The 57671-nt window shown below is 59.6% G+C and carries 47 protein-coding genes and 3 tRNA genes (2 of these 50 cut by a window edge); 22 read left to right on the top strand and 28 right to left on the bottom strand.

Going from position 1 to position 57671, the window contains the following annotated elements:
* The 9 genes in view from H9642_RS08350 to H9642_RS08310 are tightly spaced (at most 46 nt apart) and all read left to right on the top strand, a layout consistent with a single transcriptional unit that may run on beyond the window.
* Positions 1–957, top strand: partial view of an outer membrane beta-barrel protein gene (locus H9642_RS08350; RefSeq protein WP_251835969.1) — the 3' portion only. Its footprint begins 198 nt before the window's first position; the window shows 957 of its 1155 coding nt (coding positions 199–1155); the start codon falls outside the window, past its left edge; it ends in the stop codon at positions 955–957.
* 27 nt (positions 958–984) lie between these two features.
* Positions 985–1518 (top strand): polysaccharide biosynthesis/export family protein, encoded by a 534-nt coding sequence (locus H9642_RS08345; protein WP_251836159.1) that lies wholly within the window; start codon positions 985–987, stop codon positions 1516–1518.
* Positions 1518–3743: a GumC family protein gene (locus H9642_RS08340; protein WP_251835968.1), complete on the top strand. Its 2226-nt coding sequence runs from the start codon at positions 1518–1520 to the stop codon at positions 3741–3743. Before H9642_RS08345 ends, H9642_RS08340 begins: the two co-directional genes overlap by 1 nt.
* 6 nt (positions 3744–3749) lie before the next feature.
* On the top strand, positions 3750–5135 hold the full coding sequence (locus tag H9642_RS08335) for an undecaprenyl-phosphate glucose phosphotransferase (protein WP_251835967.1): 1386 nt from the start codon (positions 3750–3752) through the stop codon (positions 5133–5135).
* Between the two features lie 6 nt (positions 5136–5141).
* Complete coding sequence (locus H9642_RS08330) at positions 5142–6950, top strand: WecB/TagA/CpsF family glycosyltransferase (protein WP_251835966.1); 1809 nt, start codon at positions 5142–5144, stop codon at positions 6948–6950.
* The gene (locus H9642_RS08325) at positions 6947–8074 is read left to right on the top strand and encodes a glycosyltransferase (protein WP_251835965.1); all 1128 of its coding nucleotides are present in this window, start codon (positions 6947–6949) and stop codon (positions 8072–8074) included. Before H9642_RS08330 ends, H9642_RS08325 begins: the two co-directional genes overlap by 4 nt.
* The gene (locus tag H9642_RS08320; protein ID WP_251835964.1) at positions 8061–9350 is read left to right on the top strand and encodes an O-antigen ligase family protein; all 1290 of its coding nucleotides are present in this window, start codon (positions 8061–8063) and stop codon (positions 9348–9350) included. The genes H9642_RS08325 and H9642_RS08320 overlap by 14 nt, the downstream gene beginning before the upstream one ends.
* 8 nt (positions 9351–9358) lie before the next feature.
* On the top strand, positions 9359–10297 hold the full coding sequence (locus tag H9642_RS08315; protein ID WP_286010276.1) for a glycosyltransferase family 2 protein: 939 nt from the start codon (positions 9359–9361) through the stop codon (positions 10295–10297).
* Between the two features lie 46 nt (positions 10298–10343).
* Positions 10344–11384, top strand: a complete 1041-nt coding sequence (locus H9642_RS08310) for an acyltransferase family protein (RefSeq protein WP_251835962.1) — start codon at positions 10344–10346, stop codon at positions 11382–11384.
* Between the two features lie 98 nt (positions 11385–11482).
* Here the strand turns inward: H9642_RS08310 and gorA are convergent, their stop codons facing one another.
* Positions 11483–12838 carry a glutathione-disulfide reductase gene (gorA, locus tag H9642_RS08305; RefSeq protein WP_251836158.1) on the bottom strand — a complete coding sequence of 452 codons (1356 nt, stop codon included), beginning with the start codon at positions 12836–12838 and terminating at the stop codon, positions 11483–11485.
* An 80-nt stretch (positions 12839–12918) separates the two neighbouring features.
* Here gorA and H9642_RS08300 point away from each other — a divergent pair, with 80 nt between their 5' ends.
* Positions 12919–13341, top strand: a complete 423-nt coding sequence (locus tag H9642_RS08300) for a VOC family protein (RefSeq protein WP_251835961.1) — start codon at positions 12919–12921, stop codon at positions 13339–13341.
* A gap of 97 nt (positions 13342–13438) precedes the next feature.
* On the opposite strand, the gene galU is transcribed toward H9642_RS08300, so the two are convergent.
* The 3 genes from galU to H9642_RS08285 form a co-directional block, all read right to left on the bottom strand.
* Positions 13439–14278 (bottom strand): UTP--glucose-1-phosphate uridylyltransferase GalU, encoded by an 840-nt coding sequence (gene galU / locus H9642_RS08295; protein WP_251835960.1) that lies wholly within the window; start codon positions 14276–14278, stop codon positions 13439–13441.
* Positions 14279–14450: 172 nt separating this feature from the next.
* Positions 14451–15389, bottom strand: coding sequence for a DNA replication terminus site-binding protein (locus H9642_RS08290; RefSeq protein WP_251835959.1), 939 nt, complete (start codon positions 15387–15389; stop codon positions 14451–14453).
* Positions 15390–15618: 229 nt separating this feature from the next.
* Positions 15619–17919, bottom strand: a complete 2301-nt coding sequence (locus tag H9642_RS08285; protein WP_251835958.1) for a multiheme c-type cytochrome — start codon at positions 17917–17919, stop codon at positions 15619–15621.
* 455 nt (positions 17920–18374) lie between these two features.
* Between H9642_RS08285 and H9642_RS08280 the strand changes: the two genes are divergently transcribed.
* A complete protein-coding gene (locus H9642_RS08280) occupies positions 18375–20045 on the top strand; it encodes an arylsulfatase (protein ID WP_251835957.1) in 1671 nt (556 codons plus the stop codon).
* Positions 20046–20149: 104 nt separating this feature from the next.
* Here H9642_RS08280 and H9642_RS08275 read toward each other — a convergent pair whose 3' ends face one another.
* The 3 genes from H9642_RS08275 to H9642_RS08265 all read right to left on the bottom strand — a co-directional run bounded on the left by H9642_RS08275 (position 20150) and on the right by H9642_RS08265 (position 23314).
* Positions 20150–21157: a helix-turn-helix transcriptional regulator gene (locus H9642_RS08275; protein WP_251835956.1), complete on the bottom strand. Its 1008-nt coding sequence runs from the start codon at positions 21155–21157 to the stop codon at positions 20150–20152.
* Positions 21158–21601: 444 nt separating this feature from the next.
* A complete protein-coding gene (locus H9642_RS08270) occupies positions 21602–21841 on the bottom strand; it encodes a hypothetical protein (RefSeq protein ID WP_433962686.1) in 240 nt (79 codons plus the stop codon).
* A gap of 531 nt (positions 21842–22372) precedes the next feature.
* Positions 22373–23314, bottom strand: coding sequence for a hypothetical protein (locus tag H9642_RS08265; RefSeq protein ID WP_251835955.1), 942 nt, complete (start codon positions 23312–23314; stop codon positions 22373–22375).
* A 219-nt stretch (positions 23315–23533) separates the two neighbouring features.
* On the opposite strand from H9642_RS08265, the gene H9642_RS08260 reads away from it, so the two are divergent.
* The 4 genes from H9642_RS08260 to H9642_RS08245 all read left to right on the top strand — a co-directional run bounded on the left by H9642_RS08260 (position 23534) and on the right by H9642_RS08245 (position 29194).
* Positions 23534–24211, top strand: a complete 678-nt coding sequence (locus H9642_RS08260; protein WP_251835954.1) for a VIT1/CCC1 transporter family protein — start codon at positions 23534–23536, stop codon at positions 24209–24211.
* A gap of 358 nt (positions 24212–24569) precedes the next feature.
* A complete protein-coding gene (locus H9642_RS08255; protein ID WP_251835953.1) occupies positions 24570–26753 on the top strand; it encodes an ornithine decarboxylase in 2184 nt (727 codons plus the stop codon).
* Positions 26754–26943: 190 nt separating this feature from the next.
* Complete coding sequence (locus H9642_RS08250; RefSeq protein WP_251835952.1) at positions 26944–28287, top strand: DUF3300 domain-containing protein; 1344 nt, start codon at positions 26944–26946, stop codon at positions 28285–28287.
* 10 nt (positions 28288–28297) lie between these two features.
* Positions 28298–29194: a DUF2950 domain-containing protein gene (locus H9642_RS08245; protein ID WP_251835951.1), complete on the top strand. Its 897-nt coding sequence runs from the start codon at positions 28298–28300 to the stop codon at positions 29192–29194.
* A gap of 18 nt (positions 29195–29212) precedes the next feature.
* Here H9642_RS08245 and H9642_RS08240 read toward each other — a convergent pair whose 3' ends face one another.
* Positions 29213–30232, bottom strand: a complete 1020-nt coding sequence (locus tag H9642_RS08240) for a hypothetical protein (RefSeq protein ID WP_251835950.1) — start codon at positions 30230–30232, stop codon at positions 29213–29215.
* A 252-nt stretch (positions 30233–30484) separates the two neighbouring features.
* Here H9642_RS08240 and H9642_RS08235 point away from each other — a divergent pair, with 252 nt between their 5' ends.
* Entirely contained in the window at positions 30485–31162 is a 678-nt protein-coding gene (locus tag H9642_RS08235) for a VIT1/CCC1 transporter family protein (RefSeq protein ID WP_251835949.1), read from the top strand.
* 99 nt (positions 31163–31261) lie between these two features.
* Here H9642_RS08235 and H9642_RS08230 read toward each other — a convergent pair whose 3' ends face one another.
* The 5 genes from H9642_RS08230 to H9642_RS08210 all read right to left on the bottom strand — a co-directional run bounded on the left by H9642_RS08230 (position 31262) and on the right by H9642_RS08210 (position 39033).
* Positions 31262–31930: a DUF3313 domain-containing protein gene (locus H9642_RS08230; protein ID WP_251835948.1), complete on the bottom strand. Its 669-nt coding sequence runs from the start codon at positions 31928–31930 to the stop codon at positions 31262–31264.
* Positions 31931–32005: 75 nt separating this feature from the next.
* On the bottom strand, positions 32006–32911 hold the full coding sequence (locus tag H9642_RS08225; protein WP_251835947.1) for an amino acid ABC transporter substrate-binding protein: 906 nt from the start codon (positions 32909–32911) through the stop codon (positions 32006–32008).
* 46 nt (positions 32912–32957) lie between these two features.
* Positions 32958–34292, bottom strand: a complete 1335-nt coding sequence (gene potE / locus H9642_RS08220; protein ID WP_251835946.1) for a putrescine-ornithine antiporter — start codon at positions 34290–34292, stop codon at positions 32958–32960.
* A 79-nt stretch (positions 34293–34371) separates the two neighbouring features.
* Positions 34372–36663 (bottom strand): Orn/Lys/Arg family decarboxylase, encoded by a 2292-nt coding sequence (locus tag H9642_RS08215; protein WP_251835945.1) that lies wholly within the window; start codon positions 36661–36663, stop codon positions 34372–34374.
* Between the two features lie 69 nt (positions 36664–36732).
* The gene (locus H9642_RS08210) at positions 36733–39033 is read right to left on the bottom strand and encodes an Orn/Lys/Arg family decarboxylase (protein WP_251835944.1); all 2301 of its coding nucleotides are present in this window, start codon (positions 39031–39033) and stop codon (positions 36733–36735) included.
* Between the two features lie 324 nt (positions 39034–39357).
* Between H9642_RS08210 and H9642_RS08205 the strand changes: the two genes are divergently transcribed.
* From H9642_RS08205 to H9642_RS08190, 4 genes are read left to right on the top strand one after another with little or no spacing between them, the layout of a single operon-like run.
* Positions 39358–40461 (top strand): AI-2E family transporter, encoded by a 1104-nt coding sequence (locus tag H9642_RS08205; RefSeq protein WP_251835943.1) that lies wholly within the window; start codon positions 39358–39360, stop codon positions 40459–40461.
* A 16-nt stretch (positions 40462–40477) separates the two neighbouring features.
* On the top strand, positions 40478–42001 hold the full coding sequence (locus H9642_RS08200) for an efflux transporter outer membrane subunit (RefSeq protein ID WP_251835942.1): 1524 nt from the start codon (positions 40478–40480) through the stop codon (positions 41999–42001).
* Entirely contained in the window at positions 41998–43125 is a 1128-nt protein-coding gene (locus H9642_RS08195) for an HlyD family secretion protein (protein WP_251835941.1), read from the top strand. The genes H9642_RS08200 and H9642_RS08195 overlap by 4 nt, the downstream gene beginning before the upstream one ends.
* Positions 43126–43133: 8 nt before the next feature.
* Positions 43134–44168 carry a DUF2955 domain-containing protein gene (locus tag H9642_RS08190; RefSeq protein WP_251835940.1) on the top strand — a complete coding sequence of 345 codons (1035 nt, stop codon included), beginning with the start codon at positions 43134–43136 and terminating at the stop codon, positions 44166–44168.
* A gap of 9 nt (positions 44169–44177) precedes the next feature.
* Here H9642_RS08190 and H9642_RS08185 read toward each other — a convergent pair whose 3' ends face one another.
* The 5 genes from H9642_RS08185 to H9642_RS08165 all read right to left on the bottom strand — a co-directional run bounded on the left by H9642_RS08185 (position 44178) and on the right by H9642_RS08165 (position 48534).
* Positions 44178–44765 carry a PqiC family protein gene (locus H9642_RS08185; protein ID WP_251836156.1) on the bottom strand — a complete coding sequence of 196 codons (588 nt, stop codon included), beginning with the start codon at positions 44763–44765 and terminating at the stop codon, positions 44178–44180.
* A gap of 25 nt (positions 44766–44790) precedes the next feature.
* On the bottom strand, positions 44791–46416 hold the full coding sequence (locus H9642_RS08180; protein WP_251835939.1) for a PqiB family protein: 1626 nt from the start codon (positions 46414–46416) through the stop codon (positions 44791–44793).
* Entirely contained in the window at positions 46416–47042 is a 627-nt protein-coding gene (locus tag H9642_RS08175; RefSeq protein WP_251835938.1) for a paraquat-inducible protein A, read from the bottom strand. Before H9642_RS08175 ends, H9642_RS08180 begins: the two co-directional genes overlap by 1 nt.
* A complete protein-coding gene (locus H9642_RS08170) occupies positions 47039–47635 on the bottom strand; it encodes a paraquat-inducible protein A (RefSeq protein ID WP_251835937.1) in 597 nt (198 codons plus the stop codon). The genes H9642_RS08175 and H9642_RS08170 overlap by 4 nt, the downstream gene beginning before the upstream one ends.
* Before the next feature lie 680 nt (positions 47636–48315).
* The gene (locus H9642_RS08165) at positions 48316–48534 is read right to left on the bottom strand and encodes a hypothetical protein (protein ID WP_251835936.1); all 219 of its coding nucleotides are present in this window, start codon (positions 48532–48534) and stop codon (positions 48316–48318) included.
* Between the two features lie 755 nt (positions 48535–49289).
* Here H9642_RS08165 and H9642_RS08160 point away from each other — a divergent pair.
* Complete coding sequence (locus H9642_RS08160) at positions 49290–49658, top strand: AcaB family transcriptional regulator (protein ID WP_286010274.1); 369 nt, start codon at positions 49290–49292, stop codon at positions 49656–49658.
* 13 nt (positions 49659–49671) lie between these two features.
* Here the strand turns inward: H9642_RS08160 and H9642_RS08155 are convergent, their stop codons facing one another.
* The 5 genes from H9642_RS08155 to H9642_RS08135 form a co-directional block, all read right to left on the bottom strand.
* A complete protein-coding gene (locus H9642_RS08155) occupies positions 49672–49974 on the bottom strand; it encodes a hypothetical protein (RefSeq protein WP_251835934.1) in 303 nt (100 codons plus the stop codon).
* Positions 49971–50705, bottom strand: a complete 735-nt coding sequence (locus H9642_RS08150) for an AzlC family ABC transporter permease (RefSeq protein ID WP_251835933.1) — start codon at positions 50703–50705, stop codon at positions 49971–49973. Before H9642_RS08150 ends, H9642_RS08155 begins: the two co-directional genes overlap by 4 nt.
* Complete coding sequence (locus H9642_RS08145) at positions 50705–51442, bottom strand: 2OG-Fe dioxygenase family protein (RefSeq protein ID WP_251835932.1); 738 nt, start codon at positions 51440–51442, stop codon at positions 50705–50707. Before H9642_RS08145 ends, H9642_RS08150 begins: the two co-directional genes overlap by 1 nt.
* A gap of 16 nt (positions 51443–51458) precedes the next feature.
* Complete coding sequence (locus tag H9642_RS08140; protein WP_251835931.1) at positions 51459–52955, bottom strand: radical SAM/SPASM domain-containing protein; 1497 nt, start codon at positions 52953–52955, stop codon at positions 51459–51461.
* A 445-nt stretch (positions 52956–53400) separates the two neighbouring features.
* The gene (locus H9642_RS08135) at positions 53401–54198 is read right to left on the bottom strand and encodes an AraC family transcriptional regulator (protein WP_251835930.1); all 798 of its coding nucleotides are present in this window, start codon (positions 54196–54198) and stop codon (positions 53401–53403) included.
* A gap of 354 nt (positions 54199–54552) precedes the next feature.
* Between H9642_RS08135 and H9642_RS08130 the strand changes: the two genes are divergently transcribed.
* Complete coding sequence (locus H9642_RS08130) at positions 54553–54873, top strand: NAD-binding protein (RefSeq protein ID WP_251835929.1); 321 nt, start codon at positions 54553–54555, stop codon at positions 54871–54873.
* Between the two features lie 574 nt (positions 54874–55447).
* On the opposite strand, the gene H9642_RS08125 is transcribed toward H9642_RS08130, so the two are convergent.
* The 5 genes from H9642_RS08125 to uvrC all read right to left on the bottom strand — a co-directional run.
* Positions 55448–55534, bottom strand: a tRNA-Leu gene (locus H9642_RS08125).
* Between the two features lie 111 nt (positions 55535–55645).
* Positions 55646–55719: transfer RNA gene (locus H9642_RS08120), tRNA-Cys, on the bottom strand.
* Between the two features lie 40 nt (positions 55720–55759).
* Positions 55760–55835 (bottom strand) — tRNA-Gly (locus tag H9642_RS08115).
* Between the two features lie 61 nt (positions 55836–55896).
* Positions 55897–56457 carry a CDP-diacylglycerol--glycerol-3-phosphate 3-phosphatidyltransferase gene (pgsA, locus tag H9642_RS08110; RefSeq protein WP_251836155.1) on the bottom strand — a complete coding sequence of 187 codons (561 nt, stop codon included), beginning with the start codon at positions 56455–56457 and terminating at the stop codon, positions 55897–55899.
* Between the two features lie 34 nt (positions 56458–56491).
* Positions 56492–57671: the 3' portion of an excinuclease ABC subunit UvrC gene (gene uvrC, locus H9642_RS08105; RefSeq protein WP_251835928.1), read on the bottom strand. It continues 650 nt past the right edge of the window; 1180 of the gene's 1830 nt are visible here — the last part of the coding sequence; its start codon lies off the right edge, out of view; its stop codon occupies positions 56492–56494.

Genomic DNA, 57671 nt, shown 5'->3' with positions numbered 1-57671 from the left:
TTTCAGTTGATCGCCGAAGATCGCAACAGCGCTCATCGCCTGATTTACGCCGGTGTTCGCAACAGTTACGAGGATGCCGATGAGGCCAGTCATACCAATCACCTGGCCCGGCTCGACAGCATCATGGAATTCACCGATCGCCACCGTCTGGACCTGGAAGCGACCTACCGCAAGGCTGAAGAAACCACCTCCACAGCGGCACGAACCGAGAACGACAAATTTCACAGTCGCTCGCTGCACGGCCTCTATGCCTTTGGCGCACAAAGCGCACGCAATCGCTTGAAGTTTGGCGCGAGCTACTCAGAGTTGCGCTACGACAATCGCGGCCTGCTCAACGCCGACAAGGAACGGGACACCACGGGTCTGAGCACCGCCTGGTTTCACCGCCTTGGTGGCAATACCCGCACACAGGTTGAGGTCCGCCACACCGATTACGACTACAAGCTCGCCAACAATCCGCGCAACAGCACCAACACCGCCATCCTGGTTGGCGCCACGTGGGAGGCTACGGCCAAAACCACCGGCAAGGTGCTTGTCGGTTATGAGCAGAAGGAATTCGACGACGATCGACGGGACGAGCTGAAAAGCCCGATGTGGGAAGTGGGTATCGATTGGGAGCCGCGCAGTTATTCAACCTTCAGCTTGAAAGCCCGGCGGGCCTTCGACGAAGGCGACGACGGCTCCGATGCCATCCAGGCCAGCAGCGCCTCTCTCGCCTGGCGACACCAATGGATTGAGCGCGTGACCACCAATCTCTCGCTGGGCTTGGCCGAGTATGTATACGAAGGCCAGGACCGCAACGACGATCTGCTCAGCGCCGGCCTGGAACTGATTTACAGCCCGCGACGCTGGCTCGATGTATCGCTGGGATACCGCTATCGCGATAACGATTCCACCGTTCCGGACGAACGCTACCAGCGCAACATCTACAGAATCAGCGTTGCTGGCAGCCTTTGAGCCCCTCTTGCGGAGCCTCTCATGCTCATGATCAGCCGAATTCTACTCACTCTCCTGATGGCCCTGGTGCCGGTACACACGGGCCTTGCGGATGGCGACGCGCAATATCGGCTGGCTTCGGGTGACGTGGTACGCATCAGCGTTTACGGCGAGGCGGACCTGAGCTTCGACCAGGTCCGCCTCAACGATGCGGGCACCTTTTCGTATCCCTTTATCGGTCAGGTCAAGGCGCGTGGGCTAACTCCCAACCAGATCGAGCAGCTGATCACCGACAAGCTCAAGGAGGGCTATCTGGTCGAACCCAGGGTAACGGTCAGCGTGATCACCTACCGGGAGTTCTACATCAGTGGCGAGGTACAAAAACCCGGCGGTTATCCCTACCAGCCGGGCCTGACGCTTGATCGCGCGATCGCGCTAGCCGGCGGCCTGACGGAACGGGCTTCGCTCAAGCGCGTGACCATCGTACGTGGCCAGGGCGAAACCCGAATCGCCGAGAAAGCCACCATCGACACCGCCATCCTTCCCGGCGACACCATCACCATCGCGCAGGGCTTCTTTTGATGAACAGTGTTCAAGGTTTCAGCGAGGACCATCGTGGCCTGGCACGCATTGCCAATGAAGACGATGACGTCATCGATGTGATGAAGATCTGGAATGTGCTGTGGCAGGCGAAGCTGTATATCGCGGCCCTGGTCGTCATCGTCTGCCTGGTGACGGCCGCAGTGCTCGTCAACCTCACGCCCCTCTACAAGGCCACCGCCACGCTGCTGATCGAAAAAAAGACGCCCCAGGTCCTGACGTTTCAGCAGCTTTATGATCCTTCCGCCAGTACCAGCGAGTACCTGCAGACTCAACTGGCGCTGTTGAAGTCCAGGGCCTTGGCCGAACGTGTCGTCAAGGGCTTGAACCTGACCACCCACCCACTGTTCGATCCAAGGCAGCAGCCCGCCCCGCTCGTCGATGTACGGGGCTGGTGGCGCAACCTGCGCGCCGACATCGATGAGCCTGTTGTGGCACCGGACGAAGCCGCCATTGCAAAAAGCGTTACGCACCGTGTGATGCAGAGCATGAGCGTGCAAGTGCTGGACAAGAGCCAGTTGCTGGCCGTGCATATCGAAATCCCCGACCCTGTTCTGGCCGCCGAGATGGCCAATGCGTTTGCCGAAGGATTTATCGCCAGCCAGTTGGATGCCTACATGAGCCAATCATTGTCTTCGGCTGACTGGATGAATTCCCGCCTTACCGAGTTGCGCGACACGCTGCGCAGCGCCGAAAGCCGCTTGCAGGCTTACCGGGAAAGCGAAGGCCTGGTGGACGTGGACGGTGTGGCCACGATTAGTGCGGATGTGCTGTCCATGACCGGCAACCGCATGATCGACGCACGCCGGCAGCGCGCCGAAGCGGAGAGCCAGTATCGCCAGGTGCAGGCCATGAGCGCCGGCGGACTGCAGCGCCTGGCCAGCGTGCCGGCGGTGTTGGGCCATCCCCTGATTCAGCAGTTCAAGGCCGAAGAAGCCAAGGCCCGCGCCAAGGTGGAGGAGCTGTCGCGCCGCTACGGCGACAAGCACCCGAACATGATCTCCGCCCGCACGGAGCTGGCTGCGGCGACTGCCAGCCTGCATGCCCAGGTGCAGCAAGTCGTGGCCGGCATCGAACGCAACTATCAATTGGCCCAGGCCAACGAGGACTCACTGTCGCAGTCGTTTACCGACAACAAGGAGCAGATCCAGGAAATTTCCCGCAAGGAATTCCGCTTGCGCGAGCTGCAACGCGAGGTCGACAGCAACCGCGTGCTCTACGAGACCTTCATGACGCGCCTGAAGGAAACCGCCGCCACTTCGGACATCAATGCCGCCAATGCGCGCGTGGTTGACCGGGCCCTTCCTCCCGGCATTCCGAGCAAGCCGAACAAACCCCTGATTCTGCTGATCGCGGCCGTGGCCGCTACAGCAACCGGCATCGTCCTGACCTTCGTGCGCGAGGGCCTCAACAACACGTTCCGCAGAACCGAGGAAATCGAGACCAAGCTCAACATTCCGGTGCTCAGCATCATACCCCTGGTGCCGAAAAAGACCCGCCACCAGCTTTCTCACATGTTCGAACGTAACGAGGACAGACGCTTTTGCGAGGCCATCCGCAACATGCGCACCGGGCTGGTGCTGGCTGATCCCGATACTCCGCGGCAGATCATCCTGGTCACCTCGTCCGTGCCGAACGAAGGCAAGAGCACCGTGGCCAACAACCTCGCCTTTGCCGTCGCGCATATCGAACGTGTCCTGCTGATCGAGGCCGACCTGCGCAGCCCGACCCTGGCGCGCAACTTTGATTTCCCGGTTGGCGCCCCAGGCCTGGCGGATCTGATCGCCGGCACCGCCAGGTTCGAGAATTGCATTCGTACCATTGGCAAAGTCAGCATGCTGCCTGCCGGGACGATTCCGACCAATCCCCAGGAACTGCTCTCCTCGCCGCGACTGGTGAAAATCCTGCGCACCCTGCAAAACCGCTATCAGCGGATCATCATCGACTCTCCGCCGACCCAGGTGGTCAGCGACTCGATGCTGCTGGCCACCCTGTCCAGTGCTGTGCTCTACGTCATTCGAGCCGAGAGCACGCCCGTCTCGCTGGTTATGAAAGGCGTTACGCAGTTACAGGACAAGGCGCCCATCGTGGGTGCCGTACTGAATCAGATCGACCTGAACAAGGCGCGCAAGTACGGCTACTACTACGAAAACTATGGCTATTTGGCTGCAGCGGAAAAAATCACTCATCAACCCTCGCGGATTTGATATTCGATGGCTCCGCAACACCGCAATCTGATCGCCAAGCGCCGCGGGCTGACCTTCTGGACTCAGTGGGTTGCGGGCATGCTGCTGGTGTGCTTGTTGCTGACTCTGGTGGTACAGGCGCGTTACGGCACGCTCCTCAGTCAGTACCGCGTGCTGGGCATTCTTACCCTGCTCGGCTCGGTGCATGTCTATGCGTTGCTGCAGGTTTATCACAAACGACACCGGCTTCTTTCCGGATTGCTGCGTCTGCTGGCGGGTTGGTTCTTGTTGATTGGGAGCCTGCTGGCAATCGCAGGTGTAACCCACACCTTGCATCACTATTCGCTCGATCTGGTGTTCAGCTGGGCCGTCCTGGGCTTCGTTGCCCAGGTGCTGAGCTACGTGCCGCTCCATCTGATGAATCGCCTGCATGCCCGCAAGCTGCGTAACGAAAGGCGCTCGGTAATCGTTGGGACCGGTCCTCTGGCGCAAGAACTGGCGAGGACCTTGAGCAAGCCGCACCGGGTGCCGCTGGTGGGCATGATTGCCACGGAAAAGGCCCAAGACGGTGTTGGCCTGCCAATTCTCGGCGAGCTGTCCGATCTGAGGGACATTCTGCAGCAACAGCACATTCGTCGTGTTTACATCGCCCTGCCACTGAATGAAATGCCGCGCATCGAGAGCATTTACATCGACCTGTTGGATTTGCATGTCGATGTGGTCTGGATACCTGATTTTGGCAGCATGCTGCTGCTCAATCATTCGATCGCAGAAATCGGCCCCATTCCGGCTATCTACCTCAACGAAACGCCCCTCAGCTCACATCCGGGCGCCCAGCTAGGCAAAGAGATTTTGGAGCGTAGCCTGGCGGCGCTCGCCATTCTGCTCCTGAGTCCCCTGCTGCTGGCTGCCGCCCTTGCAGTCAAGCTGTCCTCCCCCGGCCCGGTGTTGTTCAAGCAAAAACGCCACGGCTGGAATGGCGAAGTCATCAACATCTGGAAGTTCCGCACCATGCGAGAACATCAGGACGATCAGGTCAAACAGGCGACCCGAGGCGATCAGCGTGTAACTGCCGTAGGCCGTTTCATGCGGCGCACTTCGCTCGATGAACTGCCGCAGCTGTTCAACGTGGTGGCCGGCGAAATGGCCTTGGTGGGGCCGCGTCCCCATGCGGTGCCTCACAACCTGTATTACATCGGCAAGATCCGCGCCTACATGGCTCGCCATCGAATCAAGCCGGGTATTACCGGCCTGGCGCAAATCACCGGCCATCGCGGTGAGACCGAAACCGTGGAAAAAATGCAGCAGCGCGTCAATCAGGACCTCCTCTACATAAACCAATGGTCGTTCTGGCTGGATTTCAAGATTCTTCTCAAAACGCCCTTCACGCTGCTTTCCAAGGATATTTACTAAGCGCAGATGTTTACACTCGACATTCTCGACAGCTATTCGGATTGCCAGCTGGACGGTGCCAGCTCGTTCTCTTTTCTGAATTTTGCATCCATCGGTGTCTTGTTCAACGCTACGCAGGAGGATTCCATGGCCTTCTTCTGCGACGGAATGCTGTTGTCATATTTTCTGTCGAAAGTAACGGGCCAGAAAATCGTCAGGGTCAGCTTCGACTTTACCTCCATAGCCCAACAGGTGTTTCAGCGCGCCGAATCACAGCAAAAGAAGGTTTATCTCGTTGGTGCTCGCCCTGCAGAGTTGGATCGCTTTATCGACAAGCTCAAAAAGCGTTTTCCCGCCTTGCTAATTGCCGGATACCATCATGGGTATTTTGAAGAGCAGCAGGCCAAGAGAGTTTGCGCAGAAATTCGTGATGCTGGGAGCGACATTCTTATTGTTGGCCTGGGTGCGGGGCATCAAGAGCGCTTCATTCGCCAAGCACGTGCAAACGGTTTCACTGGCGTGGCTTTTTCATGCGGTGGATTCATTCGTCAGGAAGCCATGACCCCTGGTTATTTTTATCCGACCTGGGTGGATCGCTTCAACCTTCGGGCCTTCTATCGCATGTACAGGGAGCCCCACACTATCAAGCGTTACCTGCTCGATTACCCCAGGAACTTCATGCATTTGCTGGCCATGCTCGCCAGACGAAAAGTAGCCATCAACATTGTGCAATCAACTCCGGCCGCGGCCAGGATGCGCATCCTCTTCGTATTCAAGGATTTCAAACCCGACGGTGGAGTCGAGCGGGTTCAGCGGCAGTTGGCCAACCAGTTCTGCCTCGATGGCCAGCAGGTCACTTTTTTCATCATGAATGGCGACCGGGCGGATACCGCTCCGACAGACACCATCAGGCAAATCGGCGAGCCCTGTAGTTGGGGAGTGTTCTCGGTTCTCAATTCCGCACGCAGTCTACGCAGGATCATCCGGCAACAGCAGGTCACCCATGTCATCGCCGCAAAGGAGTTGGCTAATCTCTGCACCCGGCTCGCCACCCTTGGCTGCAACTGCCGAGTCATTTATACCCGTCATGCGGCACTCGACAGCGCCGAACAGACGCTCAACCCGGCCTTGCTCGCTATTCTGTATTCCTTCTATCTGCTGGGGCACGGTCAGGTGGTCACCGTTTCCAATGGCCTCAAAGCAGGGCTCACACGGAGGGTGCCGTGGGGAAAAACGCGCATCAAACACTGCCCCAATGCAGTCGTCACTGAGCAGTTGTCGGCCAAGGCCGCCTGCCCCCTACCCGCCCACCTGCCTTCAAACTACCTACTGGCGGTGGGCAGGCTTACCGAAGAAAAAGGCTTCGATCTTTTGCTGACCGCCTATGCCAAGGCGCTGAGCCAACGCCCACTGCCAGACCTGGTACTGGTGGGTGCGGGGCCTGAGCATGGCGCTCTGCACAAGCAAGCCGATCAGTTGGGTATTGCTGGTCGCGTGCATTTCACCGGATTTCTGAGCAACCCCTATCCCTTGATCAAACAGGCCCGGTTTTTTGTACTGAGTTCCAGGCATGAGGGATTACCGACCGCTCTAATCGAAGCCCTGGCGTTGGGTACACCGGTGCTTGCTGCCGATTGCGATACCGGCCCGCGTGAGCTTCTCGACAATGGCCGCTTGGGCATCCTGGTAAAAGCCAATGATGTCGAGGCCTTGGCGGAGGGGATTATTCAGGCCCTGAACCACAGCGACGGGCTCCGTGCTGCCCACCTTGAGGTCATACAGCAATACACAAGCCAGCAGGCGGCGCAGGCGTATTATCACGTGTGGAATCAATGAGAAAAAAACTGCTGATTATCTTGCAGGACTTGCGAGGTGGCGGCGCCGAGAAAATGATGGTGCGCCTGGCTGGCGCGCTTGCCGAGTTCGGGCATGACGTCACCCTTCTGACCTTGACTGCTGAAGGCGTCAATGCCGCTCACCTTTCACCGAACGTAAAGCGGGTTCATCTAGGCAGCTTACGTACTGCCAGTGCTTTGCCCGATCTGGCACGCTATTTACGAGCCCACCGGTTTGATGCACAACTGGCGGCTCTAACCCATGTCAACGTCGTCGCCATCCTGGCCGCGCTTTTCTCCGGGACCCTAGCCCGTCAGCATGTCAGCGAGCGTAATGCCTTTTCCCATGACAAATACGTCAATCCATCATTCAGTGTGCGCCTGTCTTATTGGCTGGCGCCGTTGTTATACCGGCTGACGCCCAACCCGGTCATTTGCGTATCCCGGGGCGTGGCTCAGGACCTGGTGCGCACCACAGTCGCCCGTGAGCGGGATGTCACGACGGCGGACAATCCAGTGCTGGACGATGATTTTCGCCAAACGCCGCCGCTATCGCCCGCGCACCCCTGGCTGGAGCATAAAGCCTGCCCGGTCATCGTTGCGGTAGGTCGGCTCGTTGAGCAAAAGGGCTTCGATACGCTGATCACTGCCCTCGCCCGGCTCTCCGACCGCACGGTACGCCTGATCATCTTTGGCGAAGGTCCCTTGCGACAACAGCTGATTAACTATGCTAAGGCCGTCAGCGTTGCCGATCGACTCGATCTGGCGGGTTATAGCCCTGCCCCCCTGGCTGAAGTCAACGCTGCCGATTGCTTTGTCCTGTCTTCACGTTTCGAGGGCAGCCCCAATGTTCTGGTGGAAGCCATGTCCACGGGCGTTCCGGTGGTCTCGACACGCTGCCCCTACGGGCCTGAAGAAGTGCTGGTAAGCAGCCAGCTGGGAATTCTGGTGCCCGTCGACGATCCAGCTGCAATGGCCAGGGCAATTGATCAAGCTCTGAACCACCGTTGTGAACAAGCACGGCGAGCACGCATTGAAGCAGCAGCCCGCTTTACGTGCTCCAACGCGGCGAAAACCTATTTATCTGCCTTGTTCCGTAAAGAACCACGCGATGAAAACTCTTGAGATCAGACGTTCGACCTTGCGCGATGCGTTCGCGCTATTCGGACTGATTTTCTATATGAATGTCATTTATTTTTTCATGGCATTGAGCAGCAGCAGCCGATTGCGTGGCATGCAGAATGACAGCGAAGGAAATTTTGTAAACCAGGTGTGCGGACTGATTACATTTGCGGTTCCCTTATATTTCTTTATTAAATATAAAATTTATTTAAGGAAAAGTTTCTACCACCAAAATCTGGTGTTCATTTTTTTTCTGTCTACCGTGCTGCTCTCCGTCTTCTGGTCACATGAGCCTTCAATCAGTCTCAAGCGATTCATTGCCATGCTGAGCACGGTTTTTTTTGCTGGATTCATTGTTTATCACTACAGGGTTCAGCAGATAGCTTTTACCGTAGGTTGCATGATCGGGCTTTTTTCCTTGATGGGCTTGGCGCTGGCGCTGGTTTTTCCCGAACATACCTTTGCGCAGGAAGGCGCCCGCCAAGGCGCCTTCAAGGGAATCTTTCCTGAGAAAAACGCAGGAGCCCGGATCAACGCAATAGCCATTCTGCTGCTTCTGCCTTATGTCTATCGTCAGAACCGGCTGGCTCTGGTCTGCGCTTTCTTTTCTTTGGTAGCTGTTATCTTGGCAAAGTCAGCCACCGGACTGGTCTTGATTTTCGCGGGAGCCGCCAGTTACTGGTACTTTCTTACCTTGGTGAAATTACGCGTCAATAAATCGCGCTCGGTCTTTTTAATTTCGACGCTGATTTATATTTTGATTTTTCTTATTATATATGCGAATTATGAGCTTTTCCTTTCTACCTTGGGGCGAGACAGTACGCTCACAGACCGTACGCGCATTTGGGAGTTGCTGGCTCCGTCGATAGATGCGGAATATATCAAAGGCTATGGATTCGGTGCGTTCTGGTTCACACCCAGCGCCGACTACTTTCTCCAGCGCTGGGGCTACATCGGCAACGCACATAGCGGCTATAAAGAGACATTGCTCAACGGTGGAATCATTCAGCTGGTTGCTCTGATAGCTCTTTTTTTCCACGCTTTGCTAAAACAATACAAGATCATCAACTCCAGCTTCGCCACCCAATACCATGTAGGGGCTTTGGTGATTATCGCACTGATGATCATCTCGAACTACGTCGCGTATGTAATCCCCAACTACCGCTCTACTGAATTCCTCATTTTTTGCATACTGATCATTTCGTTTCGAAACCCGTCTTCCGTCAGGAATGCGTACCTTGATACCCAGAGCGTCCGGCTTTCTTCACCTCTGAGATAGGCCTTTTTATGAAGGGAGATCAATTCGAGCCTACAGTTTGCGTAATCATTCCCATGTTCAACGCAGCCGCCACGATTGGCAAAGCCTTGGAGTCACTGGCGCAGCAGACACGCCTGCCTGATCGCGTCATAGTGGTGGATGATGGCTCTACAGATAACAGCGCACAGACGGTCGAACGCCTTACATTCCCTTATGAATTGCTGTTGATACGGCAAAAAAACAAGGGCCCTTCGGCCGCAAGGAATGCCGGCCTATTCAGCGCCCATGAGACGCTGCTGGCTTTTCTGGATGCTGATGACTATTGGTTTCCGGAAAAACTGGAAAAACAGGTGAGCCTCTTCCAGGCACTCTCAAAAACCAATCACAACGTGGGGATGGTGGACTGTTTTGGATTGAGTCTGTTTGACGATGGCAGGAAATTACTGTTTGGCCACATCAAGAAGGGCAAGCATTTCTTTAGCTTCGTGAATAGCAACGTCATGAACGGAACATCGTCAGTATTGGTACTTCGACACGCTGTTGTAGAGTGTGGTGGTTTTGACCCCCATATACGCTTCGCTGAAGACAGGTGGCTGTGGACGCAAATTGCTGAACACTATGAAATCCACACCGTAGCGGAGATTCTCTACCACCGCCTCGTTGGCAAAAACAACATTACTGCCCATCCTGAAAAGTCCTACGAGCACAAAACCCGTTTTATTGAGCTCTATCTTCGGCGCTACGGGAGCCTATTATCGGGTCAGCAAAGGCTTCAGTTCATACTTTCTAATCATGCAGAGTTTCTCGATGCTTTTTCACGAGCTGGCGCTCACCACAACGTCACAAAAGTTTATAAGGAAATGCTCAAGCATTCCTGGAAAACTCTTTTCTTTCTAAAAGGTAAGAGCACACTTCGTTACATTCATTCAAGGACGATACTTCTAATGAGCCCATATTCGAGTGGATAGCGTGTAAGGTCTTGAATACGGGCTGCTGATTTTTGAAGGCCGCCTTATGAATAAGTCAACTTACAAAGACACAAGGATTGAGTCTTTACGAGGTCTCGCGCTGATATTGATGGTCGCCGGCCATGTCATTGGCAGTTCTGCCTATTCGGGGATGAGAGTACCCGATGATTCACTATTACGTTACCTTTATGACTCTTTCGTTTATATACGAATGCCACTCTTTACAGCTATCTCTGGCTACGTTTATGCCTTGCGGCCCGTGACCACCTACGGCTCTGTCCAACGCTTCTTGAAAGGTAAGACCTACCGCATTGCGATTCCGATGATTGTTGTCTCTTCACTGTTCTTCTTGGCGCAATCATTGATTCCAGGCACCAATGAAAAGCCTGACCATGAAAACTTCTTCGGCATATTTTTTTACGGGTACGCCCATTTCTGGTTTCTTCAGGCCATTCTGCTGATTTTTCTGGGTGTGATAGTGCTTGAGAAAGCTCGTATAACAAAAGGTTTTGCAGGCGCTTTACTGGCGCTATTCGCCTCGCTGCTTATTCCCGAGATATTTGAACAACCAATAAAACTTTTTAGCTTTTATAGAGCACTTGACTTGCTTCCTTTTTTTCTTCTCGGCCTCATAGCGAGCAGATTTCCTGAAAAGCTGGCCGGCATAATTCCACGTTTGATTTCAACATTTGCCCTGGCATTGATCACACTCCATCAGGCTTATCTATTTGGCCTGCATAACCTGCCCAATCATTGGATTGATCCACTGGGGTTGGCATTAGGTCTTTGCGCCATCCACACCTTGATTCATTACAGATTCAACTGCATCCCTTTGATATTTTTGGGGAAATACTCCTTTGAGGTGTATCTGTTCCATGTGTTTGGAACAGCTGGCGCAAGAATTTTGCTGAACAGGCTTGAAATATACTCAACCGTAACGGTGTTTACGGTCAGCCTGGCAGCGGGTTTGCTGATGCCGATTGCGCTGAAGCTTCTGGCGCAACAACATGCCCTGTCTGATCTGCTGCTGTTTGGTAATAAACACGCAGTGACGGTGCCGCTTAAAAAAGCTGTATCAAGCTCTTAAGGTCTGTACGAAACGTCGGCAAAGATAGGCACTCTCCGAGCAGTGTCTTGAACAGCAGCTCCTCTGCGAGGAGCTGCTTTCTTGCCTTTTAGGCGTGCTTAGTTCCGTGTGGCGGTACGCATGGTGACAAACTCTTCAGCTGCCGTAGGGTGGATCCCCATGGTTTCATCGAACGTCTGCTTGGTGGCACCGGCCTTCAGCGCCACTGCGAGGCCCTGAATGATCTCACCCGCTTCGGGGCCGATCATATGGCAGCCCAGAACGCGGTCAGTGTCGGCATCAACGATGATTTTCATCAGGGTGCGCTCCTGATCGTCGGTCAGACTCAGTTTCATAGGGCGGAAGCGGCTTTCATAGACCTTCACGCGGAAGGTTTTGCGCGCCTCTTCTTCGCTGAGTCCTACTGTGCCGATGTTCGGCAGGCTGAAGACTGCAGTCGGAATCAAATCATAATCGACGGGACGGTACTCCTTCGGCTTGAACAGACGCCGCGCGACCGCCATGCCTTCGGCCAATGCAACGGGGGTCAACTGCACCCTGCCGGTCACGTCACCAATGGCCAGGATCGACGGCTCACTGGTCTGATACAGCTCATCCACCTGAATAAAGCCTTTATCGTTCAGTGTGACTGAGGTGTTTTCCAAGCCCAAGCTATCCAGCATCGGGCGCCGACCCGTGGCATAAAACACGCAATCCGCCTCGAGCACCCGGCCGTCCGCCAAGGTAGCTGAAAGCGTGCCATCCGCTTGCTTATCAATGCGCACGATGTCGCTGTTAAATTGCAAATCCACACCGTTCCTAAGCATTTCATCACGTAAATGCTCACGCATGCTGTTGTCAAAGCCGCGCAGAAACAGTTCACGACGGTAGAGCAGTGAGGTTTTCGCGCCGAGGCCGTGGAAGATGGACGCAAACTCGACCGCGATATAGCCACCGCCGACTACCAGCACGCGCTCGGGAAGCTTGTCGAGGAAAAACGCCTCGTTTGAGCTGATGGCATGTTCATGACCGGGAAATTCCGGAACGTGAGGCCAGCCACCCGTGGCGATCAGGATGTGCTCGGCACTATGCCGTTGTCCGTTGACCTCGACGTGATGGCCATCGATAAGTCGCGCGTGGCCTTCAAGGAGTTGCACACCGCTGTTCACCAACAGATTGCGGTAAATGCCGTTGAGGCGCTGAATTTCCCGATCCTTGTTGGCGATCAACGTGCTCCAGTCAAAACGACTGTCATCAATGCTCCAGCCAAAGCCCTGGGCCTGGCGGAATTCCTGGCCGAAATGGGCGCCATAGACGAGAAGCTTTTTCGGTACGCAACCGACGTTGACGCAGGTGCCGCCCAGGTAGCGGCTTTCCGCAACCGCAACGCGAGCGCCGTAGGCAGCCGCGAACCGAGCGGCGCGTACACCACCGGATCCTGCACCAATGACGAAAAGGTCGAAATCAAAGGCCATAATCTTGTCTCCATAAACAGGCCAACAGCATACCCCAGGAATCCCTGGCAACGCCTGAAAGCTGCCGTGGAGAGCGCATCATGTATCCGACCCTCACGCACCTTGCCCTGCATGTTCCAGACCTTGACGCCTGCCTCGAGTTTTACCGAAATTTCTGTGGGATGGAGGTTGTCCATGAGCGTGCCGGCAAAGGCTCACGCATTGTCTGGATCGCCGAGCCCGGCAAGGCTGAGAGCTTCATCTTCGTCATCATGCCAGGCGGCAACGAACGTCAGTTGGCGGCCGATGATTACAGCCATTTCGGTTTTGCCTGCGCGAGCCGCGATGAAGTGGATGCGATCGCCGAACGTGCCCGAGCGGCGGGTTGCCTCATTTGGGCGCCGCGAGACGAACCCTACCCAGTAGGTTATTACTGTGGTGTGCGTGACCCAGCGGGCAACTATGTAGAGTTCAGTTATGGCCAGCCACTGGGGCCAGGAGCAGTGCATTTGCCGTCGCCTTGAAGTGCGCCATGTCCGTCATGCAAAAATCCCCGGGAGAAGGCATTTTCTACCGGGGATTTTTTCTGGGGTGTTTAACGGTAGTACTGAACACTGCCGATCAGAACGAGCTACCCGTCTTGTAGATGTGTTCAAAACAGAAGTTTGTCGCCTCGATGTAGCCTTCAGCGCTACCGCAATCGAAACGCTTGCCCTTGAATTTATAGGCCAGTACGCAGCCTTCTTTCGCCTGCTTCATCAGTGCGTCTGTAATCTGGATTTCTCCGCTTTTTCCGGGTTCGGTCTGTTCGATCAGGTCAAAAATGTCGGGGGTCAAGATGTAGCGCCCAATGATCGCCAGATTTGAAGGGGCATCTTCCGGCTGAGGTTTTTCGACCATTGAATGAACCCGCAAGATGTCGTCGCGTATGGTCTCCCCGGCAATGATTCCGTATTTGGAGGTTTCCTCGGGTGGTACCTCCTCGATGGCTACAATCGAGCAGCGGAACTGGTTGTACAGCTTCATCATTTGGGTCAGTACGCCATCACCTTCCAGGTTGAAGCACAGGTCGTCGGCCAACACCACGGCGAAAGGCTCATCTCCGATCAGCGAGCGACCACTCAGGATGGCATGGCCCAGGCCTTTCATTTCGATTTGGCGCGTATAGGAAAAGGTGCAGTTATCGATGAGCCGGCGAATCCCCACCAGGTACTTTTCCTTGTCGGTATTCCGAATTTGGTGCTCCAGCTCGTAACTGATATCGAAATGATCCTCGAGCGCTCGCTTGCCACGACCCGTGACCATGGCGATCTGCGACAGACCAGCTTCAAGAGCCTCTTCGACACCGTATTGAATTAGCGGTTTGTTGACCACTGGCAGCATTTCCTTCGGCATGGCCTTGGTTGCAGGAAGGAAGCGGGTACCGTAACCGGCAGCGGGAAACATGCATTTTTTGATCATGGTCTTCCTAGGATTCAGGCATCGGCAGCGCCGAAGTATAGGTGGCGCTGAGGTTCTTACCATACGATGCTTATGCCCACCGTTTCTCGGCGCCGTTTGTCGATGAATAACCCCACAGCGACGAGCGTGCACGCCTAGAGCGAAAGGGCTTGAGCAGACTAGGTGAAGCAAATCAAGTCTTGTAAGTCGAGCTCACGTTTTCGATGACCTGGGCTGCAGTACCCTTTGTGGGTTTCACCTTCGTTGGCAGATAGAGATTCATGCGCGGAACGACACTAATCCGTGACTTGCGGTCCGGGCGCTCCGCCTGGCGATCGTTCCTGTCAAAATCTGCTAGTTCGCGGAGTTTGAACCCGTCGCCCTGCCGAACAAAAATCGGCAAGCTGGCATGAACCATGGCGTCATAGCGAGTCTTCTCCGAGAACCAGAGCATGACCCGCGGATGTGGGGCCAACTTCTTGTAGCGATGCAGCACGTCATCGTCATCCATATTCACGATTGCGCGTAGCTCCATGCCTGCAGGTGTCTGGGCCACGGATAAGTTTTCCGCCGCAGCCTGCGCCTGCGCACGTGTAAGCAACAGCTCTCGCACTGTGCCTACACGTACCTTTTCCGCTCCAGCCGTGTGGCCTGCCCACGTGAAAACCATCATCCGGGGAGCTGCATCGAAGACCTGGATATGCCTTGAGATCTGCATCATGGAAAAGGCCGGCCCGAGTGCCGATCGCAAGATACGCGGGCGCGCTGATTTGACCAGGTTCAATTCGAGACGGGTCCGCTCCACCGTTGCGATCAGGTCGTCCTTCAATTGATTGATCTGGATAACCTGCTCGAGCACGCTGCGGCCCACAACAAAATAGCCAGGCAGGCGCATGACCGTGCCCGGCGCCTGACCGGACTCCCGCTCAAACTCCCCGTACGCCTGACGCGCAGCGCTGATCGCTTCCCGCTTGCTCAAACGCTGCACGGCAATAACGTCTGGAGTTTTCTGTGTCTTCAGCAGAGGCAATCGCCACGCGACGCCCTCTTCAACCAAGGCTGGCCAGGTTTGATCAAAAGCCTCCAGCGCCTCCTTGAGCCGTGCATGGGCCGCACATATTTCACTGACCATCAGCTTCCTCCAAAACGCCCCCTTCCCTGTTCAACAGCGGGTCGCACAGGGGTTACAAACTAGGTCAAGAGTCAATGAAGGGGTGGTATTAATAGACAGGGAATATAGCACTTAAGCCTGTGGTTGGAAGGATTTAAGTGCTGATGCGCCAGACCAAGGATATTTCGGCGGCGCCTATGACCAGCCGTTTAGCGCGAAGCATCGCTGGAATACAGGACCCTCCTTGGGCTCAACGCGGCGCCATACGTGCTCTAACCTGCCAAACCAGCTGTCGGGCACGCGGTGCGTCAGGCGTCACCCGCATCAGTCGCTCGGCATAGGTCAGTGCCTCCTCCGTCTTGCCTTGCTCCAAGTGATAGGCAGCTGCCAACCAGAGAAGATCTGCCTCGTTTGGATTGGCTACCAACGCTCTTTCGACCACGACCAGCGCCTGGTGTGGCGACTGCGCTTGGAGGGCCAGCGCCAGAGCCAGCGCAAAACGGGGGTCGCCCGGTGCCAACCTTTGGGCTTGCCGAAAGTGCTCAAGCGCCTGGGTTTTGTGCTGCTGGCGTACCAGGCTCAGGCCGAGTGAATAATGCAGCAACGCCGATTGCGGACGCAGCGCCAACCCCTCGCGCAGCACCTGCGCAGCGTGCGTTTCACGACCGGCGCTGCGGTGCAACTCGGCGAGTTCCAAATAGGCTGCCTGATATAACGGGTCAAGGCGCAGCGCGGCTTGCAGATGTTCCAGCGCACCCGCGTCGTCACTCTGCCGGCGGCGCAGTTGCGCCAACTCGCTACGGGCGTCGGCTCGATCGGTGTTCAACTGCAATTGAGCCTCGTACTCAGCCAGCGCATTGGCAAAGGCCGGTTGCTGCGCCTCAGGCACTGGCGCATCAATCAGTAAACGCGCCACTTCGCTACGCACACTGCGTACGGGATCAGTCAATAAAGGCGCCAGCCACTTACCCCGCTGCCCTGCCGGCACTTGGGCGAAGGCGCCTAGAGCTGCACGACGTACCTGCGCGTCGGGGTCACTTAGGGCAGCGTACAGCGCTCGCCATTGCTCGGGTGCTTGCGGTCTTTGCAACCGTGCAGCGCTGCTTGCACGCACCAGCGCGGGCTGCGCCGGATCGTTAAGCAGCGCAATCAAACCCGCCGCCGAGCCAGGGACACTGGCTTCGGCGTCAGCCCAGATTTTGGCAAATTGCTGGAAGCCTTTGGCTGGCTGCGAATAATGTTTGCCGATGGCCTTGAGCGCCCATTCAGCCGATTTGTCCTGATGGCAAGCATTGCAGGCGTTGGGCGTACCCTGAGCGATGCTGAGATCCGGTCTGGGAATCCGAAAGCTGTGATCGCGCCGGGGGTCGATGACCATATAGGTGGTTTGCGGCATATGGCAGCTTACACACTGCGCCCCAGCAGAGCCGGCCGGGTGGAAATGGTGACGGGGGCTGTCGAAGTGTTGGGGTGAATGGCATTGGCTGCACAGTGCGTTGCCTTGAATACGCAACGCCTGGCTATGGGGGTCATGACAGTTGCTGCACGTCACACCTGCCGCATGCATCTTGCTCTGCTCAAAGGAGCCCGAGATGAAGACCTCTTCACGCTGCTGTCCATCCACGTGATACAGCCCCGGCTCCAGCAGCACCGGAGTGTAGTGATCCAACAGCGGCTTGCCGGCATGATAACCCTCGGCAATCTGGCTGCGTCGAGCGTGGCATTGGGCGCACACCTGCTGCTCTTTGCTAGCCTGCGCGGGGCTATCGCGATGTGCTGTTAACTCTTCAATGGACCGGCGCCAACTAACGCCTCGACGCTCATCCAGGATCAGTGTCAGGCCTTTGCGGGCGCCACCACCATCGCCTTTAGCCCAGGCCAAATGGTTCGACGCCGGCCCATGGCAGGCCTCACAGCCCACGTTGATCTCAGCCCAGCGAGTAGCAAACGTATCGGTCTTTGGATCGTAGCCTTTGCGCAGGCCGGTGGAGTGGCAGTCGGCACACATGTGGTTCCAGTTCTGCGAAGGCCGGGTCCAGTGAAGCTCATCCCGATGGCTCACCGCATCATCGGGGTACAAGTGGAACCAGCGCTGCCCGCCTTCGTTGGCCGGGCGGCTATCCCAAGCAATCGACAAGGCCTGCAAACGACCGTCGGGAAATTCCACCAAGTACTGCTGCAGTGGATCAACGCCGAAGGTGTAACGGATCTCGAACTCGTCTAGCGCACCGTCAGCCCCATCGGTTTGCACAAAAAAACGGCTATCACGCCGGAAAAAGCGCGACTCGACATCTGCATAGCTAAATCGCGCATCGTTGAAGTCCCCTAGCACGGTGTCGCTTGTAGCGTGCTGCATGGCATGCGCGTGCTGGGAGTTCTGCCAGGCTGCGAATTGTTGCTCATGGCAACCGGCGCAAGCCTGACTTCCAGCAAAGCCCGACACTGGATCGGCCAGTGCCGGTTGCCAGCAACTGACTGCCACTGCCAACAGCGCCAGCACTAGGCGGACCCTGAATCGACCATTAACAAACAACAAAGGCGCGTTGAACATGGGACTTTTCCCGGCGGGCGAACATTGGCATACGGAACACTATGCTGCCGTTGACCCAGGCGCGCGAATAGCAGTTGTCGGCAATAGCTGCGCGCACATGCCAGTACCTGCGCAGAGGCGATAACACTCAATGGTGCAGCTTGGAATACTTCAGTCGAACAACAAGCAGCCTGGGAGATACCCCCCCTATTCGTAACGTCGCGATGGCCACCGTGGCCGGCAGCACGGCGCAACCGTGCCGATTACCAAGATCCTTGCGACAGAGCGTTGAACTGGATCTGCGAATTTTTATATCGCCAACAATTCCAAGGTGAAGCACCGCCCACGTCCGGAGAGGCAGCTGTACCCCTGGCCCGGGCAATTTGCGGCACGCCCCGGAAATAGCTCAGAGGGCAACTGCTCTCCAGACGTTGAACCGACCCTGTGGGGCCGTCAAAAAAAAGAGAAAACACAACATGAATCTGAAACATTTAAGTCTTGCGCTCTGCCTGACGGGTTTGTGCAACCTGAGTCTTCAGGCGGCAGAAAAGCCCAACATTCTCATCATCATTGCCGACGACCTGGGTTACAGCGATCTGGGCAGCTTCGGCGGCGAAATCGACACGCCGAACCTGGATGCCTTGGCCAGCGAAGGCGTGCGCCTGACCAACTTCCAGGCGGCGCCAACCTGTTCGCCAACCCGCGCCATGTTGCTCAGCGGCACCGACAATCACTTGGCCGGGCTGGGTAACATGGGCGAACTTCTGCAGGATTACCAGAAGGGCCAGCCAGGCTACGAAGGGTACTTGAATGATCGCGTCGCCAGCCTCGCCGAGGTCATGCAAGACGCTGGTTACAACACTTACACCGTGGGCAAGTGGCACCTGGGCCGCACCGAAGAGACCAGCCCCAAGGCGCGCGGCTTCGACCGTTCGTTCATCCTGGTGCAGGGCGGTGCCAGTCACTTCGATGATCAATTCGCGATCATCGCCGCCGACCCCAAGGCCATCTACCGTGAAGACGGCAAGCAGGTGGAGGCCCCCGAGAACTTCTTCTCCACCGAGTTCTATACCGATCGCATCATCCAGAACATCGAGGCGGACAAGGCCAACGGCAAGCCGTTCATGGCCGTACTGTCCTACACAGCGCCGCACTGGCCTCTGCATGCTCCGGATGAGTGGATCGACAAGTACAAGGGCCGCTACGCCGAGGGTTACGAAGCTATCCGCCAAGAGCGACTCGAGCGCATGCAGTCCATGGGCATGGTCGCCGCTGGCGTAACCCCCAACACGCCGCTGGCAAGCGCCCTGCCGACCTGGGAGCAGTTGAGCGACGAACAACGACAGCGTGAAGCACGCAGCATGGAAATCTATGCCGCCATGGTCGACAACATGGACCATCACATTGGTCGCGTCATGGATTATCTGCGTGACACAGGCGAGCTGGATAACACCTTCATTCTGTTTGTTTCCGACAACGGTGCCGACGGCAACAGCCCAATCGACCTGCCTGGCAACCGTGAGTGGCTGTCTACCGGCTTCGACAACAGCCTGGAAAACATGGGCCGTAAAGGCTCCTTCATTGGCTATGGCGCTCAGTGGGCGCAGGTCAGCGCTACGCCGCTACCTTTGTTCAAAGGATTTCCGAGCGCAGGCGGCATCAACGTACCCGCCATTGTTAGCCACCCCAGCCTGAGCAAGCAGGCCGGTAAAGTGGACGATAACTTCTACCACGTGATGGATGTCATGCCGACCCTGTTGGAACTGGCGGGCGTTAAGCACCCGGGCAGCACATTCCGCAATCGTGACGTCCACCCCATGCAAGGCATTTCAATGCTGCCTGGTCTGCACGGCAAAGCCATGCCCGAGCGCGTGGTAGGCTGGGAGCTGTTCGGTCGCCGCGCCCTGCGCAAGGGCGACTGGAAAATGATCTGGATGGGCCCCCCGTACGGCACCGCACAATGGCAGCTGTACAACCTGGCGGTAGATCCGGTCGAGGCCAACGATCTGGCTAAACAGGAGCCCGCCAAACTGGCCGAGATGGTTGAAGAGTGGGATGCCTACGTCAAACGCAACAACGTGCTGCTGGGCGATATGAACTTCAAGTACGGTTTCGAAACCTGTCTGTACGAGTACTGCTTCAAGTAACACCTCGGGCATTGGCTACAGCAGCCCACGCCGGCCAATATTGAAGCCCCCTTTTACACCCCTCGAGAGCAATCTCCAGGGGTGTTTTTCATTGCCCAAGCAGCTCAGTGCTGCCGCGCCAGAGTCTTCGACGGCGGTTCACCAAATGCCTGCTTGTAGGCCGTGGTGAAATGGCTCGGCTGAGCGAATCCCCAACGGTGAGCCAATTCGGACAACTGCACTTCACCCGGCTGATGGCGCAGCAGTAAATCGCGGATGACTTTCAATTTGCAGTTCTTGATATAGCGCTGCGGGCTGGTCCCCAAACTAACGCGGAACGCCTGCTCCAGACTACGTCGACTGGTGCCGCTGACTGACACCAAGAGGCTGATGCATAAGGGCTTCTCAAGGTGCGCATGGATGTAATCCACCACCCGTTTAACCGTGCCGGGTAACACGCTGCGCGGGGGTAAATTGCGGAGCGAAGGAATGAGATGCAGCAGGTTCTCACAAAATAAATGCTGTATGTGTTGTTGGCCGGCAGGGGTCGCCAGCAAGCCGACGGGGCTGGCAACTTCGCTATCGACCAATCGCAGCAAATTACCGAGACTGACCAGCGCCGGGTTATCGCGAGTAATCACCTGCGCCTGAGTGGAGGGGTTAGACATTTCTATCTGGTGATGGCGCATGACGTGCTCGGCCAGGCTCACAGTTTCCAGCGTCAGCACTACCGCCTGCGTGCCTTTATGCCACACCGCATCAACTTCGTACCCCGGGGTAAATAGCATCATATCGCCAGCCTCGGCGGTATGGCCCTCAAGTAGGCTGGTTACGCTTCCGCGCAGAGGCAAAATGGCATGCCAGTTAGCCAACGCCAAGGAACTGACTCTAACCTTTTGGCCAAAGTCTGCTCCGAACAGCTTCAGCTGTGGCATCGCCTGCAGGGTGAAATGAATGTCCGCTTCGCCTTCTGCACACGGCTGCAAGTTGCGCTCTTCAATCTGGCTGCATAGCAAGGCCGCGGCTTCATCCAAGTTACGCGACGACAGCCACGGTTTTTTGAAAAACGGTAATCGCCCCAAGTCGGGTTGCCTGGAAGGCTCGCTATGGAAAGTCGTACGGGTATTTTGCACGCTGGCTCCCATATAACGTGTTGTTTTTATTCCAGTCTGGCATTTCAGCCACCGTAAGGCGGAAACTCTGGCGAGTTTTGCCGGGGCTGTCCAGATCCTGCCGTCTTAATCCGGGATGCCATGGAAGGCGCAGCATGGTCGAAAGCAACACGCGCTCCGCGTACGACCTAAATTCAATTGAGCGCACCGTGAAACCTAGGGGAAAGCGTACCGCCGCAGGCACCCGAGCTGTGCACCGGGACCACCCTATCGCTCGAGTCCTGCTCGCCGGCCTAACTCAGTCGTAGGCCATCAGATATCAGCTAGGCGTAACTATTCTGCCGCCATGAGCCGTTACGGCAGTGCGCGCGCAGGCCTGCTATTGGACGGGGTGACAGCGAGGTAAACGGCACGACCATACTTGCAGCAAGCCTTACCTCGTCAGCACCGGCAAGTGCGGCAAGATCAGACCACCTTGCTTTCATATTCGAGCACATCGTCACGTATCTCACGCAACTCATCAGCGTCCTGATGGAGACGGTGAATGACATTAAGCAGTTGTTGCCTCAGCAAATCATTCATTTCAAGCTGCTCCGCCGCGCGCATCACCACGACTGCAGCTGCCTCGTTGTTTTCGGCTGCGGTATCGAGGGTCTTCCGAATATTTCTTGCTGAACGAACCATAAAAAGCACCTCGATGAACATCGTTTTCGGATGATACGACCTCAACATTTCCTTTTAATTTCAACCGCTTCGCTTCGGATGAGCGGTACTGTTTGACTGAGAAAAACGCTATGAAACCGGCATCTTCGCCCGCCTCGGTCGCTCACGGCCCATTTAGCCGGGAATACCGTCTGTATTGCGGGTGATGCGTGGAAGCATTGCAGGCGCAGCAGGCCTTCCCCAGCGCCGACGAAGCCGTTGCAGCATTTATCGCTGCCCTCGGAACTCAACAAGGGCGATGACTGGAACAGCTTATACCGCTGGAAGGCATTGAGCGCGAGGATGTCGAGGCATTCCTAACCCTGTACGGGGAACACCATTAAATCAGCCCGGTGGCGCACTGGGTGCGTTCTCAACTAAGGCGCTGACGGTGATCCTGGTGCTGCGAAGCTCGATACCTACCTACTTGGGGATCGATGGAACGTGCCGCGACTAGCTGACAAGGGGGCCGCGCCTGCGCCGAGTACGCTGGCCGCCGGCGATTCGAGCTGCAAAAGCAACTGCCGCTCGAGGCTATCGTCCAGGTAATGAACCCGCGGCCATCACCCCGTGATCGCGGCTGCTTATCCACTCGCGCCATTCTTGGTCGAAGGCGGTGTTGAGACTTTTCCGCAGCTGGGCCTCCCGTTCCGGTCGCTCGTGTTCACGCAGCAGTTCGGTCACACCTATCACACCCAGGGACAACACCGTGCCGGCGGCCTGGCCGATCATGGCCGATACCGCACCGGCAACGCTGCTGGTTGCCAACTCGGCGGTCAATTGGCGGCTGGTCTGCCGTGCCACGGACGTGATGCCAGCATCCTCGGACCAGAGAACGACCATGGCGGGCGCCTCGCGGATACGGATACCCAGCGCGCGATAAGCGGGCAGCCGATCGAGACGCTCGGTGCGGATCAGTTGCTGGAGTGAAGCGTCCTGATTGGCAGGAGGCGCCAGAGTGATCGCCGGAATACCCGCCAGCCTGCGCTCGAACTGCTCCGGCGGGACACCGTGGCGCAGCGGAATCTTGGCCAGCAGTTCGCCCAGCAGCCAGACATAAAAGCGCGTCGTGCGCTCCCTGATCCGCACTGGGTCGGTCTGTCTAGCCACCGGCACCAACACGCGCTTGCGGTATTGCTGCTGCAGATAGAGCGCCAGCCTGTCGACGACCTCCTCCTTATCCTCGTCGGCGCCCATCTGGTACCAGGACACCTTGATGCTCATCCATTTGCGGGTCCGGTAGCGCGAAAACCAGGGGATGAAGTCCGACTCGGTGCGCTGTCGAACCAAATCAAGCCACTCCTGCAGGGCATCGCGTGCGAAATGGCTGGCCTGCTCGGTAGCGTTTTGCGACGCGGCAATGATTTCGCGGTCGACCTGCCTCCAGGTACTCGGGGAAACGGTCACGGGCGGGGGCCGGGACGCACAGCCGGCCAGCATGACGATCCAGACTACGAGCAGGAAGCACCTCTTCATATCGCTGGTCCTGACACTGAAGCAAGCGCGGGACGCTCTACGTCTCACATTCAAAGTTTAGGTGCAGGAATAGCAGCGCCGGCTCCTTCGAGCGGACTGGCGGTGTGCCGCCCGTTCAGTCAGTCGCTTCCATGAAGGCCTATCGCAACAGCCGCTGGCAGCCTGACGTTTACTTCGCATACTGAGTGGCATGTCACTCAGTTCTGTCTGGCGAATCCCATGGCGATCAACGAGACAGTCGACAAGCCCGCAAGAAAACGCGTGCTCGATCCGGTATCCCGGATGTCCGAAATCCTGTTCGGCTTGCTGATGGTGTTGACCTTCACCGGCACCTTCAGCGTCGCTAACGCGGGGGAAAGCTCGGTACGCGAACTGCTGATTGCCAGCCTCGGCTGCAACCTGGCCTGGGGCATGGTGGATGGCTGCATGCTTCTGCTAAACCGCCTCGCTGAGCGTGGCCATGCCTGGCGTCTGTTTCAGCATCTGAAGAAAATTCCGCTGGGCTCTGCACAGGCCTTCGAGCTGCTGGCTGATGCCATGCCGGCCCTGGTCACTAAGGTTATGCATGCCAACGACGTGCAGACACTGCACCAGCGTGTGCTGGAGCAACGTATCGCGCGAACCAGCCTTAAACTCGGTCCGATCGACCTGCTGGCGGCCCTTGCGGTGTTTCTATTGGTTGCGCTTTCCACCCTGCCCGTAGTGCTGCCGTTTGTGCTGTTCGACGAGCCGTTGCTTGCTTTGCGCGTCTCCAATGCGATTGCGCTGATCATGCTGTTTCTCATCGGGCTGGGTTACGGTCGCTTTGCCGGCGCCCGCAGCCCGGCGATCACCGCACTGATATTCACCCTGCTGGGTGTGGCACTGGTCTTGGCAACCATTGCCCTGGGCGGCTGACAACCCCACCGGCTGAGTCGTATTCAACGTCTGCGCAGCCGGCTGCGACTGGCCTTGGCGATCAATACGACCCGCGCGAAACGGGAATGGACCTGGTTGATCTTTGTTTGCTACTCCGGCTGCAACTCAGCCCTGCCTTGCAACTGCTCCGCCACACGCTGATGAGCGAGCATCGACGTACTTTTTCCGCCACAGCCGGGAGCGTCAGACCGTCAGTCGCTTCTTAGTCCGATCCAGGCACGCCGAGGTGGGCTGATGATCTATACCACTTGAACCTGGGACATTAACGGGTCACGCGCATGGTCCAACCTGGAATAGCTGCGCCCCCTCACGCCACGCCTGTGGAGGGTAGATGCTTATGAACAGCCTGAATGTTGCGGCCAATGACGGTGTTCGCCATTGCTTCACCACCACGCGAACGGTCGTTTCCCTCGACGAGACCGATTACACCAACGTCGCCGTGGCAGTATTTTCTATCGACGACATCACGGCTGGCGCCTTGGACGTCGTACAACGCACCGGTTTCAATATCCCGGTTTTCCTGGTCGCCACACCGGACGGGAACCGCGCGATGGAGGCCTATGAGCACTTGCGTGACATGCTGCTGCAGGTCACCGGCGTGTTCGATCCCGCCCGCAACAACGCCGACTACTACGGTCACCAGCTGGAAGCCGCAGCCAAGGGCTACGAGGAAACCCTGCTCCCGCCTTTCTTCGGCAACCTCAAGCGCTACACCGAAACCGCCAATGCCACCTTCGCCTGCCCCGGTCACCAAGGCGGGGAATTCTTCCGCAAGCATCCGGCTGGCCGTCAGTTCTTCGATTTTTTCGGTGAGACGCTATTTCGCACCGACATCTGCAATGCCGACGTCAAACTGGGTGACCTGCTGATTCATGAAGGGCCTGCGCTGGCCGCTCAGCAACATGCCGCCAAGGTGTTCAACGCCGACAAAACCTACTTCGTGCTCAACGGCACCTCGGCCTCCAACAAGGTAGTCACCAACGCCCTGCTCACACCCGGCGACCTGGTGTTATTTGACCGCAACAATCACAAGTCCATTCACCAGGGAGCGCTGCTGCAGGCCGGCGCCACACCGGTCTACCTGGAAACCGCGCGCAACCCCTACGGGTTCATCGGCGGAATCGACGCCCATTGCTTCGAAGAGGACTACCTGCGCCAGTTGATCGCCGAAGTCGCGCCAGACAAGGCCCAGCTGCCGCGTCCCTTCCGTCTTGCGGTCATCCAGCTCGGCACTTACGACGGCACCATCTACAACGCCCGGCAGGTGGTCGATCGTATCGGGCGGCTGTGCGATTACATCCTGTTCGACTCGGCCTGGGTCGGCTACGAGCAATTCATTCCGATCATGAAAGACTGTTCGCCCATGCTGCTGGAGCTGAATGAAAACGACCCGGGCATCTTTGTCACCCAGTCGGTGCACAAACAGCAGGCCGGCTTCTCCCAGGCCTCGCAGATTCACAAGAAGGATCGTCACATCAAAGGCCAGCCCCGCTATTGCAACCATGCACGGGTGAACAACGCCTTCATGGCCCAGGCGTCCACCAGCCCGTTCTATCCGTTGTTCGCGTCACTGGACATAAACGCTGCGATCCATAGCGGGCGCAGCGGGTTAAAACTGTGGGACGACTGCCTGAAGTTCGGCATCAATGCCCGCAAATTGATCCTGGAAACCTGCACGCTGATCCGGCCCTTCGTGCCTCCGCAGATCGAGGGGCGCAACTGGCAGGACTATCCCACCGACGAAATCGCCAGCGACATCCGCTTCTTCAGATTCCATCCTAAGGACCGCTGGCACGCCTTCCCCGGTTACGCCGAGAACCAGTACTTCATCGACCCGTGCAAGCTGTTGTTCACCACGCCGGGAATCGACCCGGTCGATGGCACCTACAGCGATTTTGGTATCCATGCGGGCATTCTCGCCAATTTTCTGCGGCAGAACGGCATCGTTCCGGAGAAGTCCGACCTCAACTCGATCCTGTTCCTGCTCACTCCGGCAGAGGACTGGGCCAAGATGAGCCACCTGGCGGCCCAGCTCACCCGCTTCGAGCGTTTTATCGATGACGACGCGCCGATGAGTCGCGTTCTGCCGGCGATTTACGAGGTCCATCAGGCTCGCTACCGCGATTACAGCATTCGTCAGCTGTGCCAGGAAATGCACGACCTCTACCGTGGTCTCACCGTCAATCAGCTGCAGCGAGACATGTTTCGCAAGGCACACCTGCCCAAGATGGCGATGCTGCCGCAGGCTGCGCAGATCGAATACGTGCGCGGCAATGCCGAACTGATTCCGCTGACCGAAGCGGACGGTCGTATCGCTGCAGAGGGCGCCCTACCCTACCCACCCGGTCTTCTCTGCGTCGTACCGGGCGAAGTCTGGGGCGGTCCCGTACTGGATTACTTCCTGTCCCTTGAAGAAGGCATCAACCGGCTACCGGGCTTCACTCCCGAACTGCAAGGGGTCTATCTGCGTCATGACAACGGGCGTACCCGGGCCTACGGCTATGTACTGAAAAACCGCTAATCCACCGTGAAAGGCCCTCCACAGTGGCGATGCTTTTTACTTAGCGCACTGTTCCGATAGCGTGGAACGCCTGAGTAAGCATTTGAAGCATGGGCCGCGGCGATCCAAGCCTTATCCCATAGAAGGACGCCGGGCTGAGCTTGGCGAAGCGCGACAGCCGCTTCGCGTTCTTCCGCCAGGAGAAGCATTCATGCATATCCATCCAAGCGTTCAAATGTGGCTGCTCCTGCTAGCGCTGTCTGGCGCCGCCCTCTCGCCGATCCGGGCGGCAGAGGTGAGCAGTTCCCAAGCTTCAGAACAGGTCTTCAGCGCCCAGGAACTCGACCAGATGCTGGCCCCACTGGCCCTGTACCCCGATGCGCTGCTGGCTCAGGTATTAATGGCTGCCACCTACCCCGGCGATGTGGCCGACGCGGCTTCCTGGTCCATGGAACACCCGGATGCCAGCGGCGATGACGCGGTGCACCAGGTCTCCGAGCAGCCATGGGACCCCAGCGTGCAATCGCTGGTGGCCTTCCCTGCAGTGCTGGCCACCCTGGGCCAGGACCCGTCCTGGGTACAGAAGGTCGGCGACGCCTTCCTCGCCCAGCCCGACGCGGTAATGGACTCGGTGCAGCGCCTGCGACGCCAGGCCCAGGAGGCGGGCAATTTGAAGTCCGACGACAAGCAGAAGGTCATCCAGCAGCCGACCCAGGAAGTGACCCAATCGGGTGGCAGCAGCGAGCAGACCATCATCATCGAATCGGCCGACCCGCAGGTGGTCTATGTGCCCACCTACAACCCCAATGTGGTTTATGGAACCTGGGCCTATCCGTCCTACCCGCCGGTCTATTACCCACCGCCCGCGGGCTCTTACTTCGGCAGCGCACTGGTCACCGGCCTGGGCTTTGCCGCTGGGGTGGCGGTCATCGACTCGCTGTGGGGCGACTGCGACTGGGGCCGTGGCGACGTCGATATCGACGTTAACCGCTACAACAACATCAACACGAACCGTCAGCTCAACGTGAATGAGAACAACTGGAAGCACAACGCGGTCAACCGCGACGGTGTGCCCTACCGCGACCGCGCCAGCCGCGAACAGTATGGCCAGCGCCTGGCCAACAGCGAGCAGCGTGAGGCCCTGAGAGGCCGCGACACGGCCCGTACCGCCGACCGCGAGAGTGCCCGAAAGAGCTTGGAACAGCGCGGTTTCGAGAGCCCGGCCACCAGCAATCGCCAGGCCCGCGAGCGGGCGCAGACCGCGAACCGCGAAATGCGCGATCCAGCCCAGGCACGGCAACCCTCCCGAGACCAGGCCCGCAGCACGCCTCAGGCCCGCCAACAGGCGCGCCAGCAGCATTCAGCCTCCCGGAACACACCCGACAACGCCTTTGCCGGCGCCCGCTCGCCCAACAGGGAAAGGGCCTCCCAGCAACGCGGACAGGCCAGTCGCGCCGCCGCCAGTCGCCCGCAAGCCGCTCGTACCAGCGGGCGGGCGGTGAGCCGCCCGGCCATGGCCTCGTCTCGTGGGGGCGCCCGTGGAGGGCGCCGATAAGGAGCCCGCCATGCATGCAGCTCTGCGAACCACACTACTCGCCTTGCTGGCGCTGCTGCCCGTCCACGCATGGCCGGCGCAGCAGGCCTTTCCCAGTCCCGACGAAGCCGTTGCGGCTTTTATCGCCGCCCTCGGCACCCGGCAGGCCGACGCTACGCGCTTGGCGGCCCTGTTGGGCGATGACTGGAGCAGCTATATACCGCTGGAAGGCATTGAGCGTGAGGATGTCGAGGCATTTCTCGCCCTGTACCGGGAACGACATGAGATCCGCACAGAGTCTCGCGACCGCTCACACCTGGTCGTGGGCACCGTCGCGTGGGAGCTGCCGTTGCCGCTGGTACGAGGCGAGGACGGCTGGTTCTTCGACACCAAAGCCGGCGGCGAGACCATTCGCATACGTCGTATTGGCCGCAACGAGCTGGCCACCCTGCAAGCCGTGCGGGCCTACCACGACGCACAGATGGACTATGCGGAAGTGGATCGAGACGGCGATGGAGCCTTGGAGTACGCGCAGAAATTCGCCAGCAGCGAGGGCCGCCACGATGGGTTGTATTGGGCCGAGCAGCCCGGCGAAGAGGAGAGCCCGCTGGGCCCGCTGTTCGGCGATGAGCTGCCGGATGGCGATTGGCATGGCTACCATTACCGCATCCTCACCGCCCAAGGGCCGTCGGCGCCGGGCGGCCCCTACGACTACCTGCTCGGCGACAACATGAGTCGGGGCTTTGCCCTGATCGCCTGGCCGTCTGCCTACGGCAACAGCGGCGTGATGAGCTTCATGATCAGCCACGACGGCGGGGTGTTCGAGAAAGACCTGGGACCGGACGGCGGCAAGCAGGCCCTGGCCATGACCCGTTTCGACCCGGACAGCAGCTGGAAGGAAGTCGCTGAAGCGGAAGATCCGCTTTGATTATCCTGGGGTGCGTTCTCAATCAGACCCTAGGCGCGACTGTGCCGAGTACGCCGGCCGCGCCGGCGATCCGACCCGCGAAAGCAACTGTCGCTCGAGGCTGTCGTCCAGGTAATGCACGCCGGCCATCACCCCGTGGTCGCGACTGCGCATCCACTCGCGCCACTCCTGGTTGAACGCGGCATTGAGGCTTTTACGCAGCTGGGCTTCCCGTTCCGGTCGGTCGTGCTCACGCAGCAGTTCAGTCACGCCCATCACGCCCAGGGACAGCACCGCTCCCGCAGGGCCGAGCATGGCTCCCACCGCGCCGGCAACACTGCCAGTGGCCAGCTCGTTCGTCAGTTGGCGGCTGGTCTGCCGGGCCACGGACGTGATGCCGGCATCCTCGGACCAGAGAACGGCCGTGGCAGGCGCCTCGCGGACACGGGTACTCAGGGCACGATAGGCGGGGAGCCGGTCGAGACGTTCGCTGCGGATTAATTGCTGCAGCGAAGCGTCCTGATTAGCTGGAGGCGCCAGGGTGATCGCCGGAATACCCGCAAGCCTGCGTTCGAACTGCTCGGGCGGGACACCATGGCGCAGCTGAATCTTCGCCATCAGCTCGCCAAGCAACCAAATGTAGAAGCGCGTCGTGCGCTCTCTGATCCGCACCGGATCGGTCTGCCTGGCCACCGGCACCAACACGCGCTTGCGGTATTGCTGCTGCAGATAGAGCGCCAGCCTGTCGACGACCTGCTCCTTATCCTCGTCGGCGCTCATCTGGTACCAGGACACCTTGATGCTCAGCCATTTGCGGGCCCGGTAGCTCGAAAACCAGGGAATGAAGTCCGTCTCGGTGCGCTGACGAACCAGATCAAGCCACTCCTGCAGGGCATCGCGTGCAAAGTGGCTGGCTTGTTCGGTCGCATTGTGCGAGGCGGCGATGATCTCCAGGTCGATTTGCCGCCAGGTGGTCTCGGGAATGGTCACGGGCGGGGGCCGGGACGCACAGCCGGCCAGCATAACGATCCAGACGACGAGCAGGATACATCTCTTCATATCGCTGACCCTGACACCGAAGCAAGTGGGGCGCTCGGCCTACGCCGCAAACGTTCGCCCACTTCGAAAGTTTAGGTGCTGGAGCCGCCACAACCGGCTCCGTCGGCCGGGCTAGCGGTGCGCCGTACCTGTGACAGCTCCGCCTGTTACAGGCCGCGTCGGAATTCAGGACTTCATTGCAGTCGCAGCTGGCAGCCTGACGTTTACTTCGCATACTGAGTTGCAGGTCACCCAGTGCCGACTAGCGAACCTATGGCGATCAACGAGACTGACACCAAGCCTGCAACGCAACGTGTGCTCGATCCGGTATCCAGGTTGTCGGAAATCCTGTTTGGCTTGCTGATGGTGCTGACCTTTACCGGCACCTTCAGCGTCGCCAACGCCGGGGAAAGCTCGGTACGCGAACTGCTGATCGCCAGTCTGGGCTGCAACCTGGCCTGGGGCATGGTGGACGCTTGCATGCTGGTGCTTAATCGTCTCGCCGAACGTAGCCATACCTTGCGCCTGATGCAGCAGTTGCAGACACTACCGCTTGGCTCTCCCCAGGCCTTTGCATTGTTGGCTGATGCCATGCCGATTCTGGTTGCCGAGGTGATGCATGTCGAGGACGTGCAAACACTGCACCAGCGCGTGCTGGAGGTGCGCATCACGCAGACCAGGCCGAGCCTGGGCCTTCACGACTTCTTGCAAGCCTTCGCGGTATTCCTGGCCGTGGTCTTTGCCACCCTTCCCGTGATAGTGCCCTTTGTGCTGTTCGACGAGCCCCTGCACGCGCTACGCGCCTCCAATGCGGTCGCCCTGCTCATGCTGTTTATCATTGGCCTGGGTTACGGTCGCTTTGCCAGCGCCCTCCACCCCGTTATCACCGCACTGATCTTTACCCTGTTGGGCGTGGCCCTGGTCTTCGCAACCATCGCCCTGGGTGGCTGACAAACCACTGGCTGAGTCGCCACGGATGGCTATTCGAGTTGGCTTGCCCGGCGCGGTATTAACCACGCCAGGTGGGTCCGTCGCCGCTGCCCTGCCGCCCTACTCGAAGCGATCAATATCGCGCACGATGCCGTCGATCACGCCCTTGAGCGTGGCCATGGTGACCTGTTCCTCGCGATTTTCCAGCTCCTCGCCGAAACCCTTGCGCACGATTTGCATCACCGGCTTGCCGGTACTCGCATCGAGCAGCTCGGCCTCGATGAACAATTCCGTTGTACGGTCGCGAGCGCCGGTGGCCGTCGTCGTGGCGGCGACCACAAACGCGATCGGGATCACCTCGTAGGGCTTGAGCCCTTCGGCCTCGGCGTCCACGCCAGTGATGGCCGCACGCAGGATCAGGGTGTTCGGACGGGGCTGCGCTCCCGGCTCAAGCAACTGGAAGCGCCGGCTCATGGCCGTTTTGATTTGCTGACGGGCATACGTCTCCAGCTCGGTCAGAGTCGAACTGCTGATCTGCTCGGTCGGACTCGGTTCGGGATAGAAGTCGATCGAGCGCACCTGCATGTACCGGTAGTTGTCCAGCTTGACCCCCGGCTCCATCCAGCGCATCACCGGCTGGCCAGTCGGGGACGTGGCCGGTTGCAGCTGCGAGTAATCCGATAGGAAGCCGGAATACTGTTCCGGCTGAGTGATGTCCTTCGAGGCACAACCTCCGAGCACCAGCGCGGAAAACAACAGCCCGGTGATGGCGATGTGGGAACGCTTCATGGTGTTGCTCCTGTCTTGATGGATTGATCAGTGGCGCCAGGCGAATGAGTCACTGAGGATGGGTCTGTGTCCCATCTAGGGCAGTGCATAGATAGGAAACAGCAGCTGCGCACCCTCACGAAGCTCACCCAGGTGCTTGCGGTGCAACTGTTCTATTTCGCCCGAGCGGTACAGCTCGCTGATCACGGTATCCACCAGCAGCCGGAAGTCCTCATCGCCGCGCTCCAGGGCCATGGCCACCGGAGCGTAAGCGAAGAGGGTGTCGAGCACCCTCATCTGCTCGGCGAACGCGTCCTTCTGCAGCCCGTTCTGCAGCAGCATGCGCTCGGCGAAGAACGCATCGGCCTTGCGCTCGGCGACCAGCCGCATGCCCTGCTCGTGACTGTCGACCGTGACCAGGGTGGCGATCACGCCGAGCTTGCGCATCCGGTCGCGAATCATGTCTTCGGTGATGCCCCCTTCGACTGTGGCATAGGTGTGGTTGGCCAGCCCCTGGTTGATGGTGGCGCGCCAGGTCGGGCCGGTGTGCACCGCTTCGCCACTGAGCACCCTGACCAGCGTTGGGGCGGCGTCCTTGCGCACCACAACGGAAAGGCCGGCGGTGTACACCGGCCGCGAGTAGCTCACCGACGCGCGGCGCTCCAGGGTTTCCGGCGTCGGGGTGCAGAAGATGTCGATCTCGCCGGACTGGATGGCGCCGACGGCCTGATCGGGGCTGACGGCCTGATAGCGCACCTGCATATCGCTCAAGCCCAGTCCTTCCTTGACCCTCTCGGCGATCTTCAGGCACAGGTCGATGGCATAGCCGCCGACCTTGCCGCCTTCCTCGCTGCTGAACGGCGCGAGGTCGGGAAGATAGCCCAGGGTAAAGGTGTTGCTCATGCGCACGCGCTCGAGCGTATTGGCGCCGGCCAGCATCGGCAGCAGGGCGAACAGGCCGGCGAACAGCAGACTGACGGTGTTGTGTGGCTTCATGTTCATCTCCAGTCCCTACATTCAGATGTCGTGGCAATCGGTAAGACCATGCCTAGCTCCCGGCGACGGCGACGACAGGCCGCTCAGTGACAAATTTCTTGGCCATGAAACCGTAGAGCAGGTAACCGACCGCCAGCACGATGGTGGCGCCGAACACGGCATCCTTGCCGGAGGCATAGATCGCGTAGAACGAGTAGGCCATCGCAATCAACAGAACCACTACGTTGCGGCTGTACACCGACCCGCTCACATCGGCCTTGTGCATCATCACCAGCAAGCTGGTGAGCGCGGTCACATAGGGGATGAGGTTGGTCACCGCCGCCAGGCTGACCAACTTGCCGAACTGCTCGCTGGCGTTGGGCGAGATGGTCGACAGCGCCAGCAGGGTCTGCAAGACGCCACAGACGATCATGCCGATGATCGGCGCGTTCGCCGCGGTGACCTTGGAGAACAGTTTAGGGAACAGGCCCTGGTCCGCAGTCATCTTGGCCGTCTGCGCCAGGGTGAACTGCCAGCCCAGCAGCGAACCGATGCAGGCCATCACCGCCAGCGCCATGATGATATTGCCGACGGTGGGATTGAACATCTGCGCATAGACGTAGGCGAACGGCGCGGAGGAGTTGGCCAGCTCGGCGTTCGGCACGATGCCCTGGATCACCGTGGTCGACAACACGTACACCACCGCCGCGCCCAGGGTGCCAAACAGGCAGGCGAGCGGCACGTTGCGCTTGGGGTTCTCCACGGCGTCGGAGCTCTGCGCGGCCGACTCCATGCCGAGAAACGCCCACAGGGTCAGCGGGATACTCTGCGTGATGGCATCGCTGACAGCGATGTTGTTCGGGTTCCAGGCGGCGGCGAACACCTCCGGCTCGAACCAGAACCAGCCGATCAGGCTAAGACCGGCCACCGGGATGATCACGCCCCAGACGGTGACGGTGCCGATCTTGCCGGTGATGTTCGGGCCGCCGAAGTTGGCGAACGTAGTGATCCACAGCAGGCCAATCGTGCCGATGACCAGCGGGATGGCGCCACTGCTCAGCCAGGGCACGAACGACGACATATAGCCCACCGCGGAAATGCCAATGGCCACGTTGCCAATCGCCAGCGATAGAAAATAAAGGAAGGAGCAGAGGAAAAACGCCGACTTGCCGTGCGCCTCCTCACTGTAGGCGGACATACCGCCCGAGCGGTTACACAGCAGGCCACACTGGGCAAAACAGTACGCAATCGCCATGGAGCCAATCGCCGTGACGATCCATGACAGCAGCGAGACAGCCCCCAGTTGCGCCATGTTGGAGGGCAGCATGATGATGCCCGAACCCATCATGTTGACCGCCACCAGGGTCGTCAGGCCCACCAGGCCCATCTTCTTGCTTGACTCAGCCATACAAGACTCCTTGCGCTGTCTGCAAAGTGGCGGCCCTGTACCCGGAAGCAAGGCGCCCCGGACCCGAGGGAGCCAGGCGTTATTGCTGGACTACATACACCCTGTAAGTCAGTTGTCCCTGGTCGTCGTGCTCGGCTTCCACGCCATGGTTGTCATGCCCGAAACCCGGGAAATGGCTGTCGAACAGTTCCATGGCCAGCAGGTAGTCGATGATGGCGCGCTTGTCGGCGCCGGCCTTTTCGCCCGGCATCATCAGCGGGATGCCCGGCGGATAGGGCACGATCTGCACGGCGACGGTACGGTCAAGCATGTCGCGCACGGCGATCTGCTCGATCTCGCCCTTCACCAGCCGCGCATAGGTATCGCGCGGCGAAGACACCGGATCGGGCAGCAGGCTGAAGGCCGCATCCATGTTGTGCAGCAGGTTCGAGTCCAGCATGTCCTGGTGCATCGCCTCGGCCAGGTCGCGCAGGCCCATGCCGGCATAGCGCTCGGCATGACTGGCCACCAGGTCAGGCATGACCTGTTCCAACGAAGCGTTGGCGTCGTAATAGCGCTTGAACTCCATCAGCCCGGCGACCAGCGAGCCCCACTTGCCGCGGGTTATGCCAACACTGAACAACACCAGAATGGAATACGGCTCGGTCTTCTCGACCACGATGCCGCGACTGGAGAGGAAGGAGGACACCAGCGGCGCCGGAATGCCGCTGTCCTGCATGTCGCCCTCCAGGCTCTGCCCCGGTGTCAAGACGGTCACCTTGATCGGGTCGAGCATGCAATAGTCCGCCCCGAGGTCGCCAAAGCCGTGCCATTTGGCCCCGGGCCTGAGCAACCAGGTCTCGGCATGCCGCAGCACGCGCGGATCGAGGTCGGCGAACGGCACCCCCTCCACCTCGTCCGGCTGCCACACGCCGAACCACCAGTCCTGGGCATCGCGCAGGCGCATTTCATTGCCCAGCCGCGCCATGGCCTGGCGGAAGGCAATGGCTTCGCCGATGGACTCGTCGGTGAGGTATTCGCCGGCGTCGTCCATCATCTTCGCCGAGACGTCGGTGGAGGCGATGATGCTGTACTGCGGCGAGGTCGAGGTGTGCATCATGAAGGCTTCGTTGAACAGGGCCGGCTTGACCGGCACCTTGCCCGAACGGATATGGATCATCGAGGCCTGCGACAGCGCGGCGAGCAACTTGTGGGTGGAATGGGTGACGGTCACCGTGGCGTCGTCGGCGTGCCGCTCGCCACGGTGCATGCCGTAACGCCCCTCGTACAGCGCATTGAAACGCGCGTAGGCGTACCAGGCCTCGTCGTAATGGATACGGTCGACCGTCTGGCTCAGTTCGCGGGTGGTGGTCTGCACGTTGTAGCAGAGGCCGTCATAGGTCGAGTTGGTCAGCACCGCCAGTACCGGGCGGGCCTGCTTGTCGCGCGCCAGCGGGCTTTCGGCGATCTTCTTCGCCACCGCCTCGGGGGTCAGCTCGCTCTGCGGCACCGGGCCGATCAGGCCGCGCGCGTTGCGCCGCGGGCGCAGGTACAGCGGCACCGCGCCGGACTGGTTCAGCGCGTAGTTCAGCGACTTGTGGCAGTTGCGGTCGACCAGCACGGCATCGCCGTCGGTCACCGACGCGTGCAGGATGATCTGGTTGCTGGCCGAACTGCCGCCCACCGAGAAGAACGTGTAGTCGGCGCCGAACACCCGCGCCGCATAGCGTTCCGCCTCGGCCATCGGCCCCGAGTGATCATTCAGCGAACCCAGTTCGCCAACCGACACGCTGAGGTCGGAGCGCAGCATCTGCTCGCCGTAGAAGTCGAGAAAACTGCGCCCCACGACGGTCTTCATGAAGGCGGTGCCGCCGGTATGGCCCGGTGTGTGCCAGGAGTATTCGCAGGTGTCGGCGAAGTTGACCAAAGCGCCGAAAAAGGGCGGCAGGATGGTGTCGAGGTAACGCTTGGCCGCCGCCGCGATGCGCCCGGCGATGAAGTCGGGGCTGTCTTCCGGCAGCCAGATGAAGCCGTCGATGTGCTCGACGAAGGCCAGCGGCACGCGGTGCTGGTGCGCCTGGGTCATGCCCAGCAGGATGGGCAGCTGGGCGGTGCGCCGGCGGATCAGGCGGATCACCTGTCGAGCCTGGTCCAGGTCCTGTTCGCACAGGCCCCAGCCAAGGATCACGCAGCAGTAAGCGGGATTGGCGTGAAAGGCGACTTCCGCGTCGTCCAGGGAGCCGACCAGTTCCACCGGCAGATCGTGGTCATCCAGCGCCCGCATGACCGCCTGGGCGCTGGTGAAGACCACGCTGTGTTCATGGCCCTGGGTCTCGGCCACGATCAGCACCGGATAGCGCTGCGCCAGGGCGGGGGGAAGCGAGTGACTCATGGATGAATCCTCTTGGAAGTTGGGCTGCGCCGCTCGCCAGGGATGGGCTACGACGTCGCTACGGTTGGCTTACTTCAGGCACCAGAAGTGGTAGTCGCCGTCCTTGTGCACCGCCCCCGACACTTCCTTCTCGAATCCGGGAAACCGATTGCCCCAGTCCTGCAAGGCCAAGATGTAGCGGATCCAAGGGCCGTCCAGCGCACCCAGGTTCTCGCCCGGCATGACAATCGGGATGCCCGGCGGATAGGGCATCACGCCGACGCCCGTGACGCGGTTGGCCGCCTGCGCCAGCGGCAACAGCTCGGCGTCGCCGGCCTGCAGCGCCTGGAAGGCGGCACGCGGCGTCATCTCGATCGGCGGCAACTGGCCAAAGGCCTCGGCCTGTAGGGCATCCATGCGGCTGCTGCGCATGTGCTCGAACATCTCGCGGCTCAGGTCGCGCAGGCCCATGCCGCCGTAGCGCACGGGATGCCGGGCCACCAGGTCGGGCAACACTCGCTCCAACGCCAGGTTGCAGTCGTAGTGGCGCTTGAAGGCCAGCATCACGTTGATCAGCGTGGCCCACTTGCCCTTGGTCACGCCGATGCTGAACAGGCACAGCACCATGAAATCGGTGATGCGCGAGGGCACGATGTTGTTGCGGTAGAAGAAGGCGCCGAGAACGGGCGCGGGAATGCCGTCGGCCTCCAGTGTGCCGTCGACCCCCATGCCCGGCACCAGGATGCCGACCTTGATCGGGTCGAGCAGGCACCAGCCCTCTTCCAGACCGGCGAAACCGTGCCATTGCGCATCCGGCTCCAGTTCCCAGCAGGCGGGATCGGTGGCCAGCTGCTCGGCATCGGCATCGACGAAATCGACCCGCGTGCCGTTCCTGTCGCGGACCTGGGGCGCATTCCACGGCTGGAAAAACCAGTCGCCGCGGCTGGCGAACTCGCGATGCACGCGCGCCAGCGCCTGGCGGAAATCCACCGCTTCGCGGATCGCATCCTGGGTCAGGCTGTAGCCGCCGTTGCCGTCCATCATCGCCGCGCCCACCTCGTTGGAAGCGAACATCGCGTACAGCGGTGACGTGCTGGCCTGGATCACGAAGGATTCGTTGAAGCGGCTGTGCTCGATCGGGTTGCGGCCGTTGCGGATATGGATGAACGAGGATTGCGACAGCGCCGCCAGCAGCTTGTGGGTGGAGTGGGTGGCGAACACCGTCGGCGCGTCGGCGCGGTGCTCGAGCGGATCGCCGCGCATGGCGAAGCGGCCGCGATACATCGGATTGAACCGCGCATAGCCGTACCAGGCCTCGTCGAAGTGGATGCGGTCGCTGCTCTGCGCCAGCAGGGCTTCGGCACGTTCGGCATTCAGGCACATGCCGTCGTAGGTGCAGTTGGTCAGCACTGCATAGACTGGCTTGTCGCCCTGAGCCTGGGCACGCAGCGGGTGGTTGGCGATGGCGGCGGCAATGCGCTGCGGGTCGAACTGTTCCGGCAACAGCGGGCCGATGATGCCGAAACGATTGCGCGTCGGTGTCATGTACACCGGCAGGCCGCCGCACAGCACCAGGCCCTGCTCGATGGATTTGTGGCAGTTGCGGTCGCACAGGGCGAACTGGTTCTCGCCCACGCAGGCCATGAAGATCGCCCGGTTCGAGCCCGAGGTGCCGTTGAGTACCGCATAACTGAGGTGGGCACCGAAGATTCGCGCCGCATAGGCCTCGGACTCGCCGACCGGGCCGCTGTGGTCGAGCACCGAGCCCAGGTTGCCGCGCTCGATGCCGCTGTCGGCGCGAAACAGGTTCTCGCCGAAGAAATCGAAGAACACCCGCCCGACCGGCGACTTGGTGAAGGCGATACCGCCCTGGTGGCCGGGCGCTGCCCAGGAGTGCTCGTCCTTCAGGGTGTAGCGGATCAGTGCGTCGGTGAAGGGCGGCATCAGGTGTTCGAGGTAGCGCTCGATCGCCGCAACGACCCGCCCGGCGACGAAGGGCGCGGTGTCCTCGAGCATCCAGGTGAACTCGTCGGCCAGCGCCATGGCTTCAACCGTGATACTGCGCTTGGCGTCGCGATCGGCCATCAGAAACACCGGCACCCGCTCGTGGCGCTGGCGGATGGCGCGCAGCAACTCCAACGCCCCGGTATGGCTCTCGGTATCGTTGCGGCCCAGCGTCCAGTCGACGCAGATGCAATGCAGCGCGGCGTCGGACACCACCGAGGCCATGCCGTCTTCGTAGGAGGATGCGCTGATCACGTCGGTATTGCGGTGGTGGAACTCCTCCACCAGTTCACTGAGAACCCGGCCTCGCGCGCTGGTCGGGTTGGCCAGGTCATCGTCGACGAGCAGGACACGCTTCTTCAGTTGAATGTTGGTACGTCCGATCATGGTCCCGCCTCTTGCTCAACGTCATGGACTTGCAGACAAGCACCGGCACAGGGCAGGTACTTAAACGACGTCTGACGCTCCGATGTCAGCAATACAGGAAAAAAGACTGGGGAAACCACCGAACGACTACACCCACGGCCACCGAAGGTCCCTTCCGGCAGGTATTTTCTAGACAGCAAAATTGCATCAAGTGCCGAAAAACCCTGACGAGCGGCAATCGGGGGCGGCGCGCCAAAACACCTGTGCGCCGTTGCGCCACGCGACGACTGACTATGCTGGGCGTACCAATCTCCATCATTGCTTCTACCCGCAAGGAGAGACTCGATGCTACCCCCGCCCTCTTCCCCCCAGGCGTCCCGTGACCTGCTCGATGTGCTGATCCGTGCCGGGCTGATCACCGTATTGGTGCTGTTCTGCTTCCAGATCTTCCACCCGTTCCTCAACCTGATGCTCTGGTCGATGATCCTGGCAATCACGCTGTATCCCTTGCAGCGAAGGCTCAGGCTCAAAGGCCGGCTGGGCGGGCGTGACGGCCGCATCGCGACGCTGATCATCCTGATCGCCATCATCATCCTCCTGGTGCCGCTCTACTTGCTGGGCACCTCGATCGCCGAGTCGGTGGAGAAGGCCTTGGTCATGGTCAAAAGTGGCGATCTTCATGTTCGCCCGCCGGCCGAGTCGGTGGCCAGTTGGCCACTGGTGGGCAAACCCCTGCACGCTTTCTGGCTGCAGGCCGCCACCGACATGACCGGTTTGGTGCAGCAGTTCAGGCCACAACTCAGGGAGATCACCATCACGCTGCTGGGCACGCTCACCAACATGGGCATGGCCCTGTTGGTGTTCATCGCCTCCCTGATGATCGCGGGGATCTTCATGGCCTATGGCGAGGGCGGCGCGCGCAGTGCGAAGGAGATCGCCACGCGCCTCTCAGGGCCGCGAAGGGGTCCGCAACTCACCGTGTTGTGCACGGCCACCATCCGGGCCGTGGCACAGGGGGTGGTGGGCATCGCCTTCATCCAGATGCTGCTGGTCGGCGTCGCCTTTGTGGTCAAGGGCATTCCCGGTGCCGGTCTGCTCGCCCTGGCGGTCCTGCTGCTTGGGATCATGCAGCTGCCGGCTACGCTGATCACCATTCCGGTGATTATTTACGTCTTCAGCAGCGAAGGCGCCAGCACGGCGGTCATCGTCTTTTCCGTCTATGTATTCATCGCCGGGCTAGCCGATAACGTGCTCAAGCCCCTGCTGCTCGGTCGCGGGGTCGATGTACCGATGCCGGTGGTGTTGATCGGCGCCTTGGGCGGCATGATCAGTAACGGCGTCATCGGCCTGTTCATCGGCCCGGTGGTACTGGCGGTCGGTTACCAGTTGTTCTGGCAATGGGTCAGGGATTCGCCCGGCGACGGACCTGACAGCCCACTGCCGCGCTGAATCGTCTGACGCGCCCATGCCTAGCGCACGCTGCCCCGGCCGGTTGGCGTTGTTCGGCGCACTGGCGTTCACCGGCTGCGTTCGTCTGGGGCCGGACTTCCAGGCGCCGGGCGAAGCCTGGGTCGAGCAGTGGCACAGCAGCGCCATCCAACAGGCCAGCCTGCAGCACGCCCATCCTGACCTGCGTACCTGGTGGCAGGTGTTCGACGACCCGCTGCTGGAGCGCCTGATTGCCGAAGCCGACGTTTACAACGCCAACGTGCGGATTGCCGGGCTGCGGGTCATGGAAGCCCGCGCCCAGTTGGGCATCGCGCAGAGTGGACGTTACCCGCAACTGCAGCAGGCCACTGCTGACAGCGTCTACCTGGACCGCAACCAGTCCGGCGGGCGCAACCCGCAGGACAGCCAGTTCTGGCAACATAGCCTGGGCTTCGACATCGGCTGGGAGCTGGACTTCTGGGGTCGCTTCAGCCGCGCCATCGAGTCGGCCGATGCCGCCTACTTCGCTGCCGAAGCCAATTATGAGGATGTGCTGGTGCTGCTGCGCGCCCAAGTGGCGGAAACCTATTACCTCCTGCGCACCACCGAGGCCCGCCTGCGCGTCGCCCGCGAGAATACCGAGCAGCAGAGGCGCAGCTTCGAGATCACCGAAAAACTGTTCAGCAGCGGCCAGAGTGACGAACTCGACCTGCAACAGGCTAAGACTCAGTACCTGAGCACCCTGAGCACCCTCCCCGACTTCGAGGATCAGGTCGCCCGCACCCGCAATGCCCTGGCGGTGCTGGTCGGCCGCCCACCCGGCCAGCTGCCAGAACTGGCCGAGCAGCAAAGCCTGATCCCGCTGATCGACCACGCTGTGCTGCAGGATGTGCCGGCCGACTTGCTGCGCCGCCGGCCGGACATCCGCGCGGCCGAGTTGAATGTCGCCGCCCAGTCCGCCCTGATTGGCGTGGCCCAGGCCGATCTCTATCCCTCGCTGAGCCTGCTGGGCAGCATCGTTTGGTCCACCAGTTCACTGGACGGTGCGCCCAATACCCTGGATCGTTTCGGCGGCCCCAGCCTGCGGTGGAACCTGTTCGATTACGGCCGGACCCGCAACAACGTGCGTGTGCAGGACGCTCGCCTGCAACAGTTGATCGAAATCTACCGCGACAACGTGCGCCAGGCGGCGCGCGAGGCGGACGATGCGGCGCGGGGGCTGACCAAGGCGCTGGAGCGCGCGCGCATCCTGGGTGAGGCGGCGGTATCCGCCGAGCGCTCGTTGACCCTGGCCAATGCCCAGTACCGCGAAGGCTACGCCGATTTCCAGCGCGTGCTGGATGCCCAGCGCGCGCTGCTTGTGCAGCAGGACAATTACCTGGTGACGCGCAACAGCGCGGTGAACAACCTGATTGCTCTGTACAAGGCCCTTGGCGGCGGCTGGTACAGCGCCCAGCCCAGAGTCGATGCGGCCAGCCGCGCGCAGATGCAGCAACGCTCCCACTGGGGCGATCTGCTCGACGAGCCCGCGCCCAGCCCTCCACAAGGAGCGCCACCATGACTGACGCCGAGCAGCCTGCGCCGAATCCGCCCGCCGCCGCGCCGGAGCCGCCCGCTGCGCCCGTGGATAAAGGGGTCAAGCGGGTGATCTGGCTGATCGTCCTGAGCCTGTGCTGGTACCTGCTGGCCGACCGTTTCACGCCTTACACCCAACAGGCGCGGGTCCAGGCTTTTATCGTGCCGGTAGCTTCTGAAGTGGCCGGCCGGGTAACCCGCGTATTGGTGCGCGACAACCAGGAGGTCGAGGCAGGCGCCGTGCTGTTCGAGGTAGACCCGGAGCAGTATCAGATCGCTGTCGAGCGGGCGCGGGCCGACCTTGAGTCGACACGCCGACAGATCGCGGCCAGCACCGCCGGCATTGACTCGGCGCTGGCCGCCCTACGCGCCGCCCAGGCCGACGAGCTCAAGTCACAACAGGACCGGAACCGCCTGGAACGGTTGTATCGCGAAGATCCAGGCACCATTTCCATACGCCGCCTGGAAGTATCACGCGCCACCCATGAGCAGGCGATCAGTCAGGTCGCAGCGGCCCGCGCCGAAGTGCAACGGGCGCGGGAACAGCAAGGCGGCAGCGAGGAACAGAACGCGCTGCTGCGCAGCGCCGCCACGGCCCTGGAAAAGGCCCAGCTGGACCTGGCTAACACAAAGGTACGGGCCCGTACGGCCGGACTGATTACCGACTTGCGTACCGACGTGGGTCAATTTGCCGCGGCCGGCAGCCCAGTGATGACGCTGATCACGCTGCAGGCCGTCTGGATCCGTGCGGAAATGACCGAGAACAACCTGGGCCGCGTCGTGCCGGACACGCCGGTGGCCATCGTGCTGGACGCGCTGCCCGGCAGGATATTTGAAGGCCGGGTGCGCAGTGTCGGCTATGGGGTCAGTGTTGGGGAAAACACCGCCCCCGGCACGCTGCCCAGCGTGGAGAACAGCCGCGACTGGTTGCGCCCGGCCCAGCGCTTTCCGGTCATCATTGAATTCGATCCGGGGGAACTGGCCAGCCTGCGCGGCATTCGCGTCGGCGGTCAGGCAGATGTCATGGCCTTTCCCACCCGGGGCAACCCGCTCAACCTGCTCGGTCGCCTGTTCCTGTACGTGATGAGCTGGTTGGCCTATGCCTACTAATTGTCGTCATGCGTGCTGCGCCTGACCCCCGCGCCCAGCGCGCGTTGCGCCTGGCCACGGGCACCGCGCTGTGCCTGGCGGCCAGCTTCGGTCTCAACCTGCCGTTGCCATTCATCGCGCCGTTGCTGGCCACCTTTCTGCTCGCCAAACTCGACCGCCCCTTGCCGCTCAAGGCTGGCTTGGGCCTGATCGTACTGGTGGTGCTTACCACGGGCAGCGGTCTTTTACTGATTCCTCTTCTGCATCACGCGCCACTGACCGCACTGTTGCTGGTGGCCCTGGCCCTGTTTCTGGCGTTTCGCCGCGGGTTACGGGGCAGCAAAAGTACCCTGACCACCACATTTCTGGTGATCGGGCTGACCATGATTTCTTCCTTGGGCAGCGTCGAGTTCGGACTGGCGGTGGCCGTGATCAACGCGCTGGTTCAGGGGTTATTGCTCGCCGTGCTGGCGTTATGGGTCGGCCACAGCCTGTTTCCCGATCCACCCAGCGTGGCGCCTGCCCCCGCTGGGGTACCGGTGTCTGCGGCCGCTGCCGATTGGCTAGCACTGCGCGCCACGCTGGTGGTGATGCCCGCCTACCTGCTGGCGCTGATCGACCCCTCCGGCTATCTGGCGATCATCCTCAAGGCAGTCAGCCTCGGCCAGCAGAGCTGCAGCACCACGACGCGCATGGCCGCCCGGGAACTGCTGGGCTCGACTTTGCTCGGCGGCCTGCTGGCCATCCTGTTCTGGTGGGCGCTCGGTCTGTTTGTGCACCTGTGGATGTTTTTCCTGTGGATGTTGCTAGTCGGTCTGCTGCTGGCGCGCAAACTCTACGGCTTGCGGCCGGGCCGGTTCAGCCCGGGCTTCTGGCTGAATACCCAGGTGACCATGATCATTTTGCTCGGCCTGTCGGTGCAGGACAGCGCCGACGGCCAGGATGTCTACCATGCTTTCGCGGTGCGTATGAGCCTGTTTATTGCCATCAGCCTGTACGCCTGCTTGATGGTGCTTTTACTTGATCAGCTGCGCCGGCGGCGCAGGCCACCCGTAGTCGGCTAGCTGGGCTTATTAGCCACCCGCGCAGCTGCGTAGGCGGCCGTGACTGGCCTCGGCAATCAAAGCGGCCAGCCGCGTCAGGTTGTTCTGATGAGCGTTAACCAGCGTTTCCAGGGTTTCGCCGGCCGGCGTGCGTAGCACTGTATGACAGCGTTTCTCGCCGTTTTTGCCCTGCGCCTTGAGCCGCCATTTCACATCCAGCAAGGCGTACTCCCCGAGCACGGAATCGAAGCGCTGCACATCGATCTGCAGCGAGGCCGTGCCTGACGTCGTTGGGGATTCTGCCGGCGGCGGATTCAGCTGGTCCCGCAGGGCACTGTGGATTTCATCAGCCAAGGTGGCCCCCCACCACTCCGTTTCCAACACTTGCAGGCCGCTGCGTCCCTGGCGAATGACAATTTGCGTACGATCCACCTGGGGCGGCACTGTTACCGGTTCGACGCGAATGTCCATGGCCGGTGTCGGGACGGCAGGTTGCGCATGGGCGGGCACCACAAGAGTGTGGAAGTTGACCGGATCACTCGCGCAGGCGCTGAGGGCCAACGCCATGCAGATCCCCAGTGCCACAGGCAGGCGACTCGACAGGTATTCGGGCAGCATCGTCATAGCTCACTCCCGCAATCGGTTACCTTTCGGATGAATTCGAACGGCCCCGGATCAGCGACTCGGGATGCCTGCCCAGATAGTCCGTCAGCTCGCGCAGCGAACGTGACATGCGCCGCAGCTCATTGAGCGTTTGGCCGATTTGCTGGCGCTGCGGGGAATCGTCGGCAAGTGCGAGGTTGGCCGACTCCAGGGTTCCTTGCAGCTCTTCCAGGGTCTTCTGTATTCCCGGCAGCGTCTCGCGATTGAAATACCGAAGCCCTTGGCGCAGCTCGTTCAGGTTCGCATCCAGGTTGCTGACCATGCGTTCGAGAGGCAACTGGCTAACCCGATCGACCAATTGCTGCAAGCGCTCCTGAACCCTCTCCAGGTTGCCGGGCACCGTGGGGACGAGAATCGGCCGTTCCGCCGGATTGAAGGCGACGGGCGGTTCATCCGGATAGAAATCCAGGGAAATGTACAGCTGGCCGGTCAGCAGGTTGCCGCTGCGGGCCTGCGCGCGCAAACCATGCTTAACGAAGGACTCGATGAGCTGCGCGGCAGCTAACTCGTCACCGGGCGAATGCTTGAGCGCCTCGATCATTTTGGTATAGGCCGGCCCGAGGCGATTGGGGTAAATCACCGCATCGACGATGAGCGGGAACGACTGTTTCTGTTCATCGAAATCCAGTTGCACCGCTATGACCTTGCCGAACTCGACGCCCATGAATTCGACCGGTGCGTCGACCGCCAGCCCGCGCAGTGACTGATCGAACCGCAAGCGAATGTACCGCGCCGCACCTGTAGGCGGTGCCAGTGCGCTCTCTTGGTTGGCAAACAGCGTGAAGCGATGCCCTCGCGCGGCCGCTTGCTCACTGGACACGAACTCCGGAGAGCCGAAAGCCAACCCCCCGGCTAGCACGGAAGCCAGCGACGCCGTATCGACCCGGATACCTTTGGCATCGACGGATACATCAATACCGCTGGCATTCCAGAAGCGGCTATCCGCCGTGACGTAGGCATCGTTGGGTGCACGGATGAATACCCCGATCGTCACGCCCTTACCATCGGCATCCAAGGCATAGGAAATCACTTGTCCCACCTGAATTTTGCGGTAGTAGATGGGTGAACCGATATCCAGCGAGCCGAGCTCCGGTGCCGAGAGGAAGAAACTCTTGCCTTCCTCTCCGTAAGTGATGGGAGGCGGCGATTCGAGACCGACGAAGCTGTCGGCGCGCTGGGTCGATTGACCGGCATCGGCGCCAATGAAACTGCCCGACAACAGGGTATCCAGCCCGGTGACCCCACCGGCCCCGATACGCGGCCGCACCACCCAGAATTGGGAGTCGGCCCTGGCAAAGGATTCTGCTTCCTTGGACAGGCTCGCCGTGACCTTAACGCTTCTCTTGTCCTCGGCCAGTTCGATCGTGGTCACCTTGCCGATCACCAGATTGCGGTAGCGAACCTCGGTCTTGTTGGCCACCAGGCCCTCCCCTGTCTTGAAGGTGATGGTGACGGTCGGGCCTTCCTGCATCCAGTTGCGCACCACCAGCGAGGCCCCAATCAGCAGGGCCACGATCGGCACGATCCACACCAGCGACACGTTCCAGCGCCGGGTCTTGATGGGGGCCGGCTCCGGCGTTGCTGGATTCATCGAGTGCTGTTGCATCAACCGTCCCCCTTGGCAGTCGTACTGTCCCAGATCAGACGGGGGTCGAAACTCATGGCCGACAGCATGGTAAAGACCACCACCAAGCCAAAGAATAGGATGCCCGGGCGCGGTTCGATGGTTCCCAGCTCCTTCATCTGTACCAGTGCGGCGACCAGGGCTACCACCAACACATCCAGCATCGACCAGTAGCCGATCAGTTCAATGAAGCGATAGAGCTGCGCACGCTGGCGCTGCGCCCAGGCACTGCCTCGCTGGGTGGTGATCAGCAGCAAGGCCAGCACCGCGAACTTGATGACCGGTACGCCAATGCTGGCAATGAAGATGATCAGCGCAATGTCCCAGGCGCCGCCGACCCAGAATTCCACGACGCCGCCGATAATGGTGCTGCCGCCGCCACTGCCGAGCATGCTGGTGTGCATGACCGGTACCAGGTTGGCAGGTATGTAAAACACCAGCGCAGCCAGCAGGTAGGCCCAGGTACGGGCAATCGCATCAGGCTTGCGCCAGTGCAGCGGAGCGCCGCAGCGACTGCAGCGGTCGGGGTGACCATGCATGTCGCAGACCTGACCGCAGTCATGGCACAGGCACAGGTTCAGCGCGCCGGCCAGTGGGGGGTCGTTCATAACCTGTCCCACAGGTCGCGCACATCGCGGCCGGCGATATAGATCAACAGCACGCTCAATGCGGCCAGGGCCACCAGTCCTATCCCCGGCACCACATCCAGCAGACCAGCCAGCTTGATCACCGCCACCAGCGCGCCCAGCAGACAAACCTCCAGCATGTTCCACGGCCGCAGGCTTTCCAGGGCACGCATGCACAGGGCAAACCCTGGAGAACGCCTATGGCCGAGGGCGAACAACAGGACCCAGATCAGCAGTACCACTTGCAGGATCGGCGCGATGATAATGGTCAGGGCGGCCACCAGTGCTATGAAAGTGATGGATCCCTGGCTGAGGATCTGCACCGAATCCCACAGCGTCGCGGAGTTGCTTACGCCTTGCAGGCTGATGCTCATCACGGGGTAGTAGTTGGAGTAGATCAGCAGGATGGCGGCGGTCACGCTCAAGGCAAGACGCTGTTGCACCGAAAGACCGACATGACGCTGGAGGACCGCGCCGCAACGTGCGCAGATCGCGCTCTGTCGACGCGCCAAGGATGACTTGCGATAGACCGCATCGCAGTATTCGCAAACTATGAACTCGCGAGTGTCGGTCACTTCAACGGCCCCACCTGGATAGGCTATGCCAAATACGGCCAACCTAAAGATTGCACGCTCAGGTTGCACCTATCCGGCCATTCACGACCCCTCGACAAGCCCGGCGGAATTGACGAGGAAGGCACAGTTGTAGAATAGCGTTACCTGGTTAAGTTCACGCTGTGATCGAGGTGCAGAGCGTCAAGCTGCGGAGACGGCTGATAAATTCCAATAAAGGCAGCCCTCAGGGCGTGGCATTCAACATCCCTGCCGAAAGCGCGGCAATTTAAAACCAGATCGATACGTATTAATTAACAGGCTTAGTAAGTCATTCGCACGTACCGAACTCGGCGCCTTCCGGCATTTCACGGGACGTTCAAAAACCTGGAGCTGCCACTGTGAGCGACCACGGAGAACCGGATCTACCTTGGTGATCTGCGCGAGCTGGGTAGTGGTGCAGCATCCGTTAACAATGGCGATTGAGGAGAGGGGCGCCAACCTGGAAGCCCTAACTGGATATGGCAGCAGCTCGCTACACCGTCGAGCCCGTGCCCAGGATGTAGCCGCGCATAGGTAGAGCATCGACGCCGGTTCATCCCGTCTGACTGACGACTCTGCCGTCAAGATTGATCGGCGGCCGGGCAGATGCCTGGGCCGCCGAGGTGAGGTGCTGCGCGAACAAACCAATCGCTGCACAACAATTAGAGAGAGTTTATATACCCGTTAATTAACTTTTTGCCCAGATCCTCGCCAGCTGCCAACCCCTCATCAAGAGTGCTGTACAGGCTATCAGCGTCACACCTGGAGATATTGATTGGGTCACCAATCTCTAACCTCATCTCCCAACCGTTCGGATGTTTCTTAGAGTGAACATCAAACACGATCCCGCCAAAGTCGAAAATTTTGGTATGTGCGTCCACGTTACTCCTCCTTGATCCGGCCCCATGCCGGTACATTCACCATATCCTAGTCTGCCAGGCTCGCCCGGCAGACCAAGGTCGGATCGGTCAGATTCCGCCCCTAGGTGAATGAAGCATTTAAGATGAGCGTGACGTTCGCGACGGGCAGACATGGGTGCAATACCTGAGCTTTGGCGGACCGCGACTGTTGGACAGGATCGCCGGGATGTTCCGACGTGCCAGGGCCCGTGCGAATGCGGCCGCGACCGGGCCAGCGCCGGCGATACCGATGGCAAAAAAGTCGATTCGTGCACGACGGTTTCGAAATCTGACCTGCCCTCTGGAACAGGCAATGCCTGGGTCATTCACCTGTTGGCCCGCGAGCCTGAAGCGCCACCACCCCGCTACGGCGACCTCCAGCACTATCTGTCCAGCGTTCCAGGCAGCGCGAGCGCCTCGCGGGAAACCAGCCAGCGAGACAAGCACTGCGCCCACTGCCAAACCGCCCGAACGCCCTCGTCCTCCACAGCCCAAACGCCAACCTGGCGACCCGGTGTCCACACAGGTACAGGCCTGCCTGGATGAACTTCGTCAGCACAGCCGTTTGAGGCGTGAGTCCTGATCCGTTATGCCAGTGGAATAATCCCGCCGTCCGGCGCAATGGCCGTTATGTCAGTGACATAACCGCACGTATCTCGAGCGGCAATAACCGAACAAATCACGGGTGAAAATCTGAATCAGCGCCCGGTCATCCTGCCGCTGTTCATTGCAATCAGTTGGGTTTTCTGGGCGTCTACCTGCTAACGGACTACGACGTGCTGGCTCGTCGTGCCCTGCTGGCCCATCACACCGCGCTGATTACTCAGCAAGACATGGCGCACATCCTAGACAGTGGCGACCATCAGCTACGCGGCCTGTTCGACCTGGCGCAGCGCTGCAAACCGTCGGGGTTGAGCCGCAAGGACTTTCGGGCCAACCACGCCGAGGCGCAGGCAGTCCGCGCACGCCTGGAACCCGTGCCGGAAGACCTTCTCAGCGGAATGCAGCGCTCGCAGTACGCACCGACGATTTCTCAGCGTCGTGACGCCCCTGTTACAGCATCAACACTTCGGATACCTGATCAAGGATTTCCGACCCCTTCTTGATCTCGACGGTCGGTCAACTTGCCAGAAGAAAGTAAAGCGCGGTACCTAAGGCGGCTGCGCTGATGAGCCCAAGCGCATTCAGGAAAGCGACAGCTGCAACTACGGCCAGCGAGACCGCCGCCGCCAGAGGCTCTCGCACCAGCTCGGAATAAGCGATATAGACGGCGAAGTTGATGAAGACAGCTGCTGGTAGAACCCGCTCGACGTAACGTCGACTCTCGGGCGCCATCCGAAGCGACACGAACGCTGGGAGGATCCTGACCAGGCAACTGGTGAGGAATAATGCCCCGATTGCGATGGCCACCGATTGATTCATATATCGGTCCTTCCGAGAATCACCGTGGCCGCCAACACACTCGGTATCCAGAAGTAAAGCGGGCCCAAGAGGCTGATCAGTAAGAGCGATACCCCTGCACACAACCCCGCCGCCGCAAGGCCCCGGGTGCGACTGCTGCCTGGCACCTGCCAGAGCCGGGCGCGCAGCTGCAAGGCTGACAGGTGCATCAGCACCACGCTCGCGGGGAAGCCGAGATTGACGCCCTCACCGACCCAGGCAGCCGGAATGAATTGCCCCAGCACAGCGCCGAGCAAACCTGCGCCAACCCAGGCGCAGAATATTGTCCCTCGTATCAGCATGACGGCGCGCTTGCTGTCAGAGTCATGCTCGGTGGCGTAGGCCTCGTCACCCAGCATGTGTGCGACCACGGCTCGCTGGGTGAGCGATGTGGGTAGCCGTCCCGCCGAAGCATAGGCGATCGGCAAATAGCGGCTATTGATCGATGCCGTGACCATCAGCATTGTGAAGAAGCCGGCGTCGGCCTCTGCAAGTGGCAGCAAGGCGAATTGGCCGCTGCCGGAGAAGCCAAGCACACCCACCGCCAGGATCTCGAGCCACGACCAGTCGGCACGTGCGGCAAGCGCGCCAAACAGCGCGCTAACCGGAACGATCGCAAGCGCAGTCGGGACCACGCGATAAAGCGGGCGATGCAGCGTACCGGTTTGCAGCACAGCGGCACCCCAACTGCGTATTCGGGCGATGCTCTTCATTAACCCTCGGCCGCCATGGCCAGCCTTTCATGAGCGCGGCCGTAGGCCCGGCTCTCCCAGCGGTTGATTTCGATCACCCAAATGTCCCGATAGCCAGCCTCGCCTTCGACAGGTTCGATGTTGGTCGCATAATGAATGTAGCGCTCATCATCGATGAGAATCGCCTGATTCTCTGCCAGGGTTTGCCGATACACCACCTCCATGGTGGCAGGGTCAATCACCTGCGTCTCGCCGCCTTTCACTTTTTCCCTGCGCGCCACGGCGATGACACTGTACTCATGGCCGTCCCGGTGCGGTCCCTCGGGCACCGTGACCCCCTTGAACAGGCTGTTTGCAACCACCCGAATCTGATTGACGTTCACCTGGAGCATCTCCTGGCGATCAATCGGCAGGTGTTCCAGTACACGGGCAATCAACGCACTCGGATCCACTTCAAGCGGCTCGCGATGCCGCGGCACTCCGCCGGCTTCCGCCAGCCTTATGTAGCGGGCCGATTGAATGTACTTACGCTGTGGCAGGGTGGCGAAAACCCACTCCACCTCGTCCCAGAAGCCCAGGTACTGGGAGAGCCGAATTTGCCGCAACCGGCTCGGGCTGTGTTGATCACGTGGTAGGTTTGCAAAGGTCGCCTGGAAGCTGTCCGACATGACTGGCATGTCAACAACACAGAAGCCTCTGTTGAGAAAATCATTATCGGACTGCGTAACAGGGAGCAGCGGTGCCATAGCGGTAGTCATACGAATCCTTCTCGAATCAAGCTGGCTGGAGATCAAAGGTGGCAACTTCGTAGGGTTTCAGCGATTCGATGTGCTTTTGCGTGATACCTCGGTAGAAATCGCAGGCCGAGGGCTCAACGGAGTCGACCGACGCAAATTTCTTTTCCAGCGGCCCCAGGCATAGTCCGCCGCAGAAGCCTTCAATCTCGCATCCGCGGCAGAAATCCGGGTTGTCTCGTCGAAGCCTCGCATGCTGCAGATAGGGCTCGGAATTGAGGATCTCAGTGCCATCGCGAATGTCCCCGAGGAGGGTCGAACCCGCCTTGCAGGCGAAGACCGAACCATTGGGCTCGATGCTGAACTGCGCGCCTTTGGCCGAACAGTTTTTAAAACCTCGAAAAGTAACGCTGTCAAAACCCAGCATGACCTGAAAAATCTGGTGCCAATATCCGGTAAGCACGACACCGCGTGATCTGCCGTACTCCACGACATTCCAGAGACGTTCGACGATGTTTCGTGCCCCGAAGTCCGAATAGAACGTAGGGTCGAAATCGACGACGACGCCAATCTCTCGAGCGCCGACATCGACGGCCAGATCAACGATCGAGTTATCAAAATCGCTCCAGGTCGAGGATGTCAGCGCGGCATTGATTGCCACCCGGTTGTTGTACCTCTGAAGAGTCCTCAATCCCTGCATCACGACAGGTGTGCTGTCATCGCCATTTTTCAGCGGCCGGCTAGGGCTGGTGGGGGAATCGAAACTGACGCAGACGGCCACCTGGTACTGGGCGAAAGTGCGCGCCACTTCTTCAGTGATCAGCGACCCATTGGTCACAGTCGAGTAGTGAATCTTGATGCCTTCGCGCTCACCATTTCCAAACCGCTCGAGCACAGCCTGGATAGTGCGCCAGTTGAGCAGTGGTTCACCGCCAAAGAACTGGAGCATCACTTCGACGACGCCCTCGGAGCGAGCCACGGCCAGAGCCGATTCAACGTAGGCGATGCCATCTGCAGGCTTCATCGACCTGTTTTTGGGATCGTACTGATGGTCGAAGCGCTCCTTGGACGCATAGATCGAATCCTCAATATTTACCTTGATTCCTTCACGGGCAATAAGCCGCGAAGTGTCGACCTTGTTGTATTCGTCTTCGGCCGACATTTCCTTGCCCTGGACGCCTTCGAAACAGTAGGTGCAACCGAAATTGCAGGCGTTGGCCAGTATCAGCTGAATGATGTTGATCTTCTTCTCGACCACCGAAGGTCCGGCCGGTAGCTGCTGCCCGCGGGCCGGAACGAGGATGTGGCGTGCAATAAGCTGCTGGGTCAGCTCATCAGCTCTGGTACTGGCCTCTCCCGACAGTAAGCTGGCCGGCACGTTACGAGGCTTGCGGTAGGTATTGAGGAGTTCCTGACCAGCTTCGTCCAGAAAGAACAGACCACCCAGCAGGCGGTGATATGTCGCAAAGTGTTGATCGACCTTCGTCTGAACGATGTTCTCTGAAAGAATAAATGGCTCGGATTCGAATGAATTCAACTGGTTACCCTCTGCAGTTGCATTGGCGACAGGCGAATGGCGGCGTCAGGTCAGACGCCGCCATCTCTACTTACCTTGTCAGACGCTGGCTCAGCTTCACGCCACCGACTGCAAAGGTGCCGCCCACAGTCCCACCGACAGTTCCACCCACGGTCCCACCGACAGTTCCGCCTACGGTCCCGCCGACCGTTCCGCCAACAGTTCCGCCGATCGTCGCGCTGATGTGGTTCGTGTTCATCCTGAAGCCCTCTCTCATTGTTCTAAGGGTCGATCGAGTCGTTTGCCCTGATGAAGCACTCCGTGAGTGCGTGCATGTCCCAGCCAGACGTGCCAGCCGAGACACGCTGTGGCATGCGAAGAGACGAATCTCCACGGCAAGCACAGCGCAAACGAGTTTAGAGAGGGGTACCTGGAAGGTATTGAACGATCGTGCAGGTTTTGCGGTTCAGCTTCGGCGCAGCATCTGCAGCCACCGAGCCGGTGATATCCCATAGGTCTTTTTGAAATGCCGTGCCATATGGCTCTGGTCTGCAAAGCCGGTATTCAACGCGGCATCGATCAGCGATTGGCCCGAGAGGAGCTGAGATCTAACCTGGTCGAGCCGACGCATCGTCAGATATCGGTAGGGGCTGGTTCCGTATAGCACCCTGAAATCCCGGGATAGACTCCATCGGTCCCGGCCGCTGGCTCGCTCTAGTTCTTCAAGCGTGATGATGCTGTCCAGGGCACAGTGGATGTAGTGGCGTGCGCGTTCAGCCGCAACGTAGTCAAGGGTGCGGCGTCGCTTGCGGACGCCGGAAACGGCGGCGAGCGCCTGTGCTAGATCGTAGATGGCATCATCTTCCTCGAGCGGATCGATCTGGCAGTCCATCCCCTGCATGAGCGTTTGGGTCGCAGCGAACAGACGGGGGTCGCGCGAAACGCCATCCGGGACGAAGGGCAAAGTAGTACCGCCTAGCGCCTGCTGAAGCAGAGCGGGTTCGATATAAAGGATGCGGTAGTGGAATCCTTCGGCGCTTCCGGCTTCACCATCATGTAGCTCATCCGGATGGATGACGATGGTCCCGCCAGGAAGGCTGTGCTTCATGTCGTCGCGATAGCGAAAGCTGTGCACGCCGGCAAGTGTGCGACCAACAGCGTAGGTATCGTGCCTATGGGGCTCGAATCCGAAGCCGCCAAAGTATGCTTCCATTCGTTCCAGCTTTGTTTTCGGGGCGCGTACCGCCCAATCCTTAAGAGCCATGTGTCTTCCTTCTCAGCTGTAGCTCCTAGCTTGACTTGCACTCCCAGAGTACCGAGCCGGTCTCCTGATAACATACTTCTGCGAACAGCCGCAGTCGCATGACGTGCTAGTTCCTGGCCGCTCAACGCGTCATTGTCAGAATTTAGGGAGCAGATGATGATACGCCAGCTTTCCGATCAGGATATGGATAGCGTATTGAGTAAACGGGGGGACGAGTAAACGGGGGGACAGATTTATTTATTGGGATGACTGTCCTCTCCTGGCCGGTTTCTGTCCTTTCCAAAGTACAGCCGCTGTCGACTTGATGGGCCAGAAGACATGGTATTTCGGCGAGGTTGCCGCCCAGCCAACGCCGTGAAAATCGCGGCCAACTCCAGTATCGCGTGCGCTATTGAATCGATGGCCGAGGCGTCAGCCTTGGTAAAGTCGTACGGCATCGCTGTGCCCGACTTTATCGAACTGTTGACTCATACTCTCTACCCTTCACCCGTCTACAAGGGCTACGGCGCTATGATCGCCGAACAGCGATTCTCGCCTGTGGGTTCAAGTTGTTTGAAGGAGGTACGGTTGGCGCTGAGCGCTGGTGAAGCCAACAACCTTCCGTTGCCTTTTGGAAGCGTGCTGCGCGATAGCATGATCGAAGCCATCGCGCAGAGTGATGGGCATCTTGACTAGGTAGAGCTAGCGAAGGTGGCTGCACGTCGCGGTGGCGATAAGCTCGGCTGAACAGGCGACCTTCTCTTTGTAATAGGCGCGATTCAGATAATAAGCAGGCCAGGTCAATTACAGTGCCGTGCCAGATTACGCGTCAGCCAGCAACTCCACCATTTCTCGCGCCGAATCGTTCATTTCCTGCGACGCTCCCCTTACCTAGCAAGCAACAATCAGCACCTCTCCGATAAGAAACAGTTGCCGCGCGGCCTGCTTTGTAAAACCGTGGACTTTAGGGTGGGGCAAAAAGTGGAGCAAAAATAGAAATTGGCAAAAACAATCGCCCATGAAAAATCCAGTCACCGCTAAGTGACTGGATTTTGTGGAGTTTCTTGATCGGGACGAAGTGATTCGAACACTCGCCCCCTTGCACCCCATCCAAGTAGGAGGGTAGCGAGGATGAGACGGATGTTGATGCGTAATAAAACCGCCAGTAGTGCTTGGAGCTAAGAGCAGCTTGGTGATTGACCGGTGATTGACAGCTCATTTTCGGCAACTTGGGAAGAAGCACTAAAACCGCTGTAACCCGCGTAGTGAATGGTGCCCGAAGCCGGACTTGAACCGGCATGACCTTGCGGTCGAGAGATTTTAAGTCTCCTGCGTCTACCGATTTCGCCATTCGGGCGGTAGCTGCAATCGCTTGATTTCGCGTGGATCAGGAATATATACAGCCCTGCCCGCTTAAGCAAGATAAGAAAAACCCCTGTAGCTCATAGAGTTACAGGGGTTTTAATAGTGGAGGCCGAGGTCGGAATCGAACCGGCGTACACGGATTTGCAATCCGCTGCATGACCACTCTGCCACCCGGCCTCAAACGAAAACGCCGCATCCGCGGCGTCATCGTAAAAATTGGAGCGGGAAACGAGACTCGAACTCGCGACCCCGACCTTGGCAAGGTCGTGCTCTACCAACTGAGCTATTCCCGCTTGGTGACGGACGCCATTCTATAGAATTCAAATGGTCCGTCAACCCCTTGATTCAAAAAAGTTATTTCTTTTCTGGGGTAGCACTTAAATGCGGCCAAGCGGCCAGCAGGTATTGCAACATCGACCACAAGGTTAGTCCTGCCGCCACGATCAGCAACACATAACCCAGTACCACCCAGGCAGTGAACGCGGGTGGATTACCCAGGAGAATCACCAGAGCAACCATCTGTGCTGCGGTTTTCCACTTCCCCCATCTGGAGACAGCCACATGAGCACGGGCACCCAATTCTGCCATCCATTCGCGTAGCGCAGACACGACGATCTCACGACCAATGATAATTGCCGCCGGCAGTGTCAGCCAGAGACTGGCATGTTCTTCAACCAGCAGAACCAAAGCCACGGCAACCATTAGCTTGTCGGCCACTGGATCGAGAAAAGCTCCAAACGGCGTGCTCTGCTGCAAGCGTCGCGCCAAGTAGCCGTCGAACCAGTCAGTGACAGCGGCAATGGCAAAAACCGCACTGGCAGCCCAGTAGCTCCATGTGAACGGAAGATAAAACAGTAAAATAAAGACCGGAATTAGTAGAACACGCAGAACAGTTAGCAAATTAGGAATATTCATTAGCACGGCTGGGGCAACGGGATGTGCAGCCATTCTACCCGCTGTGCAACGAGTCATAAATCGACTCGGCGAGCTTTTTACTGACTCCCGGGACTTTGGCGATTTCTTCGCTGCTAGCACGCGTAAGTTCTTGCAAGCCTCCAAAGTGTTTAAGCAGCTCACGGCGGCGCTTGGGACCCACGCCTGGAATCTCTTCAAGCGTTGATGTTCGGCGAGCCTTGCCACGCCGCGCCCGATGTCCGGTTATCGCAAAGCGGTGCGCTTCATCGCGAATTTGTTGAATCAAATGCAGTGCCGGTGAATCCGCCGGCAATGTGAACTCATGAGCAGCATCATTCAAGTAGAGCGTTTCCAGGCCCGGCTTGCGGGTCACGCCCTTGGCCACACCTAGCAGCAGCAAGTCGGGCACCGCCAGTTCCTGCAACACCTCGCGGGCCATGTTCAACTGCCCTTTGCCACCATCCACCAGAAGGATATCCGGAAGCTTGCCCTCGCCCTCCTTGAGCTTGCTGAAGCGTCGGGTCAGGGCTTGGTGCATGGCGGCATAGTCATCGCCTGCGGTCACGTTTTCGATGTTGTAACGGCGATAATCGGATTTCACCGCCCCCTCTTGACCGAAAACCACGCAGGACGCCACCGTTGCCTCACCGCTCGAGTGGCTGATATCGAAGCACTCCAAGCGTGTCGGGACTTCGGGAAGTTCCAAAGCTACGGCAAGCGCTTCAAACCGGGCAGCGGTGTGTTGACGATTGGCCAAGCGCGCGGTCAGTGCCTGTTCGGCATTGGTCACCGCCAATTGCTGCCAGCGCGCCCGGTTACCACGCACGCGATAACTGATACTCAGATCGCGCCCGCGTAACTCGGAGATGGCAGCCAATAAAACCGGAAAATCTTCATGCTGAGTGTTAACGATCAGTTCGCTTGGCAGGTCGCGTTCGCTGTTGGCGAGATAATACTGCGCCAGGAAAGCCGCCAGGACGGCCCCGCTCTCTTCCTCAATCGCTACTTGGGGGAAAAAATTCTTACTGCCCAATACTCTTCCGCCGCGCACGCTGATCAGATGCACGCAGGCTCCGCCTGGATTGATGATGGCAGCGACCACATCGACATCACCCGTGCCACCTTCCATGCTCTGTTGATCCTGCACGCGGCGCAAAATTGCTACCTGATCCCGCAGTTCTGCTGCCCGCTCGAAGTCAAGCTGCATCGCTGCC

The sequence above is a fragment of the Serpens gallinarum genome (genome assembly GCF_014836765.1).
In the GTDB taxonomy this organism is placed as follows: Bacteria; Pseudomonadota; Gammaproteobacteria; order Pseudomonadales; family Pseudomonadaceae; genus Serpens; species Serpens gallinarum.
This window is presented reverse-complemented; position numbering and strand designations above follow the sequence as displayed.

Excerpts from the sequence above, each read along its gene's own strand:
- H9642_RS08345 (WP_251836159.1), top strand. The coding sequence starts at position 985 with ATGATCAGCCGAATTCTACTCACTCTCCTGATGGCCCTGGTGCCGGTA.
- H9642_RS08340 (WP_251835968.1), top strand. The coding sequence starts at position 1,518 with ATGAACAGTGTTCAAGGTTTCAGCGAGGACCATCGTGGCCTGGCACGC.
- H9642_RS08335 (WP_251835967.1), top strand. The coding sequence starts at position 3,750 with ATGGCTCCGCAACACCGCAATCTGATCGCCAAGCGCCGCGGGCTGACC.
- H9642_RS08330 (WP_251835966.1), top strand. The coding sequence starts at position 5,142 with ATGTTTACACTCGACATTCTCGACAGCTATTCGGATTGCCAGCTGGAC.
- H9642_RS08325 (WP_251835965.1), top strand. The coding sequence starts at position 6,947 with ATGAGAAAAAAACTGCTGATTATCTTGCAGGACTTGCGAGGTGGCGGC.
- H9642_RS08320 (WP_251835964.1), top strand. The coding sequence starts at position 8,061 with ATGAAAACTCTTGAGATCAGACGTTCGACCTTGCGCGATGCGTTCGCG.
- H9642_RS08315 (WP_286010276.1), top strand. The coding sequence starts at position 9,359 with ATGAAGGGAGATCAATTCGAGCCTACAGTTTGCGTAATCATTCCCATG.
- H9642_RS08310 (WP_251835962.1), top strand. The coding sequence starts at position 10,344 with ATGAATAAGTCAACTTACAAAGACACAAGGATTGAGTCTTTACGAGGT.
- gorA (WP_251836158.1), bottom strand. The coding sequence starts at position 12,838 with ATGGCCTTTGATTTCGACCTTTTCGTCATTGGTGCAGGATCCGGTGGT.
- H9642_RS08300 (WP_251835961.1), top strand. The coding sequence starts at position 12,919 with ATGTATCCGACCCTCACGCACCTTGCCCTGCATGTTCCAGACCTTGAC.
- galU (WP_251835960.1), bottom strand. The coding sequence starts at position 14,278 with ATGATCAAAAAATGCATGTTTCCCGCTGCCGGTTACGGTACCCGCTTC.
- H9642_RS08290 (WP_251835959.1), bottom strand. The coding sequence starts at position 15,389 with ATGGTCAGTGAAATATGTGCGGCCCATGCACGGCTCAAGGAGGCGCTG.
- H9642_RS08285 (WP_251835958.1), bottom strand. The coding sequence starts at position 17,919 with ATGTTCAACGCGCCTTTGTTGTTTGTTAATGGTCGATTCAGGGTCCGC.
- H9642_RS08280 (WP_251835957.1), top strand. The coding sequence starts at position 18,375 with ATGAATCTGAAACATTTAAGTCTTGCGCTCTGCCTGACGGGTTTGTGC.
- H9642_RS08270 (WP_433962686.1), bottom strand. The coding sequence starts at position 21,841 with ATGTTCATCGAGGTGCTTTTTATGGTTCGTTCAGCAAGAAATATTCGG.
- H9642_RS08265 (WP_251835955.1), bottom strand. The coding sequence starts at position 23,314 with ATGAAGAGGTGCTTCCTGCTCGTAGTCTGGATCGTCATGCTGGCCGGC.
- H9642_RS08260 (WP_251835954.1), top strand. The coding sequence starts at position 23,534 with ATGGCGATCAACGAGACAGTCGACAAGCCCGCAAGAAAACGCGTGCTC.
- H9642_RS08255 (WP_251835953.1), top strand. The coding sequence starts at position 24,570 with ATGAACAGCCTGAATGTTGCGGCCAATGACGGTGTTCGCCATTGCTTC.
- H9642_RS08250 (WP_251835952.1), top strand. The coding sequence starts at position 26,944 with ATGCATATCCATCCAAGCGTTCAAATGTGGCTGCTCCTGCTAGCGCTG.
- H9642_RS08245 (WP_251835951.1), top strand. The coding sequence starts at position 28,298 with ATGCATGCAGCTCTGCGAACCACACTACTCGCCTTGCTGGCGCTGCTG.
- H9642_RS08240 (WP_251835950.1), bottom strand. The coding sequence starts at position 30,232 with ATGAAGAGATGTATCCTGCTCGTCGTCTGGATCGTTATGCTGGCCGGC.
- H9642_RS08235 (WP_251835949.1), top strand. The coding sequence starts at position 30,485 with ATGGCGATCAACGAGACTGACACCAAGCCTGCAACGCAACGTGTGCTC.
- H9642_RS08230 (WP_251835948.1), bottom strand. The coding sequence starts at position 31,930 with ATGAAGCGTTCCCACATCGCCATCACCGGGCTGTTGTTTTCCGCGCTG.
- H9642_RS08225 (WP_251835947.1), bottom strand. The coding sequence starts at position 32,911 with ATGAACATGAAGCCACACAACACCGTCAGTCTGCTGTTCGCCGGCCTG.
- potE (WP_251835946.1), bottom strand. The coding sequence starts at position 34,292 with ATGGCTGAGTCAAGCAAGAAGATGGGCCTGGTGGGCCTGACGACCCTG.
- H9642_RS08215 (WP_251835945.1), bottom strand. The coding sequence starts at position 36,663 with ATGAGTCACTCGCTTCCCCCCGCCCTGGCGCAGCGCTATCCGGTGCTG.
- H9642_RS08210 (WP_251835944.1), bottom strand. The coding sequence starts at position 39,033 with ATGATCGGACGTACCAACATTCAACTGAAGAAGCGTGTCCTGCTCGTC.
- H9642_RS08205 (WP_251835943.1), top strand. The coding sequence starts at position 39,358 with ATGCTACCCCCGCCCTCTTCCCCCCAGGCGTCCCGTGACCTGCTCGAT.
- H9642_RS08200 (WP_251835942.1), top strand. The coding sequence starts at position 40,478 with ATGCCTAGCGCACGCTGCCCCGGCCGGTTGGCGTTGTTCGGCGCACTG.
- H9642_RS08195 (WP_251835941.1), top strand. The coding sequence starts at position 41,998 with ATGACTGACGCCGAGCAGCCTGCGCCGAATCCGCCCGCCGCCGCGCCG.
- H9642_RS08190 (WP_251835940.1), top strand. The coding sequence starts at position 43,134 with ATGCGTGCTGCGCCTGACCCCCGCGCCCAGCGCGCGTTGCGCCTGGCC.
- H9642_RS08185 (WP_251836156.1), bottom strand. The coding sequence starts at position 44,765 with ATGCTGCCCGAATACCTGTCGAGTCGCCTGCCTGTGGCACTGGGGATC.
- H9642_RS08180 (WP_251835939.1), bottom strand. The coding sequence starts at position 46,416 with ATGCAACAGCACTCGATGAATCCAGCAACGCCGGAGCCGGCCCCCATC.
- H9642_RS08175 (WP_251835938.1), bottom strand. The coding sequence starts at position 47,042 with ATGAACGACCCCCCACTGGCCGGCGCGCTGAACCTGTGCCTGTGCCAT.
- H9642_RS08155 (WP_251835934.1), bottom strand. The coding sequence starts at position 49,974 with ATGAATCAATCGGTGGCCATCGCAATCGGGGCATTATTCCTCACCAGT.
- H9642_RS08150 (WP_251835933.1), bottom strand. The coding sequence starts at position 50,705 with ATGAAGAGCATCGCCCGAATACGCAGTTGGGGTGCCGCTGTGCTGCAA.
- H9642_RS08145 (WP_251835932.1), bottom strand. The coding sequence starts at position 51,442 with ATGACTACCGCTATGGCACCGCTGCTCCCTGTTACGCAGTCCGATAAT.
- H9642_RS08135 (WP_251835930.1), bottom strand. The coding sequence starts at position 54,198 with ATGGCTCTTAAGGATTGGGCGGTACGCGCCCCGAAAACAAAGCTGGAA.
- pgsA (WP_251836155.1), bottom strand. The coding sequence starts at position 56,457 with ATGAATATTCCTAATTTGCTAACTGTTCTGCGTGTTCTACTAATTCCG.